At 65.0% G+C, this 43293-nt stretch carries 40 protein-coding genes and 4 pseudogenes; all 44 read left to right on the top strand.

Annotated features, from left to right (window positions below; all coding sequences use genetic code 11):
* The first annotated feature begins 390 nt into the window (after positions 1-390).
* Positions 391-798: a flagellar basal body rod protein FlgB gene (gene flgB / locus V7D81_RS07765; RefSeq protein WP_324315579.1), complete on the top strand. Its 408-nt coding sequence runs from the start codon at positions 391-393 to the stop codon at positions 796-798.
* 14 nt (positions 799-812) lie between these two features.
* Entirely contained in the window at positions 813-1226 is a 414-nt protein-coding gene (flgC, locus tag V7D81_RS07760) for a flagellar basal body rod protein FlgC (RefSeq protein WP_324315578.1), read from the top strand.
* 83 nt (positions 1227-1309) lie between these two features.
* Positions 1310-1987 (top strand): flagellar hook assembly protein FlgD, encoded by a 678-nt coding sequence (locus V7D81_RS07755; protein WP_324315577.1) that lies wholly within the window; start codon positions 1310-1312, stop codon positions 1985-1987.
* Positions 1988-2027: 40 nt separating this feature from the next.
* Entirely contained in the window at positions 2028-3257 is a 1230-nt protein-coding gene (flgE, locus tag V7D81_RS07750) for a flagellar hook protein FlgE (RefSeq protein WP_324315576.1), read from the top strand.
* A 69-nt stretch (positions 3258-3326) separates the two neighbouring features.
* Complete coding sequence (gene flgF / locus V7D81_RS07745; protein WP_324315575.1) at positions 3327-4067, top strand: flagellar basal-body rod protein FlgF; 741 nt, start codon at positions 3327-3329, stop codon at positions 4065-4067.
* Positions 4068-4208: 141 nt separating this feature from the next.
* Positions 4209-4994 (top strand): flagellar basal-body rod protein FlgG, encoded by a 786-nt coding sequence (gene flgG, locus V7D81_RS07740; RefSeq protein WP_324315574.1) that lies wholly within the window; start codon positions 4209-4211, stop codon positions 4992-4994.
* A gap of 22 nt (positions 4995-5016) precedes the next feature.
* Positions 5017-5700, top strand: a complete 684-nt coding sequence (gene flgH, locus V7D81_RS07735) for a flagellar basal body L-ring protein FlgH (RefSeq protein ID WP_324315573.1) — start codon at positions 5017-5019, stop codon at positions 5698-5700.
* A gap of 56 nt (positions 5701-5756) precedes the next feature.
* Positions 5757-6875 (top strand): flagellar basal body P-ring protein FlgI, encoded by a 1119-nt coding sequence (locus V7D81_RS07730; protein WP_442958337.1) that lies wholly within the window; start codon positions 5757-5759, stop codon positions 6873-6875.
* 2 nt (positions 6876-6877) lie between these two features.
* Positions 6878-7750 (top strand): flagellar assembly peptidoglycan hydrolase FlgJ, encoded by an 873-nt coding sequence (gene flgJ, locus V7D81_RS07725; RefSeq protein WP_324315571.1) that lies wholly within the window; start codon positions 6878-6880, stop codon positions 7748-7750.
* On the top strand, positions 7743-9641 hold the full coding sequence (flgK, locus tag V7D81_RS07720) for a flagellar hook-associated protein FlgK (RefSeq protein ID WP_324315570.1): 1899 nt from the start codon (positions 7743-7745) through the stop codon (positions 9639-9641). Before flgJ ends, flgK begins: the two co-directional genes overlap by 8 nt.
* Before the next feature lie 123 nt (positions 9642-9764).
* Positions 9765-10976 carry a flagellar hook-associated protein FlgL gene (gene flgL / locus V7D81_RS07715; protein WP_324315569.1) on the top strand — a complete coding sequence of 404 codons (1212 nt, stop codon included), beginning with the start codon at positions 9765-9767 and terminating at the stop codon, positions 10974-10976.
* 84 nt (positions 10977-11060) lie between these two features.
* Complete coding sequence (locus V7D81_RS07710; protein ID WP_324315568.1) at positions 11061-11948, top strand: Rpn family recombination-promoting nuclease/putative transposase; 888 nt, start codon at positions 11061-11063, stop codon at positions 11946-11948.
* Positions 11949-12402: 454 nt separating this feature from the next.
* Entirely contained in the window at positions 12403-13830 is a 1428-nt protein-coding gene (locus V7D81_RS07705; protein ID WP_324315567.1) for a flagellin N-terminal helical domain-containing protein, read from the top strand.
* Positions 13831-14058: 228 nt separating this feature from the next.
* On the top strand, positions 14059-14331 hold the full coding sequence (locus V7D81_RS07700; protein ID WP_324315566.1) for a flagellar protein FlaG: 273 nt from the start codon (positions 14059-14061) through the stop codon (positions 14329-14331).
* 30 nt (positions 14332-14361) lie between these two features.
* Positions 14362-15744, top strand: a complete 1383-nt coding sequence (fliD, locus tag V7D81_RS07695) for a flagellar filament capping protein FliD (protein ID WP_324315565.1) — start codon at positions 14362-14364, stop codon at positions 15742-15744.
* A gap of 97 nt (positions 15745-15841) precedes the next feature.
* The gene (gene fliS / locus V7D81_RS07690) at positions 15842-16252 is read left to right on the top strand and encodes a flagellar export chaperone FliS (protein ID WP_324315564.1); all 411 of its coding nucleotides are present in this window, start codon (positions 15842-15844) and stop codon (positions 16250-16252) included.
* A complete protein-coding gene (locus tag V7D81_RS07685; protein WP_324315563.1) occupies positions 16249-16560 on the top strand; it encodes a hypothetical protein in 312 nt (103 codons plus the stop codon). Before fliS ends, V7D81_RS07685 begins: the two co-directional genes overlap by 4 nt.
* A 16-nt stretch (positions 16561-16576) precedes the next feature.
* Positions 16577-17143, top strand: a complete 567-nt coding sequence (locus V7D81_RS07680; protein ID WP_324315562.1) for a PilZ domain-containing protein — start codon at positions 16577-16579, stop codon at positions 17141-17143.
* Positions 17144-17623: 480 nt separating this feature from the next.
* On the top strand, positions 17624-19120 hold the full coding sequence (locus V7D81_RS07675; protein ID WP_324315561.1) for a sigma-54 interaction domain-containing protein: 1497 nt from the start codon (positions 17624-17626) through the stop codon (positions 19118-19120).
* Between the two features lie 196 nt (positions 19121-19316).
* Positions 19317-20381: pseudogene (locus V7D81_RS07670) on the top strand (sigma-54 interaction domain-containing protein); the annotation flags it as partial.
* The gene (fliE, locus tag V7D81_RS07665) at positions 20378-20731 is read left to right on the top strand and encodes a flagellar hook-basal body complex protein FliE (RefSeq protein ID WP_324315559.1); all 354 of its coding nucleotides are present in this window, start codon (positions 20378-20380) and stop codon (positions 20729-20731) included. The pseudogene V7D81_RS07670 and the gene fliE, both read left to right, overlap by 4 nt.
* A 172-nt stretch (positions 20732-20903) precedes the next feature.
* Positions 20904-22547: a flagellar basal-body MS-ring/collar protein FliF gene (fliF, locus tag V7D81_RS07660; protein WP_324315558.1), complete on the top strand. Its 1644-nt coding sequence runs from the start codon at positions 20904-20906 to the stop codon at positions 22545-22547.
* Positions 22540-23559: a flagellar motor switch protein FliG gene (fliG, locus tag V7D81_RS07655; protein WP_324315557.1), complete on the top strand. Its 1020-nt coding sequence runs from the start codon at positions 22540-22542 to the stop codon at positions 23557-23559. The genes fliF and fliG overlap by 8 nt, the downstream gene beginning before the upstream one ends.
* On the top strand, positions 23556-24185 hold the full coding sequence (locus tag V7D81_RS07650) for a flagellar assembly protein FliH (protein WP_324315556.1): 630 nt from the start codon (positions 23556-23558) through the stop codon (positions 24183-24185). Before fliG ends, V7D81_RS07650 begins: the two co-directional genes overlap by 4 nt.
* A gap of 107 nt (positions 24186-24292) precedes the next feature.
* Positions 24293-25648: a flagellar protein export ATPase FliI gene (gene fliI / locus V7D81_RS07645; RefSeq protein ID WP_324315555.1), complete on the top strand. Its 1356-nt coding sequence runs from the start codon at positions 24293-24295 to the stop codon at positions 25646-25648.
* 126 nt (positions 25649-25774) lie between these two features.
* Positions 25775-26218 carry a flagellar export protein FliJ gene (fliJ, locus tag V7D81_RS07640; protein WP_324315554.1) on the top strand — a complete coding sequence of 148 codons (444 nt, stop codon included), beginning with the start codon at positions 25775-25777 and terminating at the stop codon, positions 26216-26218.
* A 5-nt stretch (positions 26219-26223) separates the two neighbouring features.
* On the top strand, positions 26224-27126 hold the full coding sequence (locus V7D81_RS07635) for a flagellar hook-length control protein FliK (protein ID WP_324315553.1): 903 nt from the start codon (positions 26224-26226) through the stop codon (positions 27124-27126).
* 252 nt (positions 27127-27378) lie between these two features.
* On the top strand, positions 27379-27873 hold the full coding sequence (locus V7D81_RS07630; RefSeq protein WP_324315552.1) for a flagellar basal body-associated FliL family protein: 495 nt from the start codon (positions 27379-27381) through the stop codon (positions 27871-27873).
* Positions 27874-27989: 116 nt separating this feature from the next.
* Entirely contained in the window at positions 27990-28997 is a 1008-nt protein-coding gene (gene fliM, locus V7D81_RS07625; RefSeq protein ID WP_324315551.1) for a flagellar motor switch protein FliM, read from the top strand.
* Between the two features lie 33 nt (positions 28998-29030).
* Positions 29031-29363 (top strand): annotated as a pseudogene (gene fliN, locus V7D81_RS07620) (flagellar motor switch protein FliN); the annotation flags it as partial.
* A gap of 8 nt (positions 29364-29371) precedes the next feature.
* Positions 29372-29875, top strand: a complete 504-nt coding sequence (fliO, locus tag V7D81_RS07615; RefSeq protein WP_324315549.1) for a flagellar biosynthetic protein FliO — start codon at positions 29372-29374, stop codon at positions 29873-29875.
* On the top strand, positions 29872-30624 hold the full coding sequence (gene fliP, locus V7D81_RS07610; RefSeq protein WP_324315548.1) for a flagellar type III secretion system pore protein FliP: 753 nt from the start codon (positions 29872-29874) through the stop codon (positions 30622-30624). Before fliO ends, fliP begins: the two co-directional genes overlap by 4 nt.
* A 117-nt stretch (positions 30625-30741) precedes the next feature.
* Positions 30742-31011, top strand: a complete 270-nt coding sequence (gene fliQ / locus V7D81_RS07605; RefSeq protein WP_324315547.1) for a flagellar biosynthesis protein FliQ — start codon at positions 30742-30744, stop codon at positions 31009-31011.
* Positions 31012-31126: 115 nt separating this feature from the next.
* On the top strand, positions 31127-31900 hold the full coding sequence (fliR, locus tag V7D81_RS07600; protein ID WP_324315546.1) for a flagellar biosynthetic protein FliR: 774 nt from the start codon (positions 31127-31129) through the stop codon (positions 31898-31900).
* A gap of 116 nt (positions 31901-32016) precedes the next feature.
* The gene (gene flhB / locus V7D81_RS07595; protein ID WP_324315545.1) at positions 32017-33132 is read left to right on the top strand and encodes a flagellar biosynthesis protein FlhB; all 1116 of its coding nucleotides are present in this window, start codon (positions 32017-32019) and stop codon (positions 33130-33132) included.
* 477 nt (positions 33133-33609) lie between these two features.
* Complete coding sequence (gene flhA / locus V7D81_RS07590) at positions 33610-35691, top strand: flagellar biosynthesis protein FlhA (RefSeq protein WP_324315544.1); 2082 nt, start codon at positions 33610-33612, stop codon at positions 35689-35691.
* A gap of 186 nt (positions 35692-35877) precedes the next feature.
* A complete protein-coding gene (flhF, locus tag V7D81_RS07585) occupies positions 35878-37179 on the top strand; it encodes a flagellar biosynthesis protein FlhF (RefSeq protein WP_324315543.1) in 1302 nt (433 codons plus the stop codon).
* Between the two features lie 132 nt (positions 37180-37311).
* Positions 37312-38175 carry a MinD/ParA family protein gene (locus V7D81_RS07580; protein WP_324315542.1) on the top strand — a complete coding sequence of 288 codons (864 nt, stop codon included), beginning with the start codon at positions 37312-37314 and terminating at the stop codon, positions 38173-38175.
* Entirely contained in the window at positions 38172-38909 is a 738-nt protein-coding gene (locus tag V7D81_RS07575) for an RNA polymerase sigma factor FliA (RefSeq protein WP_324315541.1), read from the top strand. The genes V7D81_RS07580 and V7D81_RS07575 overlap by 4 nt, the downstream gene beginning before the upstream one ends.
* 45 nt (positions 38910-38954) lie before the next feature.
* Positions 38955-39330, top strand: a pseudogene (cheY, locus tag V7D81_RS07570) (chemotaxis response regulator CheY).
* A gap of 90 nt (positions 39331-39420) precedes the next feature.
* Positions 39421-40161 carry a protein phosphatase CheZ gene (locus V7D81_RS07565; RefSeq protein WP_324315540.1) on the top strand — a complete coding sequence of 247 codons (741 nt, stop codon included), beginning with the start codon at positions 39421-39423 and terminating at the stop codon, positions 40159-40161.
* A 20-nt stretch (positions 40162-40181) separates the two neighbouring features.
* On the top strand, positions 40182-40922 hold the full coding sequence (locus V7D81_RS07560; RefSeq protein ID WP_324315539.1) for a flagellar motor protein: 741 nt from the start codon (positions 40182-40184) through the stop codon (positions 40920-40922).
* A gap of 93 nt (positions 40923-41015) precedes the next feature.
* The gene (gene motD, locus V7D81_RS07555; RefSeq protein WP_324315538.1) at positions 41016-41957 is read left to right on the top strand and encodes a flagellar motor protein MotD; all 942 of its coding nucleotides are present in this window, start codon (positions 41016-41018) and stop codon (positions 41955-41957) included.
* A 479-nt stretch (positions 41958-42436) separates the two neighbouring features.
* A pseudogene (locus V7D81_RS07550) lies at positions 42437-43293 on the top strand (hypothetical protein); the annotation flags it as partial.

The raw sequence follows: 43293 nt of genomic DNA, 5'->3' as shown, positions 1-43293 counted from the left end.
CCTGACTGTTTTCAGGCCGGCTGAAGCCGGCCCCACAGGAAGAGAGCGATCGGCTCTTTCTGTAGGTCAGGCTTCAGCCTGACTGTTTTCAGGCCGGCTGAAGCCGGCCCCACAGGAAGAGAGCGATCGGCTTCTTTCTGTAGGTCAGGCTTCAGCCTGACTGTTTTCAAGCCGGCTGAAGCCGGCCCCACAGGCAGAGATGAAGAGAACGACAGTGCCGCCGCTTGCCGCGCGGCAATTCCTTGCCGCCGCCGCAGTGACGCAATTCGCGTCCATCTCATGACGCGCCTCTCACTCTGACCAGTTGCCAGTAGGCCAGTGAGCCGGTTGGCGCTCTTGGCATATGACTTGCTAAGTCCTTCGCAAGACAGTTTTCTGGCGGAGACGGCAATGCCGGTCAATCTCGACACATACCTTGGCGTGCACGCGCAGGCACTGAAGTTGCGTTCGCAACGCACCGAAGTGCTGGCGGCGAATCTCGCCAATGCCGATACGCCGAACTACCGCGCCCGCGACATCGACTTCAGGGCGGCGCTGGCCGCGGCGAGCGGCAACATGGGCAGCGGCGTGCACCTCTCGACGACGAGTGCGCGTCACATCGGTGTTGCTGGTGCTAACGGCACGACCGCGCCGGAACTGAAGTACCGCACGCCGCTGGCGCCGGCGCTCGACGGCAACACCGTCGACACGCAGCTCGAACAGGCGGCCTTCGCCGAGAACTCGGTGCGCTACCAGGCGACGCTCACGTTCCTGAACTCGAAGTTCCGCGGCCTCATGACGGCCATTACCGGTCAATAAGAGGAGAGCGCCGAATGTCCTCCTTCAAGATCTTCGAAGTCGCCGGCAGCGGCATGAGCGCACAGTCGGTGCGCCTCAATGCCACCGCCAGCAATCTTGCCAATGCCGACAGCATCAGCAGCGACCCGAACCAGGTCTATCGCGCCAAGCATCCGCTGTTCGAAGCGATCCGCACCGGCCTCGGCTCGAAGGCGGAAACCAGCGGTGTCGCAGTACGCGGCATCGTCGAAGACCAGGCAGCGCCGACGGCGCGCTACGAGCCGGGCAATCCGCTGGCCGACGCCAACGGCTATGTCTATGCACCGAACGTCAACACCGTCGAAGAGATGGTCGACATGATTTCCGCATCGCGTTCCTACCAGAACAACGTCGAAGTCATGAACACGGCCAAGGACATGATGCTGGCGACGCTGCGCATCGGGCAGTAAGCCGTGATGAAAGTGACGAAGGCAAAAATCCATTCCGCTCTGGCCAGTCGCCAGTAGCCGACCGCCAGTAGCCCGGAGACCCCATGTCGACCACCGATCCCATCGCCGCCCTCGCTTCGCAGACGCAGGCCGCGCTCGCGTCCGCGCAGAAGCAGAAGTCCGCCAGCAATCTCGGCATCGATGATTTTCTGACGCTGATGACCACGCAGCTCAAGAACCAGGATCCGATGAAGCCGCTGGAAGGCACCGAGTTCGTCGCGCAGCTCGCGCAGTTCGGCGCGGTGTCGGGCATCCAGAACATGCAGTCGTCGATCGAGAGCCTGTCGAACTCGCTGCGTTCGACGCAGGTGCTCAACGGCACGACGCTGGTCGGACACGACGTGCTCGCCGCGGCCGACAGCTTCACCTACACGCAGGGCGTCGGCGTGAACGGCGAGATCGATGTTCCAAACGGGGCGTCGTCGCTGCAGATCCGCATCACCGATTCGACCGGCGCGCTCGTGCGCGAGATCAATGTCGTGCCGAAGGACGGCGTCAACGCCTTCGCCTGGGACGGCACCTACGCCAACGGTGCGCCGGCGCTGTCCGGCGACTACGACATCGAAGCCATCGCCACGGTCGGCGGCGAACGCGGCTCCCTCGAAGTGCTGATGTCGGGCCGCGTGTCCAGCGTCACGATCGACAGCACCGGCACGGGACTGACGCTCAACACCGGCGCGCTCGGCGCGCTGTCCATGAACAACATCCGCCGCGTGATGTAACGCCGGCGCAAACAGAAAACATTCTTCAGGAGACGGACTCATGTCATTCGGTATCGCGCTCAGCGGTCTCAACGCAGCCCAGACGGATCTGAACGTCACGGCCAACAACATCGCCAACAGCGCCACCAACGGCTTCAAGCAGTCGCGCTCGGAATTCGCGGAACTGTTCGCCGTGTCGCCGCAGGGCGTGGCGCGCAACCAGTTCGGCAACGGCGTGAAGGTCGCGGCGGTCGCGCAGCAGTTCACGCAGGGCAACATCAACACCACGAACAACAGCCTGGATCTCGCGATGAGCGGGCAGGGCTTCTTCGTGCTGAGCGATGGCGGCGCAACTGCGTACACGCGCGCCGGCGCCTTCCAGGTCGACAACGCGGGCTATGTCGTGAACAGCCAGAACCAGCGCCTGCAGGTCTATCCGGCCGGCGCCACGGGCACGTTCAACACCAGCACCACGACGGATCTGCGTCTGGTCACGAGCGAAAGCCCGCCGCAGGCGACGTCGTCGGTCGAGACCGTGTTCAATCTGCCGGCGAATGCGACGGAGCCCACCAGTGCGCCGTTCGATCCGGCCGATCCGAACAGCTACAACGAAGCGCGTTCGGTCACGATCTACGACTCGCTCGGCGCCGCGCACACCGCGAGCCTGTACTGGTCCAAGACGGCGAATGCCAACGAGTGGAACATGAACGTCTACGTCGACGGCAATGCCGTCGGCGGGCCGCAGGTGCTGCAGTACTCGAACACGGGCGTGCTGACGACGCCGGCCAACGGCCAGATCCCGCTGCCGGCCTACGATGCCGCCGCCGGCCTCGCGACCGGTGCCGCCCCGATTCAGCTCAACTTCGACCTGTCGCGCTCGACCCAGTACGGCGACACGTTCGGCATGACTTCGTCGACGCAGAACGGTTTCACCACCGGCCGCCTGATCGGCATCGACATCGACTCGACCGGCGTCGTGCAGGCGCGCTTCACCAACGGCCGCTCGACTTCGCTCGGCCAGGTCGTGATCGCCAACTTCTCGAATCCGCAGGGCCTGCAGCAGCTCGGCAACACCAACTGGTCGGAGACCAATGCCTCGGGCCAGCCGCTGTACGGCCAGGCCGGCGGTTCGGGCTACGGCCTGATCCAGTCGGGCGCGCTCGAAGCCTCGAACGTCGACATCACTGCCCAGCTCGTCAACATGATCACCGCGCAGCGCAACTTCCAGGCGAACGCGCAGATGATCCAGACGGCGGACCAGGTGACGCAGACGATCATCAACATTAGATAAGGAGACGACAGGCTACAGGCTACAGGCGACAGCCAGTAGCCCGTCGCCTGTAGCCTGTAGCCAATTCCCATGGACCGCTTCCTCTATCTCTCGATGTCCGGCGCGAAGGAAACCCTGCGCGCGCAGACCGTCAACAACCACAACCTCGCCAACGCGAGCACGACGGGTTTCCGCGCGAGCCTGGAGGCGTTCCAGACGCGCGCGGTGGCCGGCTCAGGCTACGCGTCGCGTGCGTATGCGACCGACGCGACGACGGGTTGGGATTCGACGCAGGGCGCGTTGCAGAACACGGGTCGCGATCTCGATATCGGTGTGCAGGGCGAGGGATGGATCGCGGTGCAGGGCGCCGACGGTCGCGAGGCCTACACGCGCGCCGGCGATCTGCGCATCGATCCGAGCGGCCTGCTCATGAATGGCGCGGGTCATCCCGTGCTCGGCGATGCCGGTCCGGTGACGATCCCGGCGAATTCGTCCGTGATGATCGGTGCCGACGGCACGGTGTCGATCGTACCGATCGGCTCGGGTCCGGAAACGACGGCGCAGGTCGGTCGCATCAAGCTCGTCAATCCGCCGGCGCAGTCGCTGATGCGCGGCGAAGACGGACTGTTCCGCCAGATCGACGGCGCGGATGCGCCAGCCGATGCGGACGTGCGCGTCGTCTCGGGCGTGATCGAGTCGAGCAACGTCAACGTGGCGAATGCGATGGTCAAGATGATCGAGCTGTCGCGCCAGTTCGATCTGCAGGTGAAGGCGATGCGGACCGCGGAAGAGAACGCGGCGACGAGTGCGCAGCTGTTGCGCTCGACGTAGTCGAGCGGCGACTGGCTGCTGGCAACTGGCTGCTGGCCAGAGGACCGGAATACTGAGTTCGTATTGCAATGACAGGTGAACGCGTCGGGGCTTCTGGCCAGCAGCCAGTCGCCAGTCGCCAGTAGCCAACGGAGTGATCCCATGAACCCCGCCCTCTGGGCCGCAAAAACCGGACTCGATGCGCAGCAGACGCGCATGGCCGTGACATCGAACAACCTCGCCAACGTCGGCACCACCGGCTTCAAGAAAGGCCGCGCCGTGTTCGAGGATCTGCTGTACCAGAACTACAAGCAGGTCGGTGCAGCGACTTCACAGGACACGCAGGCGCCGACGGGACTGTCGCTCGGCACCGGTGTGCGCGTCGTCGCCACCGAAAAGACCTTCACGCAGGGCAACCTGGCGCAGACCGGCAACTCGCTGGACGTCGCCATCAGCGGCCGCGGCTTTTTCCAGGTGCTGCTGCCGGACGGCACGATGGGCTACACGCGCGATGGCAGCTTCAAGGTGAACTCGACCGGCGAGCTCGTCACGTCGAGCGGCTACCGCGTGCAGCCCGGCATCACGCTGCCGGATGGCACGCAGAGCATCTCGATCGGCAAGGACGGCGTCATCACGGCGCAGCTCGCGGGGCAGGCGGACGTCACCGAGATCGGCTCGCTGCAGCTGTTCGATTTCATCAATCCCGCCGGCCTGCAGCCGCGCGGCGAGAACATGTATGTCGAATCGGCCGCCAGCGGCACGGCGCAGTCGGGCACGCCCGGCCTCAACGGCCTCGGCATGACGGAGCAGGGTTCGCTGGAAGCCTCGAACGTCAACGTCGTGGAAGAGCTGGTGACCATGATCGAAACCCAGCGCGCCTACGAAATGAATTCGAAGGCGATTTCGACGACCGACCAGATGCTGGAATACATCACGAATCAGCTGTGATCGCTGATCAGGTAAGCACGCGATGAACGTATCGAACGCAATGAAGCAGCTCGGCCCCGCGATGGCGCTCGGCGCGATCCTGTCGGGCTGTGTCGTGGCACCGCCCGAGCCGGACTACACGGCGACAGCGCCTGCGCCGTTGCCGTCGCCGTCGGCCGGCAACGGTTCGATCTACCAGGCCGGTCACGACATCGCGCTGTTCGAAAATTCGGTGGCGCGTCGCGTCGGCGACACGCTGACGATCAAGCTCAGCGAGCGCACCAATGCCTCGAAGAGTTCGAGCACGTCGACCAAGAAGTCGAGCTCCGCATCGCTGCCGGGTCCGACGGTGGCCGGCCGTCCCGTGACGGTGAACGGCGTCGAAGTGCTGCAGATGGGCATCGACAACGAATCCGAGTTCGACGGGCAGGGCGGCAGCAGCCAGAGCAATCGTCTCGAAGGCGATATCTCCGTGACTGTCGCCGAGCGCCTTCCCAATGGAAACCTGCTGGTGCGCGGCCAGAAGTGGATCGCCATCAACCAGGGCCAGGAATACGTGCGCATCCAGGGCATCGTGCGGCCGATCGACATCGATCCCGACAACTCGATCTCGTCGCTGAAGGTGGCAGACGCACAGATCTCCTACGGCGCGAAGGGCGCGCTGGCCGACGCCAACAAGCCGGGACTGCTGGCGCGCTTCTTCAATGCGCCGTGGATGCCGTTCTGACGCGCGCAGCGCGAGTGACGCAGGTGACGAAAGTGATGAAAGTGACGCAGGTGAAGATGAAGAGGCTGCAGGCGTTCGGTCGCGGCTGTCTCGTCGTGCTGGCGATGGCGCTGGGCAGCGGCGCCGCGCACGCGGAGCGCATCAAGGATCTCGCCTCGGTATCCGGCGTGCGCGGCAACCAGCTCGTCGGTTACGGCCTCGTCGTCGGTCTCGACGGCACGGGCGACCAGACCAGCCAGGCGCCGTTCACGATCCAGAGCATCCGCAACATGCTGGCGAAGTTCGGCGTGACCATTCCGGCGAACGTCAATCCGCAGCTCAAGAACGTCGCGGCCGTGACGGTGTATGCCGATCTGCCGGCGTTCTCGAAGCCCGGCCAGACGATCGACGTGACCGTGAACTCGATCGGCAACGCCACCAGCCTGCGCGGCGGCAGCCTGCTGATGACGCCGCTGCGCGGCATCGACGGCGAGGTCTACGGCATCGCGCAGGGCAGCCTCGTGGTCAGCGGCTTCGGTGCATCGGGCAAGGATGGTTCGCGCATCGCAGTGAACACGCCAAGCTCCGGCCGCGTGCCGAACGGCGCGTCGGTGGAGCGGGCCGTGCCGAGCAACTTCGCGACCGAGCCGTACATCACGCTCAACCTGCACACGCCCGACTTCACGACGGCGACGCGCCTCACCGACAGCATCAACAACCTGTTCGGACCGGATACGGCACGCGCGGTCGATGCGGTGTCGATCCGCGTGCAGGCGCCTGCCGATTCGACGCAGCGCATCTCGTACCTGTCGACGCTTGAAGCGATGGAAGTCGAGCCGGGCGATGCGCCAGCGCGCGTTATCGTCAATTCGCGCACCGGCACGGTGGTGATCGGTTCGGCGGTGCGTGTGAAGCCTGCCGCGGTCGCACATGGTTCGCTGTCTGTGACCATTACCGAACGCCTCGACGTGAGCCAGCCGAATGCGCTCGCGCAGGGCGACACGGTCGTGACGCCGCGTTCCGACATCCAGGTCGATCAGCCGCAGGCACGCATGTTCGTGTTCAACGCCGGCGTGAATCTGGATGAGATCGTGCGTGCGGTGAACCAGGTCGGCGCCGCGCCGGGCGATCTGGTCGCGATCCTCGAAGCACTGAAAGAAGCCGGCGCATTGCGCGCCGAACTCATCGTGATCTGATCATGACGTCCGGTCCCGCCAACGTCTCCTTCTTCGCCGATCCGGCGGCGCTCGCGCCGCTGAAGAGCGAAGCGAAGGCGAACGATCCGGCCGCGCTCAAGCAGGTCGCGAAACAGTTCGAAAGCCTGTTCACGCAGATGCTGCTGAAGAGCATGCGCGAGGCGAACAAGAGCCTGTCGAACGGCGACTCGCTGTTCGGCAGCGATCAGGCGGATTTCTACCAGGACATGTTCGACCAGCAGATGGCCGTGCACCTGTCGCAGGGAAGCGGGCTCGGACTGGCGGATGTGCTGGTGCGGCAGCTGGCGGGTGCGGGTGGCGTCGGCGAGCCGCGAGCCATGAGCCAGACGCAGGCCGCGACCGCTGCCGAGCCGTCGCCCATCGCGTCATCAAAAGCCGATTTCATTCGCCAGATGCTGCCGCACGCACAGGAAGCGGCGAAGGAACTCGGCGTCGATCCGAACGCCTTGCTGGCGCAGGCCGCGCTGGAAACCGGCTGGGGCAAGTCAGTGCCGTGCAACGGCGCCGGCGAATGCAGCTACAACCTGTTCGGCATCAAGGCGGGCAGCAGCTGGGACGGCGCCACCGTGAACGTGCCCACACTCGAATTCGAAGACGGCGTGGCCGTGCGCAAGGTCGATCGCTTCCGTGCGTACGAGTCGCCGGCCGACAGCTTCCGCGACTACGCACGCCTCATCCGCAACAACCCGCGCTACGAGGATGCCCTGAACGCGGGATCCGACGTCGCGGGATTCGCCTCGGCGCTGCAGAGCGGCGGCTATGCGACCGACCCGAACTACGCCCGCAAGATCGTCGCCGTGGCCCATGAGCTGCAGCGCGTGTCGAAACCCACTCTGAGCACCGACCATGGCTGATCTTCTTTCCACCAGCGTTTCCGGCCTGATGGCGTTCCAGCGTGCGCTGGATACCACCAGCCACAACATCACGAACGCCAATACGGTCGGCTACAGCCGGCAGCTGACGGAGTTCATGACCCGCAACCCGCAGGAAGCGGGCAACGGCTGGATGGGCAATGGTGTCGACGTCAGCACCATCAAGCGCGCCTATGACGACTTCCTGGCGAGCCAGAGCCGCAGTGCGTCGAGTTCGTACAACCAGTTCAACACCTATGCGACGCAGGCGAGCCGCGTCAGCAACCTGCTCGGCAACACGAGCACCGGCCTCACGGCGTCGCTGCAGAAATTCATCAACGCCTTCCAGGCGGTGGCCGACACGCCGACGTCGACACCGGCGCGACAGGCGCTGCTGAGCGAGGCGAGCACGCTGATGCAGCGGCTCGAAAGCTACGACGAAAGCCTGCGCAGCTTCGATTCGCAGGTGAATGCGCAGATCAGCTCCGAGGCGGATTCGATTTCGTCGCTGGCGCGCAGCATCGCCAAGCTCAACCAGGAAATCAGCGGCGCCTACGGCCGCACCGGTCAGCCGCCGAACGATCTGCTGGATCAGCGCGACCGTCTCATCGACGAACTCGCAACCCATGTCAGCGTGAACGTGGTCGAACAGAGCGACAACTCGCTCAACGTCTTCATCGGCAACGGCCAGCCGCTGGTCGTTGGACAGACGTACGGCCAGGTCGTCGCCACGGCGGATCCGTTCGATCCCACGCGCAATGTGCTCTCGTTCAAGACGGCGAGTTCGACCATCGACATCACCAAGAGCCTGAACGGCGGCACGCTCGGCGGCATGCTGGAATTCCGCTCGCAGATGCTCGATCCGGCGCGCAATTCGCTCGGACGTCTCGCCGCGGGGCTCGCAGAAGTCGTCAACGAACAGCATGCCGCGGGCATCGACCTGAATGGCCAGTTCGGCAAGGACTTTTTCGCGACCGGCCCGGCGCGCGTGCTTTCGCATTCGGCCAACGGCGGCACGGGCTCGATCACTGCCGAGCGCATCGCAGGCGCCGCCGGCGATCTGGCGGTGTCCGACTACATCATGGTGAACACCAGCAGCGGCTGGTCGCTGCGCCGCGCCGACACCGGTGCGACGGTGCCCATGACCGGTGCCGGAACGGCAACGGATCCGTTCGAGGCGGAAGGCATTTCGATCGTCGTCTCGCCGGGTGCGAACGTCGGCGACCGCTTCATGATCAAGCCCACTGCCGAAGCGGTGGCCGGCATGCAGCTGCTGATCTCGAACCCTTCCGAAGTCGCGGCCGCGGCGCCGATCCGTACGGGCATCCGCACGGGCAACACCGGCACCGGCACGATCTCGGCCGGCGAAGTTCTGACGGCCGGCAACGGCGCGCTGCGCTCGCCGGTGGACATCACGTTCACCAGCGCCACGACCTACACGATCAGCGGCGATCCGACGGTGCACATCTATGCGCCGGGCGGCAACATCGACGTCAACGGCTGGCGCGTGCAGATCGACGGTGTCCCGGCTGCGGGCGACACCTTCGAGATCCGTGACAACGTCGGCGGCACGGGCGACAACCGCAATGCGCTGAAGCTCGCGTCGATCCTCAACGAACCGGTGCTCAACAAGGGCACGGCGTCGCTGAGCGCCGCCGTCGGCGAATTCGTCGGCGACATCGGCGTCAAGACCAACCAGGCCCAGGTGTCGAGTGCGGCGCAGAAAGTGGTGTTCGACGAGAGCGTCGACTCGCTGCAGTCCGTGTCGGGCGTGAACCTGGACGAGGAAGCCGCGAACCTCGTGCGCTACCAGCAGGCCTACATGGCGGCGGCGCAGATGATCAAGGTGGCGGATACGATCTTTCAGTCGGTGCTCGCGGCGGTGAGCAGATGATGGAGAGGCGACAGGCGTCAGGCGACAGGCGTCAGCCAGAGGACTATCACGCCTCACCTCCGGCCTGTAGCCCGTAGCCTGTCGCCTGTAGCCTGTATCCAACAGCTTTCCAGAGTTCCCCCCATGCGCCTTTCCACCCAGTCCTACTACTCCCGATCGATCAGCGCGATGCTGGACCAGCAGGTCGCGCTGTCGAAGATCCAGAACCAGGTCGCCAGCGGCAAGAAGATCAGTTCGCCAGCGGACGATCCGATCGCGGCCGTGCACATCATGGAGCTGGAGCGCAGCAAGCAGGAGTCCGCGCAGTATGAGAAGAACAGTTCAATTGCGCGTAGCCGCCTCAACCTGACAGAACAGTCGCTGACGGATGCCGGAACGATGCTGCAACGTGTGCGCGAACTGATCCTGCAGTCGGCGAATACGGCCACCATGACGGATGCGGACCGGCAGTCCGTCGTCGTCGAACTGGAGGGCCTGCTGTCTCAGGCGCAGGACATCGCGAACAGCAAGGACAGCAATGGCGAGTATCTGTTTGCGGGCTTCTCGACCTTGACGCAACCCTTCAGCGGAGCGGCGAGCGGCAATGTCGTCTATTCCGGCGATCAAGGCTCCCGGTTGCTGCAGGTCGGGCCGACGCAACGCGTCGCCGACAGCAATTCCGGCTTTGAAGTATTCATGAAGATTCCGTCGGGCAACGGCACGTTCGATACGGCTGTGAGCGCCGGTAACACCGGCACAGGCACGATCAGCACTGGCTCCTTGACGAATCCTGCAGCCTGGGTGCGGGATGACTACACGCTGACCTTTACGTCGGCCACGACCTGGGAAGTGACAGACAGCGCAATGCCGACGCCGACCGTCGTTGCGAGCGGCGCATACACATCCGGCACGCCCATCGCGTTCAACGGCGCACAGTTCGTCGTGACCGGTACGCCGGCAGTGGGCGACACGTTCGAGGTGACGCAGAGCCGCAGCGAAGACATCTTCTCCACGCTGAACGATCTGCTGACGACGCTGAGGCAACCCGCCGGCAGTCCGGCTGCGAGCGCGCGACTGTCGAGCGACCTGAACGGCGCACTGGAACAGATCGACCAGGCACAGGATCATTTTCTGGGAATCCGGGCCCAGGTCGGCTCCCGTCTGTCGCAGCTCGATTCGGCCGATGCATCGCTCGAAGACCGCAGCATCGATATCCAAACGTCGCTCTCGGACCTGCAGGACCTCGACTATGCGGAGGCGCTGGCACGCATGAACCAGCAGATGGTGGGTCTGCAGGCGGCGCAGCTGTCGTATTCGCAGATCTCGCAGCTGTCGCTGTTCAATTACTTGAGGTAACGGGCAGATATTCGTGACGCGTCAGTGATCGGCGAAGGGACAATCGCCTGACACCTGCGTTTGCATCGTACATGGACGTACCGCATGCCCGGCCTGCCGCTGCTCGATCCCAAGCTCGACCTGATTTTCAAGCGCCTGTTCGTCGACGCGCCGGACCTGCTGGCGGATCTGATCAACGCGGTGCGCAGCAACGAACCGCCCCTCGTCGAACTGCAGATCCTCAACCCGCAGATCGCCCCGGAAGAACTCACTGGCAAGTTCGTCGTGCTGGACATCCTCGCCCGCGACCTGACCGGGCAGGTGTTCAACATCGAGATGCAGACGTGCAAGCACGCGGGTTGGTCCTCGCGCACGGTCTACTACCTGGCGCGTACCCTCGGCCGGCAATTGCAGGCCGGCGAGAGCTACGCCCAGGTGCAGCCGGTGATCGGCATTCATCTGATGGACTTCGATCTGTTCGAGGAAGCTCAGGCGTGCTGGGTGTTTGAACTGCGCGACGGCCAGCGCCCCGCGGTGCGACTGGACCGCAGCCTGCAACTGCACCTGATCGAACTGCCCAAGGCGGACCGGCTGCGTTCCCAAGCCGGGAGTGCTCTGGCAGACTGGATCGCGTATTTCAGGCACTGGCAGGAGGAGGCCATCATGCGCGGCATCGACCGTCCGGCGATCCAGAAGGCCCGGCAACATCTCGAAGCCCTGTCCGGTGATGAGCTAGTCCGTTACCAGGCGTTCGTGCGTGAGCGGGCGCTGCATGACGAGGTGACGGAGAAGGAGGAGGCTGAGGCCAGAGGAGAGGCCAAGGGCCGCGTGGCTGGCGAGGTCAACATCCTGCGCCGTCTGTTGCGAGCCCGGTTCGGCCCGCTGCCCGCTGCCATCGAACAGCGCCTGCAAACCGCCAATGAGGCGGAGCTGACCCTCTGGGCCGACCGGGTACTGTTCGCCGAGCGGCTGGAGCAGGTGTTCGCGGATTGATTTGTTCATAGAGTCACGCCCTCGGATCCCCTCCTCCGCGTAGCGGGGGAGGGTTAGGGTGGGGGCGAGTGGGAGTTGCGCAGCTTTTTCAAGCAACCCCCATCCTGTCCTTCTCCCCTCGCTGGGGGATCTCCGGCTCGCTTCGCGCGCCTCCTCCCCGCTGCGCGGAGGAAGGGACGCCTGATTCGCTCTCATCTCAAAGCCTGACCTGCAAGCCTGACCCGCAGCAGGCGCCTCTTCCTCCTGCACCCGCACCGCGGACAAACCACCGCGAAGCACAACGTTCCGTGATCCATTCCGCACTTCTCAACGATCGCCATTGCCCCTCTCAAGTTCGCCCGGCGGGCACCGATACAGCCCTTGAAACAGCAATCCGGCGCACATCACGCCGCCAGTGCTGAAATGAGAGCCGCGGACGGGCGTCCCGGCAAAGTAGTTACCAGGAGTTAGTTTCATGGCACTTGTTATCAACACGAACGTGATGTCGCTGAATGCTCAACGCAACCTCACGACATCGGGCAACCAGCTCGCGACGTCCCTGCAGCGTCTGTCTTCCGGTCTGCGCATCAACAGCGCGAAGGACGACGCCGCCGGTCTCGCGATTTCCGAGCGTTTCACCAGCCAGATCCGCGGCCTCACGGTTGCGGCCCGCAACGCCAACGACGGTATCTCGCTCACGCAGACCGCCGAAGGCGCGATGGCTGAAACCAGCAACATTCTGCAGCGTATGCGCGAACTGTCGCTGCAGTCCGCCAACTCGACCAACAGCACCGGCGACCGCCAGGCGCTGCAGGAAGAAGTGGTGCAGCTGCAGGCTGAAATCGACCGTATCGCCCTGAACACCGAGTTCAACGGCCAGCGCATCATCGACGGTTCGTTCAGCAGCGCGTCCTTCCAGGTTGGCGCGAACGCGAACCAGACGATCAACTTCGCCATCGGCAGCGTGAAGGCTTCCAGCATCGGCGGCATCGCGCAGGAAACCGGCACGGAAGTGTCGGGTGCTGCATCGACCGACATCACGATCAGCGTGAACGGCGGCGCGGCCACCACGATCAACACCAGCGCCGGCTTTGCCGGTACGGCGGATGGTCAGGACGGCACCTCGGCTTACGCCAAGGCTCGCGCCATCAACGACGCCGGCATCGCCGGTCTGACGGTCCGCGCCTCGACCACCGGTACCCAGACGGTTGGTGCGATCGGCGGCACGGCTGCCGATACGTACAACCTGTCGATCAACGGCACGGCGGTGTTCACGAACCAGGACGTCGCCACGGCCCTGTCGAACTCGGCTCTGCGCGACGCGATCAACGGCGTGTCGAACCAGACGGGCGTCATCGCCAGCCTGAACGGCGGCGCTCTCACCCTGACGGCGGCTGACGGCCGCAACATCACGGTGACCGAAAGTGGCACGGGTTTCACTGCCGGTACCGACGGTCTCACGGTGACGGGTGGTGACTTCGCCGATGCGCTGCGTGGCACGCTCGCGGTGTCCTCGACGGGCTCGCTGGACATCGGCGGCACTGTCGCCACCCTCGGCCTGAACGCCGCGATTGCCAAGGACGCGCTGGGCGTCGACTCGCTCGACATCTCGACGATCGAAGGCGCACAGAGCGCGATCATGCGCATCGATGCGGCGCTGTCCTCGGTCAGCTCCAACCGCGCCGCGATGGGTGCCTTGCAGAACCGCTTCACGTCGGCCATCACCAGCGTGCAGACGACTGCCGAGAACCTCTCGGCCGCGCGTTCGCGCATCCTGGACACGGACTTCGCGGCTGAAACGGCAGCGCTGACCCGTTCGCAGATCCTGCAGCAGGCAGGTACGGCGATGGTGGCGCAGGCCAACTCGGCTCCGCAGAACGTGCTCAGCCTGCTCCGTGGTTAATCCACGGTGAGGTGAGACGGCCATGACCCAACGCCTTCGGGCGAACCGGTCTGCAGCGGGCGGTGAGGGACGCAAGTCTCTCACTGCCCGCTGCCTTTTCTGTTTTCCCTCTTCGCAGGCGGAGGAGGTGCAGTCATGAAGGCAATGGAAACGGCCACGGCAGTCGTCGCTACGAAAGTCGCAAGCAATTCCAGCCCCCTTGGCGCGAAAGTTGCTACGGATGTTCGGATGGCCGCGACCGTCGAAAAGCCGGCGCAGCAGCCGTCTGCCGAGGAACTGAACGCAGCGGTGCGTGCAGCGGCCCGGCAGATCGATTCGTATTTGAAGAGCGTCGGTCGCGAAGTCGAATTTCGCGTCGACGACGAATCCGGCGTGACAGTGGTGACGGTACGCGAAACCGCGACCGGCACCGTCATCCGGCAGATTCCCAATGAAGAGGTGCTGCAACTCGCGCGGCGCTTCGACGCCAGGTCGATGTCCTTGCTCGACCTGACGGTGTAACGGCAGCGCGACCATGACTGGAGAAGGCTAGTGGCAACATCAACGGCAGTCGGCGGATCGCAGATCGACGTTCGGTCCCTCGCGTCGCAGCTCGTCGCGGCCGACCGAGCCACCGCGGATCAGCAGATCGCCCGCCAGAGCGCGCGCGTCACGACGCAGATCTCCGCGCTTGGCCAGTTGATGGGCTCCATGTCCACGTTCCGCTCGGCGCTGACGTCGCTCAAGACCGTGGATGCCTTCAGCACCCGCTCGGCAGTCAGCGGCAACAAGGAGGTTTTCACCGTCTCGGCAGGGTCCGCTTCCGTGCCGGGCACCTACGAGGTATCGGTCCAGCAGCTCGCCAAAGCCCATCAGATTTCCTCCAATCCGTTCGCCGGCGGCAGCGGCAGCACCGTGGGAACAGGTACCTTGACGCTGTCGCTCGGCAGTTCCAGTTTCTCTGTGGAAATCACCAGCGAGAATTCGACGCTGGCCGGTATCCGCGACGCCATCAACGGCTCGTCGGATAACGTGGGTGTGCGGGCGACGATCGTGCAGGGCACCGATGGCGCGCGCCTCGTGTTGTCTTCGTCCAGGACCGGCGAAGCCAATAACCTCGCCGTCGCGCAGACGGGCGGCGATGGCGGCCTCTCGGCGGTTGCATTCAGCGCTGACGATACGTCGAACTACACGGTGATCGCAGCGGCGCAGGACGCCATCGTGAACATCGCGGGTGCCGAGAGCCGCAGCGGTTCGAACGTCATCGACGGCGTCGTCGACGGGGTGACCCTGACGCTGCTCAAGACGACCGCGGAGGATGAGACCGTTTCGCTGACGATCGGCTATGACTCTGCGGCGGCGACCAAGAAGATCGAAGGATTCGTCAGTGCCTACAATGCGCTGGCAACCCAGATGGCGAAGCTGCGCAGCTACAGCCCCGGAACCAACGTTGCCGGTCCCATGATCGGCGACTCACTGCTCTCGTCCATCGAGAGCGAGCTGCGCCGGGCACTGGCTCAGCCCGTCGATGGCCAGGCAAGCGGGTTCCAGACGCTGGCGGCGATCGGCATCACCACACAGCGCGATGGCACGCTTGCCATCGACAGCACGAAGCTGCAGAAGGCCCTCACCGACAACTTCGATGCGGTCGGCAAGCTGTTTGGTTCGGAATCGGGCATTGCCGCCAACCTGTACAGCAAGGCGGACGCGCGACTGCAGTCGGGTGGTGGTCTGGATACGCGCAGCAAGGCGCTGACGAAACAGCAGGAAAGTATCGTGAAGCGCAAGGACGATCTCGATGCGCGAATGGAAGCAAAGCTGCAGGTCTACATCATGCAGTTCACGCGTCTCGACACGATGCTGTCGCAGATGCAGGTGACGTCGAGCTACATGTCGCAGCAGATCGAGTCGCTGCAGAATCTCAACAAGAAGTAGAGATTTCAGGGGCGCGAAGACGGATCTGGGCGGCGGAGTTGCTCAAGTCTCCCTGCAAGCCGCCGTTATCCTTCGTAGAAGGATTCGGAGCAGTTACATGTCAGGCTATGCGCGTACATCGAACTTGGCTGCATACCAGAGCGCTGCCGCTCATGGTGGCGTCGCTGCGTCCGATCCGCATGGGCTCATCGTGATGCTGATGGACGGAGCGCTCGAACGCATTGCGACCGCCCGCGGCTGCATGCAGCGCGGCGAGACCGCCGAAAAGGCCCGCTTGCTGAACCGCACGATCTCGATCGTCGCCGAATTGCACGGCAGTCTCGACATGACTTCCGGCGGACAGATCGCTGCCAATCTCGGCGACTTGTACGATTACATGAGCCGCCGGCTGCTGACCGCCCTGGCCAACAACCAAGCAGAACTGCTGGATGAAGTCAGCGGTCTGCTGAACGAACTGCGCAGCGCCTGGGTCGCCATTCCTGTCGACGCCCGGCAGGTGACGCGATGACCTCCGCCATCGCCGACAGCGTCATGGCCGTCACGCACAAGCTCGTGCGGCAGGCCATGCACGGTCAGTGGCAGGATGTGCCGAAGACGGTCGAAGAGCGCCGCGTGCTGCTCGATCGTCTCAATGCCAGCGCGTCGCCGTCGGACCAGCAGTGGCTGCTGGCCTTGCGCCAGGCGATGGCCGAATCGGACGCCGCGGTCGCGAAGATCGCCGCCGTGGACTCGCCGGAGGCTGCGCTCGCCGCAGGGCCGGAGCAGGGCGTCCACACGGTCGACGCGACGCTCGAGATGATCCGACACAGTCGTTGAAGGGCAGGGCCTGACGATGTACGAAGGACTCGACACCATCGTTCTTTATGAAGAGCTGGCTTACGAGGATGTCGTGCCGCTCGAATGGCGTCCGTTGCCGGAACCGTTCGATCCCGCCGTCGTCGGCAGCTTCGCGGATCGCAACCTGCGTTCCCTGCAGGCGCTCGCCGCGCTCGAAGAGCACGGCCAGCTCGAAAAGCCGGACGACTCGCAACATGCCGCCGACATTGCGCGCCTCGACCTGAAGGTCAATCTGCTGCTCGACATGGTCGGCAAGCTGCTGGTTTCCAGCCAGCCGCGACCGCGACCGGCATCGATCCGTTTCAATGCACTCGGCGCCGTGTGGCATGCGGGTGCGCCGTATCCCCCGCTCGGCAATCAGGGCGTGCTCGAGATCTATCTGCGCGATTGCATCGCCGAGCCGCTGCGACTGGTGGGCCGGATCGCCTCGATCGCGCCGGATGGCCGAATCAAGGCGCGCTTCATTCCTCCGGGCGAGCACATCGCCGACCTGCTGGAGAAACTCGCGTTCCGGAAGCATCGGCGCCAGGTGGCGGGTGTGAGGCAGCCGAAGAAACCGTAGTCGTCGATCTCTTCTTCTTCACTGTGGGGCCGGCTTCAGCCGGCCTCTTTTCGGAGTCAGGCTAAAGCCTGACCTACAGGAAGAATTTGCGCCTCTTAACTGTGGGGCCGGCTTCAGCCGGCCTCTGAGGAGTCAGGCTGAAGCCTGACCTACAGGAAGAATTTGCGCACGCGCCTTCCTCGCCGAAATTTTTTTCGCAGCAGAACGTGATGCATTGCACGCGATGTCGTCACTAACACGCACTCGCGACTAAGTGCTTCCCCTACACGTGCGCCAAAAAATTGGCAGCAGTTCACGCGAAGCCGTTGTTCAGGGATCCCCTGATATGACATCAGCGACACCACAGCAGAATCGATCGCGAGCCGCATGATGTCGCGCGCATCGCGATGACGATGAGCGCCGTGCGGTTCAGGGAATCACTGAAGATTCTGCGCACCGCTGGGGAAGAAGATGAATTCGATTGAATCGGCAAGAACGCGAATGACAACGCTGCAGCGTGCGGTCGTCTACGACTGCGACGTCGAGCGGGCCGGGCAGGTCGCTGCCGTACTGAAGATTCTGGAACTCGAACCGCTGCTCATCGATCACTCGGCGCTGATGCGCGCGGTGATCCAGTCGCCCACCTCGCCGCCGGCATTGCTGGTGGGCGATGTAGGGGATTCCCTGGACTGGCGCGAACTCGGCGCCGCGCTGCGCGAACAGCTGGGTGACGTCCCGGTCGTCGCTTACGGTTCGGCGGAGGCGGCGGAGCAGCTCGCTGCGGCCGTCGGGCACTCGCGCGTCATCCGCCTGCCGTTTCCGTTCCGGCACCAGGCACTGGCGAAGGCGCTGCACGTGCCCTCGCAGGCCGCGCTCGAAGAAGCCGGCGACGTCGTCATGCCGACCGGCAACTCGCCCGCGATCTGCGACGTCGGTCGCCTGATCCGGCAGGTGGCGGCGCACGATTCCAGCGTCCTGATCCTCGGCGAGTCCGGCACCGGCAAGGAACTGGCGGCGCGCGCCATTCACGATGCCAGCCCGCGGCGCCAGCGCCCGTTCGTCGCCATCAACTGCGGCGCGATTCCGGCGGAGCTGCTGGAGAGCGAACTGTTCGGCCACGAGAAGGGCTCGTTCACCGGCGCCATCGCCGCGCGCAAGGGCCGCTTCGAGATCGCCGAAGGCGGCACGCTGTTCCTGGACGAGATCGGCGACATGAGTCTGCCGATGCAGGTCAAGCTGCTGCGCGTCCTGCAGGAACGCATTTTCGAACGCGTCGGCAATCACGCGCCGATCCGCTGCAACGTCCGCATCATCGCGGCGACGCATCGCAATCTCGAAGATTCCATCGCCCGCGGCAATTTCCGCGAAGACCTGTTCTATCGCCTCAACGTCTTCCCCATCGAAATGCCGGCGCTGCGCGAGCGCATCGAGGATCTGCCGCTCCTGATCCGCGATTTCTCGAACCGCAACGTCACCGAAGGCCGCAGCCGTATCGAACTGACGGGGCGCGCGATGGAAGCGCTGAACCGGCATCCCTGGCCCGGCAACGTCCGCGAACTCGGCAACCTGATCGAGCGCCTGTCGATCCTGTGTCCCAATCGCAAGGTCGACATTGCCGACCTGCCGCCGAAGTACCGGCCGGCCGGCGTGGTCGAGGACCTGCTGAGCCGCGAAGACGAAGAGGCCCTGCAGGTGGCGACGCTGCCCGAAGAAGAGGAGAGCGCGGTGCTCGACGAATTCGCCATCGACGACCGTGCGGCACTCGACATGCTCACCGAAGTGACCAGCCACGAGATGCTGGCCGAACTGCCCGCGGGCGGGCTCGACCTGCGCGATCACCTGTTCGAGATCGAGCGTTCGCTGATCCGCCAGGCGCTGAGCCGTGCCGGCGGCACCGTCGCGCATGCGGCGCGTCTGCTCAAGCTGCGTCGTACCACGCTGGTGGAAAAGCTGCGCAAGTTCGAAATGCTCAACGAGGCCGCGGCGACAGAAGTTTGACGCGGCAGCGGCCAGCGGTTGCCGCAGCGGACACGGATCACACGGCAGGACCCTGCCACCTGTGATGGAGTCCGCAGGATCGAATCGCAAATGAGCCCGGGCGGGGCACTGGAACAGAACTTGCTCCTTCCGTGCCGTGATGAACGCAAACGCATATGTAGATGAGACAGGCCGCGAGCTGCGAGCCGTGAGCCGCGAGCCGGAAGCGCTCGCCGCGAGCGCGGACCCGCTGGCTCATGCCTCGGGCCCCAAGCCTCAAGCCGTCGACTTCGTCGCCGTCGCTCCCGAATCTCTGCGCCTGGCCGCCCTCGCGCGCCGCGTCGCTGCCAGCGACTGCACGGTGCTGATCGCCGGCGAGTCCGGCACCGGCAAGGAAGTGCTGGCGCGATTCATTCACCGCTGTTCGCCGCGCGCGACGCAGCCTTTCGTCGCGGTCAACTGTGCGGCGATTCCCGAGAACATGCTGGAGGCGATGCTGTTCGGTCACGAGCGCGGCGCCTTCACCGGCGCGCATGCCAGTCATGCCGGCAAATTCGAGCAGGCACAGAACGGCACGCTGCTGCTGGATGAAGTGACGGAAATGCCGCTGGGCCTGCAGGCGAAGCTGCTGCGCGTGCTGCAGGAACGCGAAGTGGAACGCATCGGCGGTCGCGCACCGGTCGCGCTCGACGTGCGCGTGCTGGCCACGACCAACCGCAATCTGCGCGCCGAAGTGGCCGCGGGCCGTTTCCGCGAAGACCTGTACTACCGGCTCAATGTATTCCCGCTGTCGACGTCACCGCTGCGCGAGCGTCGCGACGACGTGCTGCCGCTGGCGATGCGCCTGCTGACCTCGCGCTGCCGTCCCGGCGAGCGCATTCCCGCGCTCAGCGCCGACGCGGCGCATCTGCTGCTGACCTATCCGTGGCCGGGCAACGTGCGCGAACTCGACAACGTCATGCAGCGTGCGCTGATTCTCTGCAGCGGGGCGGTGATCGAGGCGGAGCATGTGCAGCTGGAAGCCACTGGCGACTGGCGGCTGGCGACTGGCCAGAAGGTCGAAGCGGCGTCAGTTGAGCCGTTGCGTTCACCCGTTGCGGCGCGCAGCGTGGAGCAGGGCGTGTTGTCGACCTCGCTCGACGCCACCGAACGCGACCTGATCCTCGATGCGCTGCGCGTCGACCACGGCAATCGCCAGGCCGTGGCGAAGCGCCTCGGCATCAGCGCGCGGACGTTGCGTTACAAACTCGCGAAGCTGCGCGATGCGGGAGTCGAAGTATGAGTTCGTTGCAGATCGATGCCGTGCTGTCGCAGATCCGCGCGATGCAGTCGCAGGTGCGCGGTGTCGGCGGTCAGATGCAGGAGGCGCCGCAGGCCGTTGCCGGCGTGCGTCCGGATGCTGCTGCGCCCGGTTCCTTCGCCAACGTGCTGAAGCAGGGCATCGAACAGGTCAACCAGGCGCAGCAGAAGGCCTCGTCGCTTTCGACGCAGTTCGAACGCGGCGTGCCGGGCATCGAACTGCCGCAGGTGATGCTCGAAATGCAGAAGGCCAGCGTGTCGTTCCGCGCGCTCACCGAGGTGCGCAACCGGTTTGTGAGTGCGTATCAGGAAATCATGAACATGCCGATCTGAGCGGGGCGAGTAGCGATGAGCTGCGAGCTGCGAGCCGGAAGGCACTGACGCAATCTATGAATATCGAGAGGAAATACCCTGTGATCGGCGGTAAAGGCGCAAGGTGCGACGTTCTGGCTCACAGCTACTTGCTCATTGCCCGTAGCTGCTTCGCTCCGGCAGGGAGCGAAGCATGAGCGCCGAAGCCCTCGCCTTGCCGCGGCCCACGCTCATTCCGCCGCAGCTCAAGCCGTTGCTGATCCTCATCGGCATCGCGGCCGCGGTCGCGGCCGGCGTCGGCATCGTGCTGTGGTCGAAGGAGCCGACGTACGCGCTGCTCTACGGCAATCTCGGTCAGCAGGATTCGGCGCAGATCGTGCAGGCGCTGCAGACCAGCGGCATTCCCTACAAGCTCGACAACAACGGCGAGATCACGGTGCCCGCGGATCGCGTGCACGACGCACGGCTGAAGCTCGCGGGCCAGGGTCTGCCGGAAGGCGACGGCGGATTCTCGGTGATGTCGAAGGATCCGGGATTCGGCGTCAGCCAGTTCATGGAAGGCGCGCGCTACCAGCACGCGCTCGAAACCGAACTCGCCCGCACGATCTCCAACCTGCAGCCCGTCGCCGCGGCGCGCGTGCATCTGGCGCTGCCGCGTCAGTCGGCGTTCGTGCGCGACCGGCGCCCGTCGTCGGCGTCGGTGATGCTGCAGCTGAAGCCGGGTCGCCGGCTGGAGCAGGAGCAGGTGACGGCGATCGTCAATCTCGTCGCGTCCAGCATTCCGGAGCTGGAATCGAGCCAGGTGACCGTGGTCGATCAGCAGGGCCGGCTGCTGTCCTCGCCGGAGAAGGCCGAGGACGAGTTCGCCGTGCGCAGCAAGCAGCTCGAAATCGCGCGCGACATGGAAGAACGCTACACGCATCGCATCGAAGAACTGCTCGCGCCGCTGGTCGGTGCGGGACGCGTGCGCGCCCAGGTCGTGGCCGACGTCGAGATGAGCACGACGGAAGAAGCGCGCGAACAGTACCGGCCCGAGAGCCAGATCATTCGCAGCGAACAGACCGCCGAAGAAACCAGCCGCAACGGCGCCGGTCCGCAGGGCGTGCCGGGCGCGCTCACGAATCAGCCGCCGACGCCGGGCGTGGCGCTGCCGCCGGGAGCCGCCGCGAACGCAGCGACGCCGAATGCCGCCGCAACGCCGGCTGCGGGGCAGCAGCCGACGGTGGCGCCGCCGGACAACACTTCGAAGCAGGCGACACGCAACTACGAGATCGATCGCACGGTGGCCTACACCAGGCAGCCGGCCGGTCGTCTGAAGCGCATCACCGTGGCGGTGCTCATCGACAACCTGCGCAGCACCGATGCCGAAGGCAAGGTGACGGAGACGGCGCTGCTGCCGGAACAGATCGAGAACATCACGCGCCTGGTGAAGGACGCGGTGGGTTACAGCGAAGCGCGCGGCGACAGCGTCAATGTCGTCAACGCCTCGTTCAAGGGCGAAACCGTCGTCGAGGACATCCAGCCGGAGACGATTCCGCTGTGGGAACGGCCGCTGCTGCGCGACATCGCCAAGCTCGTCGCGGCGCTGATCGTGCTGCTGGCGCTGGTGTTCGTGGTGCTGCGGCCGCTGATCCGCGGCCTGCTGCCTGCGCCGCCGAAGCCTGTCTATGCGCCGCCCGCGCTGCCCGATGGCACGGCGCCGCAGATGGCCGCTGAAACCGGCGCCACGCCGGCGATAGACTACGAAGGCCAGATCGCGCAGGCGCGCGGCATGGTGGCGCAGGATCCGGGCCGGGTCGCGCAGGTCGTCAAGACGTGGGTGAACACCGGTGAGTAACGGCCAGGAAAAAGCAGCGCAGCGCAGCGGCACCGAACGCGCGGCCATTCTTCTGCTGACGCTCGGCGAGCAGGAAGCCGCCGAAGTGATGAAGCACATGGGCGCCAAGGACGTGCAGCGCATCGGCGCCGCCATGACGCAGCTGCAGAACATCTCGCGCAAGGAAGTCAGCAATGTCCTGCAGGAATTCACGACGACGGTCGAAAGCCAGACCTCGCTCGGCGTCGGCGTCGATGAGTACCTGCGCAAGGTGCTGATCGGCGCGCTGGGCGAGGACAAGGCCGCGGGCGTGATCGACCGCATCCTGTTCGGCCGTTCCAGCAAGGGTCTCGAAGCGCTCAAGTGGATGGACGCGCGCGCCGTGTCGGAGCTGATCCGCCAGGAGCATCCGCAGATCATTTCCATCGTGCTGGCGTATCTCGATCCCGACCAGTCCGCCGACGTGCTGGCGCAGTTTCCCGAGTGGCTGCGCGCCGACGTGATCATGCGCATCGCGACGCTCGACGGCATCCAGCCGAGCGCGCTGCACGAACTCGACGACGTCATCGAGAAGCAGTTCGCCGGCAAGACCGGCGCGCTGAAGACTTCCGTCATCGGCGGCGTCAAGACGGCCGCGAACATCATGAACTTCCTCGACAGCAGCCAGGAAGGCGCGATCCTCGATCACATCCGCAAGGTCGACGAGCCGCTGGGCGGCAAGATCCAGGACCTCATGTTCGTGTTCGACGATCTCGAAGAGATCGATGACCGCGGCATGCAGGAAGTGCTGCGCGCCGTGCCGGGCGAGCGCCTGCTGATCGCGCTGAAGGGTGCGGAGGATTCGCTGAAGGACAAGATCTTCAAGAACATGTCGCAGCGCGCCGCCGAGATGCTTAAGGACGATCTCGAATCGCGCGGCCCCGTGCGGTTGTCCGAAGTCGAAGCCGCACAGAAGGAAATCATCGCGCTGGTGCGCAAGATGGCGGAGTCCGGCACCGTGCAGTTCGGCGGCAAGGGAGATGAGTTCGTATGACCGGCCCCGCAGTCGCCCGCTGGGATCTGCCCACCGTGTCCGGCAATGCGATACAAGGGCGCCGCGCCGGGCCGACGGTGGCGGAGCTCGAAGCGATCGAAAAGCGCGCGCACGACGAGGCGTTTGCCGTGGGGCGTGAGGCCGGGCTCAAGGCAGCGAAGGCCGAGATGCAGCCCGTCATCGAACAGCTCCGCGCCAGGGTTGCGAGCCTGTCGGCCGTGTTCGACAAGCTTGCGAAGCCGCTCGACGAACTCGACGCTGAAGTCGCCGATCAGCTCGCGCGCCTGTCCATGTCGATCGCCAAGCAGGTGATCCGGCGCGAACTGCGCACCGATCCGACCCAGATCATCGCCGTGATGCGCGAGACCGTCGCGCTGCTGCCGGCCTCGGTACGCCAGATCCGCATCCACATGCATCCGGAAGATGCCGCCGTCGTGCGCGAACACCTCGCGGCGCCGGGCGGCGATCTCGCGTGGAGCATCGCCGAGGACCCGATGATGAGCCGCGGCGGCTGCATGGTCCTTTCCGAGACGTCGCAGATCGATGCGCGCATCGAATCGCGTATGGCCAGCGTCGCGAGTGCGATGCTCGGCGAGCAGCGTGCGGAATCGAGAACGGAGGAATAGCCGCAAAAAGGCGCAAAAAACGCACAAGGTAATCGGAAGTCGAAGACAGATCCTTCTTCACTTTGTGACCTTTGCGCCTTTTTGCGGCCATTTTCCGTCTCTCAATCATGAACAACCCCACAACCAACCGCGCACCGAACTGGCTGAAGCAACTGGACCAGCTCCAGCGCAAGGTCGAGCGCGTGCCGCCGCCGCCGGTGGAAGGCGTGCTGACGCGCATGATCGGGCTGACGCTCGAAGCGTCGGGTTGTCAGGCGGCCGTCGGCGATCGTTGCGATGTGATGGCGACGGATGGCGCGCGGATCGAGGCGGAGGTCGTCGGCTTCGCGGGCGACCGGTTGTTTCTCATGCCGACCGGCGACATCCACGGACTCAAGCCGAATGCGCGCGTGATCCCGCGGGTCGGTGCGGAGACGGTGGCGGTCGGTCCGGCCTTGCTCGGTCGCATCATCGACGGGGCAGGGCAGCCGCTCGACGGGCTGGGGCCGATCGAATGCGAGGATCGCGTGCGCCTGACCGGCGTGCCGATCAATCCGCTGGCGCGCCAGCCGATCAGTGAACCGCTCGACGTCGGTGTGCGCGCGATCAATTCGGTGCTCACCGTCGGCCGCGGGCAGCGCGTCGGCCTGTTCGCGGGCAGCGGCGTCGGCAAGAGCGTGCTGCTCGGCATGATGGCGCGCTTCACCAGCGCGGACGTGATCGTCGTCGGGCTGATCGGCGAGCGCGGCCGCGAAGTGAAGGAATTCGTCGAGCGCATTCTGGGACGCAAGGATCGCGATCGCGCCGTCGTCGTGGCGACGCCGGCGGACAATCCGCCGCTGATGCGTCTGCACGGCGCGTGGCGCGCGACGGCCATCGCCGAGTACTTCCGCGACCAGGGCAAGAGCGTGCTGCTCATCATGGATTCGCTGACGCGCGTGGCGCAGGCGCAGCGCGAGATCGGTCTGGCGATCGGCGAGGCGCCGGCGACCAAGGGCTATCCGCCGTCGGTGTTCGCGCGCATTCCGCAGATCGTCGAGCGCGCGGGCAACGGGGCCGAAGGCAGCGGCTCGATCACGGCTTTTTATACGGTACTGACCGAAGGCGACGATCAGCAGGATCCGATCGCCGACTCGGCGCGCGCCATTCTCGACGGACACATCGTGCTGTCGCGACGTATCGCGGAGGCGGGGCAGTATCCGGCGATCGATGTGGAAGCGTCGATCAGTCGTGCCATGCACGAGATCGTGCCGGCGGAACACAGTGCGATGGCGCGACGGCTGCGGCAGTCGCTGTCGTCGTATCAGCAGAATCGGGATCTGATTGCGATCGGCGCGTACCAGAAGGGATCGGATCCGCGCATCGATGCGGCGATCGCGCAGTGGCCGGCGATCCAGCAGTTCCTGCAGCAGGACATGCGGGAGAAGGTGGCTTACGAGGAGAGTATCGCGGCGTTGCAGGCGGTGACGAGGGAAGGGAAGTGATCGGCCGGTTGCTGCGGCTTCTCTCGCTGTGGGGCCGGCTTAAGCCGGCCTTCAGAGTCAGGCTGAAGCCTGACCTGCAGAAGAAAGGACAGGACGGTTTTGCGGTCGGGGCTGGGTGAGTCAGTCATGCGCCGCGCCGATCGATTGCAGCCCGTCCAGAACCTCGCCGACGACGCCGAGCGTCGCGCGGCGCAGCGTGTAGCTGCCGCGGAGCGCAGCCAGCGCGAGGCCGAGGCGAAGCTGTCGGATCTGGAGAGCTACGCCGCCGACTATCAGCGTCAGTACACCGGGCGAGTTGCGTCGGGTATCGGCGTGACGGAACTGCGGGATTACCAGGCATTCCTGGCACGACTGAACGATGCCATCCGCCAGCAGCGGGCCATCGTGAGTCGCACGCGTCACGACAGTGATGCCGAGCGCCTGCGCTGGCAGGAAGCGGCGAAGCGCAGCAAGGCGCTCGACCATGTCGCCGACAAGTGGCGCGACGAAGAGCGCCGGGCGGCGGACAAACGCGAACAGAACGAGATCGATGAGAGGGCGCTGCTGAAGGCAGCGCGGACGGAGCGATGATCGCAATGAGCACACCCACGATTCCCGCGGCTCCGGCCGCTGCGGCGCCGGCTTCGGCGGGCGCGCAGGCGACCGAAGTCGCTGCCGGCGACTTTCTGCTCATGCTCGGGCAACTGCTCGGTGCGCCGGTGGCGCAGACGGGCGGCAAATCCGCGGCGCCGGCGGCGGCCACGGAGACCGACGTCGATACTGAAACGGCGGCGCAGGATGCCGCCGCGATCACGGGCGTCCCGGTGCCGGTGGTCACATTGCCAGTGACGCAGCCGCCGCAGGGGCAGGGGGCCGACGCCGGGATCGCGGCCGTTGCGACGTCGACGCCGAAAGCCTCGTCCGCTGCCGCGGATGCGACGCTCGCGAAGACCCTGCTCGACGCCGCGAATGGCGTCGATACCCAGCAGACGGACGCAGCGACGACGGGATCGCAGCAGCCGCACCTGTCGAGCGATGTATCGCAGCAGTTGCGGATCACTGCTGCTCCCGATCCCGGTCCGACGCGCACCCTGCACAGCACCGTCGGCAGCTCGCAGTGGGCCGATGAACTGAGCACCCGCATGATGCTGATGAGCGAGCGCGGCCAGCATTCGGCCTCGTTGCGCCTGAATCCCGAACACCTGGGGCCGCTCGAAGTGCGCATTGCCGTGCGCGACGATCAGGCGTCGGTGTGGTTCGGATCGGCTCACGCCGATACGCGTGCAGCGATCGAACAGGCGTTGCCGCGTCTGCGCGAACTGTTTGCCTCGCAGGGGCTGTCGCTGGCGGATGCCGGCGTGCATCACGATGCGCCGCGCGAGCAGTCGCGGCAGTCGTCCACCGGCGCGATGAACGACCCGCTGGGCGGCGGGAGTGAGACGGAAGTCACGTCGGTTCAGATCGCCTCGCGCCTTGGGTTGGTCGACGAGTACGTCTGACCACTCCTCCTCTTCCTGTGGGGCCGGCTTTAGCCGGCCTGAAGATGTCAGGCTGAAGCCTGACCCACAGAGGAGGGAAGAGAACAGTGTGCTGATCGTCACACTCGCTGCGCCAACTTTCCGGCGCACGTGCACAGTTCACACTCGACGGAAGCGCTGAAACCCTTGTTTTAAAGGCATTTGGCGCACTCTCGCGATCCGTGGCACGCGCCTTGCTAATCAAGGGGCAGTCATTCGTCGAGGATCCTGTCGATGTCCGAAGCCGTCGCCGCTCCCGCCCCGCGTTCAGGGTCGAAAATGTTCATGGTGATCCTGGTGGCCGTGCTGGCGGCCGGCGCCGCAGGCACGGGCGTCTACTTCATGACCGGCAAGAAGGGTGATGAAGCAACGGCGGATGCCGAACACAAGCAGGCGAAGGCCAAGCTGCCGCCGACCTACGTCAAGCTCGATCCGCCCTTCGTCTCGAACTTCGAGTCGCGCGGTGCGATGCGCTTCCTGCAGGTCTCGGTGGAAGTCATGACGCGCGATGTCGTGGTGGCCGATCTGGTCAAGCAGCACGATCCGATGGTCCGCAACGACCTGCTGATGCTGTTCGGCACGCAGACGTACGACACGATCAGCACGGCCGAAGGCAAGGAGCAGCTGCGCACCAAGGCGCTCGAGGCGGTCCGCAATGTCATCACCACGCAGGGCGGCGACGGCGCGAAGGTCGAACAGCTCTACTTCACGAGTTTCGTGATGCAGTGAAGGAAGAGAAGTGACGAGGGTGACGTCAGTCACGCAAGTCACGAAGGCAAGACAGTCCGGATCCTCACCCTCGTCACATACGTAACTTTCGTCACCCTCGTCACTCACTACTTTTTATGTCCGGCCAAGACGTACTCAGCCAAGACGAAATCGATGCGCTATTGCATGGCGTAGACAGCGGCGCGGTCAAGACCGAAGACAACGCAACGCCCGGCGAGGCGCGCAACTACGATTTCACCAACCAGGTGCGGATCGTGCGCGGCCGCATGCCGACGCTCGAGATGATCAACGAGCGCTTCGCACGCCTGTTCCGCACCAGCCTGTTCAACATGCTGCGCCGCGCGCCGGAAGTGGCGGTGGCGCCGATCAAGATGCAGAAGTTCAGCGAGTACGTGCACTCGCTGCACGTTCCCACCAGCTTGAACCTGGTGCGGGTGCTGCCGCTGCGCGGCACCGGGCTGATCGTGCTGGATCCGAAGTTCGTCTTCACCGTCGTCGACAACTTCTTCGGCGGCAATGGCCGCTTCGCCAAGATCGAAGGCCGCGAGTTCACCGCCACCGAGAACCGCATCATCCACATGCTGCTGAAGCATGTCTTCGCCGGCGTGAAGGAAGCCTGGTCGCACGTGGCCAAGCTCGACATCGAATACCTGAATTCCGAGATCAATCCGCACTTCGCCAACATCGTGAGCCCGACGGAAATCGTCGTGGTGACGAGCTTCCACATCGAACTGGACGGTGGTGGCGGCGAGATCCACATCACCATGCCTTACGCGATGATCGAACCGCTGCGCGAACTGCTCGATGCCGGTGTGGCGAGCGATCGCGTCGAGCACGACGAACGCTGGGCGATCGCGCTCCGGGAAGAAATCGAAGATGCCGAAGTCGAGCTCTCGACCCTGCTGGGTCGCGGCAAGCTGACCATGCAGCAGCTGATGGATCTGCAGCCCGGCGACATCATTCCCTGCGATTTCGCGGGGCGCGCGACCGTCCTGGCCGAGGACGTGCCGATCTTCCGCGGTACCTTCGGCCTCTCGCATGGCCAGCAGGCCGTGCAGATCGAAGAACGCGTCAGCCGCTTCAAGCCGAAGATTCTGGAAACGCTGCTCGTCAACAAGATCTGATCACCTTCTTTCACGGAAACACTCATGAACGCCAAGTCATCCGATGCTGCAGCACGCGCCGAATTCGGCGACCTGCAGGACAAGGGCACCGGCGATGCATCGCGTGACGTCAACCTGGAAGTCATCCTCGACGTTCCGGTGACGCTGTCGATGGAAGTCGGCCGCACCCGCATTCCCATCCGCAACCTGCTGCAGCTCAACCAGGGCTCGGGGGTCGAACTGGACCGCGCCGCGGGCGAGCCGCTCGACGTGTTCGTCAACGGCACGCTGGTCGCGCACGGCGAAGTCGTCGTCGTGAACGAGAAGTTCGGCATCCGGCTGACGGACGTGATTTCGCCGGCCGAGCGGATCAAGAAGCTGAAGTGATGAAAGTCATGAAGGCGACGAGGGTCGAAAGAACGGGCGGTGCGCTGACGCAGCGCGCTCTTGCCCTCGTGACTTCCGTGACCTTCGTCGCTCTCTCCGCTTCCGCAGCCGAAAAACCCTTCGCCGCGCCGCAGGCCACCGAACACGTCTCTCCGACGAGTGCAGGCTCGCTGTTGCAGGTCACGTTCTCGCTGGCGCTGGTGCTGGCGCTGGTGTTCGTCGCCGCGTGGCTGGTGCGCAAGTTCAAGGGCTTCGGTCGGTTCGGCGGCAGTGCGATCCGGATCGTTGCTGATACGGCGCTCGGGCCGAAGGAGCGTGCGGTGGTGATTCAGGTGGGTGAGCAGCAGTTGCTGCTGGGAGTGACGCAGCAGCAGGTGAATCTGCTGCATGTGTTGCCTGCGCCGGTTGGCCCCCTCCCTAACCCTCCCCCGGTCGCCGGGGGAGGGCAGGGTGGGGGCCATCCGGGCGTCGACTTCGCCGCCATCCTGCGCCGCAGTCTCGGACTCAAATGACTTCTTCCCTCTTCAAACGCTGCCTGCCGTTGCTGCTGGCGCTGCTGCCGTGCCTGGCCTCCGCCGCCGCGCCCGGCCTCGACGCCGTCACGGTCACCACGAATCCGAACGGCGGCCAGACCTATTCGCTGACGCTGCAGATCCTCATCCTGATGACGGCAGTGACGATGCTGCCGGCCATCGTGCTGATGATGACTTCATTCACGCGCATCGTGATCGTGCTCGGCCTGCTGCGTCAGGCGCTCGGCGCCGGCCAGTCGCCGCCCAACCAGGTGATCATGGGCCTGTCGCTGTTCCTGTCGCTGTTCATCATGGGTCCGGTGATCGATCGCATCCACACCGAGGCCGTGCAGCCCTACATGGCGGGCACCATTGATGCGAATGTTGCGATTGAGCGTGCAAGCGTGCCGCTCAAGCGCTTCATGCTCGACCAGACCCGCGAAAGCGACATCGCCACCTTCGTGCGCATCTCCGGCGGCCAGGGCTTCGAGAAGCCCGAAGACGTGCCGATGCGCATCCTGATCCCGGCGTTCGCCACCAGCGAACTGAAGACCGCGTTCCAGATCGGCTTCCTGATTTTCATCCCCTTCGTGATCATCGATCTCGTGGTCGCCAGCGTCCTGATGTCGATGGGCATGATGATGCTGTCGCCCGTGCTCATCTCCCTGCCGTTCAAGCTGATGCTGTTCGTGCTGGTGGATGGCTGGTCGCTGGTGATGGGGACGTTGGCGGCGAGTTTTTATGTGTAGGGGCATGGGCTACTGGCGACAGGCTACAGGCGACAGGCTGCAGCCAGAGGAGCGCCGAGGTTCTGCCTGTCGCCTGTCGCCTGTCGCCTGTCGCCGCTGCCTGTCCGTTTCTCGACCATGACTCCCGAAACCGTAATGACCGTCGCCCAGCGCGCGCTGGAAATCACCATCCTGCTCGCTGCGCCGATGCTGCTGGCCGCGCTGCTCATCGGTCTGCTGGTGGGTGTGTTCCAGGCGGCGACGCAGATCAACGAAATGACGCTGTCGTTCATCCCGAAGCTGCTCGGCATGGCCGCAACGCTGGTCATCGCGGGACCGTGGATGCTCAAGGTGATGGTGAGCTATACGCGGGAGTTGTTCGAGTCGATACCGGGGTTGATCGGATGAAGAAGGCTACAGGCTACAGGCTACAGGCTACAGGCTACAGGCTACAGCCAGAACCTCGACGCTTCTCTGGCTGTCGCCTGTAGCCTGTCGCCTGTCGCCTGTCCCCTCTCTCCCCATGCTCTCCCTCACCTCCGGCCAACTCGAAGCCTGGTTCGTCCAGTACTTCTTTCCGTTCATCCGGATCGGTGCGTGTTTTCTCGCAGCGCCGGTGTTTGCCGCGAACTTCGTGCCGGCGCGCGTGCGGCTGCTGCTGGCGGGAGCGGTCGCCATCATCATCGGTCCGCTGATTCCCGTGCCTGCGATCACGCCGTTTTCCATCGAAGGCGTCATCGCCACGGTCCAGCAGATCATCATCGGCGTCGCCGTCGCGTTCGTGCTGCAGCTCATCTTCGATGCGCTGGCGATGGGCGGGCAGCTGCTGTCGAACACGATGGGCCTGGGATTTGCCTACAACGTCGACCCGCTGCGCGGCGTGGGCACGCCGGTGCTCGGTCAGCTCTACATGATTCTCGTCACGCTCACGTTCCTCGCGCTCAACGGCCATCTGCGCCTGATCGAGCTGCTGGCGCAGAGTTTCACCACGCTGCCGAGCGGCGCGCAGGGACTCGGCTCCGAACAGCTCTGGAATGTCGTGGCGTGGGGATCGCAACTGTTCAGCGGCGCCGTGATGGTGGCGCTGCCCGGCATGACGGCGCTGCTGGTCGTGAACCTGGCCTTCGGCGTCATGAGCCGCGCCGCGCCGTCGCTGAACCTGTTCGCGGTCGGCTTCCCCATCTCGCTGATCTTCGGCCTGATCATCATCTATATCGGCCTGCCGGCGGTGCAGGCGACGTTTGTCGGCGCGCTGGGCGAGGCGTTTGGGTTGATACAGGGACTGTTGGGGCAATGAAGAACAGGCTACAGGCTACAGGCTGCAGGCTACAGGCTACAGTCAGAGGAGCAGTCGCGTTCTGGCTGTCGCCTGTCGCCTGTCGCCTGTCGTCTGTCCCCTCGCGGTAGCTCCCCATGGCCGAAAACGAAGACGGTCAGGAAAAAACCGAAAGCGCGACTCCCAAGCGCCTGGAGGAGGCGCGCCGCAAAGGGCAAATTCCTCGTTCTCGCGATCTGAGTGCGGCGGCCGTGTTGATGACGGGCGGCATCGCGTTGTCCTCGATGGGCGGCCAGCTCGGCGGCGACATCCATTCGCTCATGCGGCGCGGGCTGACGCTGACGCGCGAACAGTCGATGGATGCGACGCAGATCGTGCCGTCGCTGACCAACGCTGCTCTCGATGGACTCATCGCGTGCCTGCCGATCTTCGGGTTGCTGGCGCTGGTGGCCGTGCTCGCGCCGCTGGCGCTGGGCGGCTGGAGTTTCAGCACCGAATCGCTGATGCCGCAGTTCAACCGGCTCAACCCGCTGTCGGGCATCAAGCGCATGTTCGCGATGCGCAGCGTCGTGGAACTGATGAAGGCACTGGCGAAGTTCGGCGTCGTGGCCGTGATCGCAACCCTGGTGCTGTGGCGCGATACCGCCGAACTGCTGGGCCTGGGTCGCGAGCCCACGGCGCAGGCAATCATGCATGCCTTCACCCTGAGCGGCAGCGCGCTGATCCTGATTTCCTGCGGCATGCTGCTGATCGCCGGCGTCGACGTGCCGTACCAGCTCTGGCAATACGCCAAGCAGCTCAAGATGACCAAGGAAGAAGTGCGGCGCGAGATGAAGGAAAGCGAGGGCTCGCCGGAAGTGAAGGGCCGCATCCGCCAGCTGCAGCAGCAGATGGCGCGCCAGCGCATGATGCAGGACGTGCCGAAGGCGGATGTGATCGTCACCAACCCGACGCACTTCGCCGTCGCGCTGAAGTACGACGAGAAACGCATGCGCGCGCCGATCGTCGTTGCGAAGGGTGTCGACCTGGTCGCGGCGCGGATCCGTGAAATCGGTACCGAACATGCGGTGCCGATCTTCGAGGCGCCGCCGTTGGCGCGGGTGCTTTACAAGAATGTGGATATCGGCGGCGAAGTGCCGGCGTCGGTGTATGTTGCGGTGGCGCAGGTGCTTACCTATATCTTCCAGCTGAAAGCAGCGCGGCGTGCTGGAGCCCGGCCGCCGCAAGCGCCCGTCATCGATGTGACCGAGTGAACGGCGCCTTCTGCCTGTGGGGCCGGCTTCAGCCGGCCTTCTGAGGAGTCAGGCTGAAGCCTGACCCACAGGAAGAGCCCATTCCTTCTTCTTCTTGCCGTTGGACGTTGCCACCGCCGCAGTGAGTGTCGGGGCCGAAAGGCTTTGCTGGACCGTCGCGCGCATGGATGCGCGCGCCGGAGCCCCCATGGATGGGTTCACGGCGTTCCAGCAAAGCCTTTCGGCCCCGGCGCTCACGGTGTCGTGCGCACCCTCTTAAGACCCCCACCCTGACCCTCTCCCCTCTCCGGGGGATTCCGTCGCGCTTACGCGCTCCTCCTCCCCGCTTCGCGGAGGAGGGGACAGAAAGGGAATCCCCGCCGCCTTCCCAAACTGTGAAGAAAGCCCGCTTCGCCAAAACCCGCGTGGCTTGCCGTTTGCAGATATCCCCCTGAGCGTCAGATCAATGACGCGACGGAAATTCGACGCACTTCACACATGGCCGCCAACGCTCCAGCCCTCAACTTCGGCGCTCTGATCCGCTCCGGCATCGGTGTGCCGGTCGGCGTGCTCGCCGTGCTGGCGATGGTGGTGCTGCCGTTGCCGCCGCTGGCGCTGGACGTGCTGTTCACGTTCAACATCGCGCTGTCGCTGGTGATCGTGATGGCCGTCTTCTACGTGGCGCGGCCGCTCGAGTTCGGCGTCTTCCCGACCGTGCTGCTGCTCGCGACGCTGCTGCGCCTCGCACTGAACGTCGCCTCGACCCGCGTCGTGCTGCTGCACGGCCACACTGGTTCGCATGCCGCCGGCAAGGTCATCGAATCCTTCGGTGAGTTCGTGATCGGCGGCAACTATGCCGTCGGCGTGATCGTGTTCGCCATCCTCACCATCATCAACTTCGTCGTCGTCACCAAGGGCGCGGGCCGCATCTCCGAAGTCAGCGCGCGCTTCACCCTCGATGCCATGCCCGGCAAGCAGATGGCGATCGACGCCGATCTCAACGCCGGCCTCATCAATCAGGAAGAGGCGCGCGTGCGTCGCGCCGAAGTGCGCCAGGAAGCGGACTTCTACGGCTCGATGGACGGCGCCAGCAAATTCGTCCGCGGCGATGCGACCGCCGGCATCCTGGTGCTGGTCATCAACATCCTCGGCGGCGTCGCCATCGGCATGATGGCGCACGACATGAGCTTCAAGGATGCGGCGCGCGTCTACACGCTGCTGACGATCGGCGACGGTCTCGTCGCACAGATTCCTGCGCTGCTGCTCTCGACCGCGGTCGCGATCATCGTCACGCGCATGTCCGGCGCGCAGGACATGGGCGGCGAAGTGGCGAAACAGCTCTTCGGCCATCCGCGCGCGCTGGCAGTCGCTGCCGGACTGCTCGGCGTCATGGGCCTGATTCCCGGCATGCCGAACGTGCCGTTCCTCATGATGGCGGCTGCGTGCGGCGGTGCCGCGTGGTTCCTGCACAAGCGTTCGCTGCAGGCGCCGGCGCCGGTAGTCGAAGCGCCGCCTGCGCCCGTGCCGTCGCTGGAAAATCGCGAACTCACCTGGGACGACGTGCAGCCCGTCGACATCATCGGTCTCGAAGTCGGCTATCGACTGGTGCCGCTGGTCGACAAGTCGCAGGGCGGCGATCTGCTGGCGCGCATCAAGGGCGTGCGCCGCAAGCTCACGCAGGATCTCGGCTTCCTGGTGCAGGCCGTGCACATCCGCGACAACCTCGATCTGTCGCCGAATGCCTATCGCATCAATCTCGCCGGCGTGCCGGTGGGCGAGGGCGTCATCTATCCGGAACGCGAACTCGCGATCAATCCGGGCAAGGTGTTCGGTGCGCTGTCCGGCATCGAAACGCGCGATCCCGCCTTCGGCATGGATGCGGTGTGGATCGAACCCGGCATGCGCGATCACGCCCAGACGCTGGGCTACACGGTGGTCGATGCCAGCACCGTGATCGCCACGCATCTCAGCCACGTCATCCAGACGCACGCGCACGAACTGCTCGGCCACGAGGAAGTGCAGCAGCTCCTCAACACGCTGGCCAAGAGCGCGCCGAAGCTGGTCGAAGATCTCACGCCGCGCCTGCTGCCGCTCGGCACCGTCGTGCGCGTGCTGCAGGGCCTGCTCGGCGAACGCGTACCGATCCGCAACATGCGCACGATCGTGGAAACCCTCGCCGAACACGCGGGCCGCACGCAGGACCCGCTGCAGCTGCAGTCGCTGGTGCGCGTCGCGCTCGGCCGCCAGATCGTGCAGGACATCGCCGGCATGTCGACCGAGCTGCCGGTCATCACGCTCGAACCCGATCTCGAACAGCTGCTGAGCAATTCGCTCGGCGGCGCCAACGCCGCGACGCCTGGCCTCGAACCCGGCCTCGCCGAACGCATGCAGCGCCGTCTCGCCGAAGCCGCGCAGCGCCAGGAAATGACCGGCGAACCCGCCGTGCTGCTGGTGCCGCCGCAACTGCGCCAGACGCTGGCGCGCTTCATCCGTTCGGTCGTGCCGAGCATGCACGTGCTGGCGTGGAACGAGATTCCGGACAACCGGAAGGTGAGGCTGGTGACGGCGGTGGGTCGGTGATGATTCGCGCAGCGAATCATTGGGCGACAGGCGACAGGCGACAGGCCACAGCCGGAAGAATCTTGAGGCTGTACAGGTATTACGCGTGACGAAACACATTGAACCTTTCGGCTCCGAGAGCACGTCCTTGCTCCGGCCTGTCGCCTGTCGCCTGTGGCCTGTGGCCTGTCGCCTGGGGTTCCCGCGATGAAAATGAAATCCTACCGCGCCCCCGACATGCGCCAGGCGCTCGCGCTGATCCGCGATGCGCAGGGACCGGATGCGGTCATCCTGTCGAGCAAGCGCATTGCCGGCGGCGTCGAGGTCGTGGCGGCGGTCGACTATGACCCGGATGTGTCGGTGAGCGAAGTATCGCAGGCGCCGGCCGCGGCGATGACTGACTACGACATCGGCCGCGAGAGCTATCACTCGCGCGCCGCGCAGATCGCGGCGGCGATGTCGGTGCGTGCGCAGGGCGAGCGCCCTGTGGCGCAGCCGCGCAAGCCGGCGGCTGAGTCGTTCGCGCCGCGCCAGAAACGCGACGAGATGCGCAGCGAACTCGATGAACTCGTCGCGGGGCAGCCCGCCGCCGTCGGCGAAGAACTGCGCACGCTGCGACAGATGCTGGAAACGCAGTTCGCGACGCTGGCGTGGAACGACCTGTCGCGCCGCGCGCCGGTGCAGATCGCGCTGCTCAAGCAGCTCACCGAACTCGGACTCGCCAGCGATCTCGCCAGCGAACTGGTCGCGCAGATGCCGGGGCGGCTGGAAACCGACGAGGCGCAGCGGCTCGCCATCGCGCAGCTGTCGCGCCGCATCGCCACGATGGAAGAACGCTGGCTGGATCATGGCGGCATCGTCGCCATGGTCGGACCGACCGGCGTCGGCAAGACGACACTCATTGCAAAGCTCGCAGCTCGCTGGGTGATGCGGCATGGCGCGCGGTCACTCGCGCTGATCTCGGCGGACTCGGTGCGCATCGGCGCGCAGGAACAGATTCACACGCTCGGCCGCCTGCTGGGCGTGCCGGCCTACGGCATCGAGAGCGTGCGCGAACTGCCGCAACTGCTGGATCACCTGACCGACAAGCGGCTGGTGCTGATCGACACCGCCGGTCTCAGTCAGCGCGACGAACGTCTGCGCGGCGAACTGATGGCGCTGGCTTCGGCGCATCCGCGGCTCGAAAGCACGCTGGTGCTGTCGGGTGCGGCGCAGGCGGGCGCGATCGAGGAAGCGGTCGAACGATTCTCCGCGGCAGCACCGCAAAGCTGCGTGCTCACCAAGCTCGACGAGGCGACGAGTCTCGGCGGCGCGATCTCGACGCTGATCCGCGCGCAGCTGCCGCTGGCCTATCTCAGCGACGGCCAGCGCGTGCCCGAGGATCTCTCGGCCGCACGCGCTCACCAACTCGTGGCGCGTGCGGTGCAACTGTCGCGCAAGGCGGGTGCAACGGCGGATGAGGATCTGCTGCAGCGAAGGTTCGGCGCCGTGGCGCATGTGATGGCGTGATGAAAGGCAAGGTCAAGAAGGTCACGAAAGTGACGAGAGTGACGAAGGCGGATCGCTTCCGTCTTCATCTTCGTCACTTCCGTGACTTCCGTGACCTTCGTCACTCATAGGATCTCCAAATCAATGGAATCAATGCAAACAGCCGGTCTGCGCAGATCGGTACATCCCGGCCCGGTGCAGGTCATCGCGGTGACCGGCGGCAAGGGCGGGGTCGGCAAGACCAGCGTCGCGGTCAATCTCGCGACGGCACTGGCGACGACCGGACGCCGGGTCATGCTGCTCGACGGCGACCTCGGGCTGGCGAACGTCGACGTGTTTCTCGGCATGTCGCCGCGACACACGATGGCGCACGTGCTGTCGGGCGAGCGCTCGCTCGAAGAAATCATTCTCGAATCGCCGCATGGCGTGCAGGTGGTGCCCGGCGCCTCCGGCGTGGCCGACATGGCGAACCTGTCCGAAGCGGGCCACCTGAGTCTCATCCAGGCATTCAGTGCGCTGAACTCGCGCGTCGACACGCTGATCGTCGATACGTCGGCCGGCATCTCCCACAGCGTGGTGCAGTTCTCGCAGGCGGCGCAGCACGTGCTGCTCGTCGTATGCGACGAACCGGCCTCGATGACCGACGCCTACGCGCTCGTGAAAGTCCTGAGCCGCAATCACGGTGTGAACCGGTTCCGGGTCGTCGCCAACATGGCGCGCGCGCCTGGCGAGGGCGATCACCTGTTCGAAAAACTGCAGCGGGTCACCAGCAAATTCCTGGATGTCACCCTCGAGTACGTTGGGGAAATCCCCGAGGACCCGTACCTGCGTCGCTCAATCCGTGAACAGCGTCCCGTGATTGGCGCATTTCCCGCCAGTCCCTCGACCCGGGCATTCAAGAAACTGGCACTGAAGGCCGATAAGTGGCCTGTACCGGACGGCCCGCGGGGCAATCTCGAATTCTTCGTGGAACGACTGGTACGCCGGCCGCAGGCCCGGCTGGAGGTGGTCCGATGAGCGGCGTCGCGGCATACAAGGCTGGGAAGCCGAATCGCGAGACCGATGCGATGGTGATGCGTCACGCCGAACTGGTGAAGCGCATCGCCTATCACCTGGCGGGGCGCCTGCCCGCGTCGGTGGAAGTTTCGGATCTGATCCAGGCCGGGATGCTCGGCCTGCTGGAAGCGGCGGCCAACTACACGGCCGACCGCGGGGCGAGTTTCGAAACGTATGCGGGCATCCGCATCCGTGGCGCGATGCTCGATGCGCTGCGCAAGCTCGACTGGGCGCCGCGCTCGGTGCATCGCAAGGCGCGCGCCGCCGCGGCGGCGATGCGCGAGATCGAGGCGGAGTTCGGCCGCGAGGCGCGCGACACCGAAGTCGCGGACAAGATGGGTGTGTCGCTCAACGAGTACCACCGCATCGCGCAGGACGCGGCCAGTTGCCGGGTGGCGAGCCTGGATGAATCGAGCGGCGAAGAGGATTCGCTGATCGGCCGGATCGAGGACGAGGGCGCGGATCCTTTCCTCGATGCGACGGAAGAAGGCTTCCGCGCGGCGCTGATCGGTGCGATCCAGGAACTGCCGGAGCGCGAGCGGCTGGTGATGTCGTTGTACTACGACGACGAACTGAACCTGAAGGAAATCGGCGCGGTGCTGAAGGTAACGGAATCGCGCGTGTGCCAGCTGCACGGTCAGGCGCTGGTGCGGTTGAAGGCACGGCTCGCGCACTGGCGCGATCGTGCAAGTTGAACAGAGACATAACGGGTATCTGGAGATCGGGACGTGAGCAAAGACATGAAGTTTCTGGTGGTCGATGACTTCTCGACCATGCGCCGCATCATCAAGAACCTTCTGATCGATCTCGGCTACCAGAACGTGACGGAAGCCGATGACGGCCAGACCGCGCTGCCCATGCTGCAGGCGGGCAGCTTCGACTTCCTCATCACCGACTGGAACATGCCGGGCATGCCGGGCCTCGACCTGCTCAAGGCCGTTCGCGCCGACGCGAAGCTCGCCAAGATGCCGGTGCTGATGCTCACCGCGGAAGCCAAGCGCGAACAGATCATCGAAGCCGCGCAGGCCGGCGTGAACGGGCTACGTCATCAAGCCTTTCACTGCGGTCACGCTGAAGGAAAAGATCGACAAGATCCTGGAAGCGAGGGCGGCGTAAGGAGGCGCGCCGGCTGCTGGCGACTGGCTTCCGGCCAGAAGTCTCCGGCCAGCAGCCAGTCGCCAGTCGCCCGCAGCCCAAGGTTTTCCAATGACTTCCCCCAAGCTCCAAGAAGAATTCGGCCCCATCATCGCCGCGCTGGCCGGCGCGCTCGCGGCCGGCGATGAAAAGACGTTCTATGCCGAACTCGACTCGCTGGTCGAACAGCGCGAACGCAGCCTGTTCGGCGAACTGCGCAAGCTGACCGCGGATCTGCAGTCGGCACTGGTGCGCTTCAGCGTCGATTCGCGCCTGGTCGATCTGGCCGAGAAGGAAGTGCCGGACGCCAAGCTGCGGCTCGACCATGTATTGAAGATGACCGACGAGGCTGCGCATCGCACGATGGATCTGGTCGAGCAATGCGCGCCGCTGGCCGATCGCACCGCGAAGGAAGCTGCGGAGATCGTGGAAATGTGGCGTCGCTTCCGCGCGCGCAGCATCGCGGTCAAGGATTTCGGCCAGATGGTGCAGCGCATGGACGTGTTCCTGGAATCCGCGAGCGCGGACATGGGCAAGGTGCGCGGCAATCTTTCGGAAGTGCTGCTGACGCAGGGTTATCAGGATCTGTCGGGACAGATCATTCGCGGCGTGATGAAACTCGTCGGCGAACTCGAAACGGCGCTGGTCGAACTGGTGCGCCTGTCCAAGGGCGGTCCGAGAGCGAGCGAGGCGGGCGCGGATGCGCCGGCGGCGTCGCGCGGTTTCGGCCCCGTGGTTCCGGGCGTCGATCACGGTCCGGCGGTCGGCGATCAGGACGACGTCGACGCGCTGCTGTCCGGCCTGGGCATGTGAGGGATCGAGCTTACTAAGCGATGGACGTTCTCAGTGTCATCGGTCTGATCCTCGCGGCCTGTGCGCTGCTGATCGGCGCCATCCTGAAGGGCGCCGGACTGGCGTCGCTGGTGTCGTCGGCTGCGTTCATGATCGTGATCGTCGGCACGATCGCCGCGATCTGCATCCAGACGCCGCTCGCCGTCATGAAGGATGCGGGCCGCATTCTGCCGTGGATCTTTCGTCCGCCCGCCAACCGGCGCGCCGAACTCATCCGCAAGATGGTCGAGTGGAGCAACACGGCGCGCAAACAGGGCCTGCTCGGCCTCGAGCCCATCATCGAACGCGAAAGCGACCAGTTCGTGCGCAAGGGCCTGCAGCTCGTCGTCGACGGCAGCGAACCCGACGTCATCCGCAGCATTCTCGAAGTCGACATGCACGTGCGCGAACAGACCGATCTGCGCGGCGCCAAGGTGTTCGAAGGCATGGGCATCTATGCGCCGACGCTCGGCATCATCGGCGCCGTGCTGGGTCTCATGGCCGTCCTCCAGAACCTCGCCGATCCGAGCAAGCTCGGTCACGGCATCGCTGCGGCGTTCACCGCAACCATCTACGGCATCGGCCTCGCCAACCTGTTCTTCCTGCCCGTCGCCAGCAAACTCAAGGTCGCCATCGCCCGCCAGACCGAAGCCCGCGAGATGGTGATCGAGGGAATGATCTCGATCGCGCAGGGGGAGAATCCGCGGTCGATTGAGTCGAAGTTGCAGGGGTATCTGCATTGAGCGGGCTACAGGCGACGGGCTACAGGCTACAGCCAGAAGGCGACAGTCTGCGCCAGCCTGTCGCCTGTCGCCTGTAGCCTGTCGCCTGTCCCCATGTCCCGCCGCCACAAACACGAAGAGCACACCAACCACGAAGCGTGGGCGATCCCCTATGCGGATCTGCTGACGCTGCTGCTGGCGTTCTTCGTGGTGATGTACGCGATCTCTTCGGTGAACGAGGGCAAGTATCGCGTGCTGTCGGATTCGCTGTTCGCGGCGTTCCGCGGTTCGCCGCGCACGTTGCAGCCGGTGCAGGTGGGCGAGAAGGCCGTCGGCTCGGGTGCCGACATCCAGATGACGATCGTGCAGCAGGCGATGCTGGAAGGTCAGCCGCGTTCGATGCTCGAACCGAGCCCGATCAACATGGGCGATCCGAGCAAGAACGCCCGCCACGCCAGCAACACCACCTACGATTCCGAAACGACACAGAGCGCGGAGGCGGTGGCGCAGCTCGAAACCGTCGCGCGCGAAGTCGAACAGGCGATGGCGACGCTGGTCGACCAGAACCTGATCGCGGTGCGTCGGCATGGTCACTGGGTCGAGGTGGAGATCCGCACCGACATCCTGTTCCCCAGCGGCGTCGCGACGCTCGAGCCTGCCGCCGTGAACGTCATGAAGCAGCTCGCCGAAACCCTGAAGCCGTTTCCCAACCCGATCCGCGTCGAAGGCCACACGGACAACCGCCCGATCAGCACGCGCGCCTTCCCGTCGAACTGGGAACTCTCGTCAGCGCGCGCAGCGAGCGTGGTGCATCTCTTCACGGAAACCGGACTGGAGCCCGCACGCCTCGCCGTCATCGGTCTCGGCGAATACCGGCCGGCGCAGGACAACGCGACAGCGGAAGGTCGCAACGCCAATCGCCGTGTCGTGCTGGTGATCCTCAGCGGCGACACGCCCCCGGAAGGCAACTATGCGGAGGATCGCGGCAAGCAGGACGAGCCGGCCATCGAAGCCCGCGATGGCGTGGTCGATATCCGCGCGTCCGCGACACCGTAGTCTGCTTCTTCCTGTAGGTCAGGCTTCAGCCTGACTGTTTTCAGGCCGGCTGTGACCGAAGGGAATCCCATGGGAAAGCCGGCCCCACAGCAGAGTGATCTGCTTCTTCCTGTAGGTCAGGCTTCAGCCTGACTGTTTTCAGGCCGGCTGTGACCGAAGGGAATCCCATGGGAAAGCCGGCCCCACAGCAGAGCTTCCCACCTCTACGGGTGGTTCCGCAAAGCCTCCTCACCGCTGCGCGGGGGAAGGAACACATTGTTCGACTTCATCTCGATCGTTTGGCGAAGACGAATCGATGCGACGCCCGACGCACTATTGCCAGGTCAACGGATGGCGAAATCGACTAAGGCGTCCCCTGAAACGCGCCGCTGTCGACGACAGCCGTGACCTGCGTCACCCCGGCGCAATGGGCGCAGAGACACAGTGGTTGCACGGCCGTCGCAATGCGCGTTCTGCCCAACGACAACAAGAGCTGCTGAATGAATCACGACGGAAAGAAATCGCGACGCGGATCGAGCTGCGTCGCCAGTCCCCTGCGGCGAATCGATCGCCTCGTACGCCGTTGCACACTCGCTGCCTTCGCAGCATTCGCCATCGCCGGGCAGATCGGCATTCCTGCGCACGCAGAAGGCAGTCGCACGCTGTTCCCGCTGGGTTATCTCAATGGCGAAGCGGGCAACGTCAATCCCAGCGCCGTGCGCTCCACGCTGTACAACGATTCCAGCGCGCGCTTCATGGGCATGATCCGCCAGCAGACGTTTTTCTACGTGTACGCGCAGAGCGGCGAATACATCCTGCTGGGCACCAGCGGCAATCGCAACGCGCTGCGGCTGTTTGCTCCGCCGTCGGGAGGTCAGACGCTGGAAGCGCGGTTCGGCGTGCCCGGCCTCGAAGATCCATCCTCGCTCGGCAGCGGCCTGACGCTCTCCGGCACCGGCTGCGGCAACACCGGCGGAAACATTGCCAGCCGCAACGCCGAACTGGCAGGGCCGAACAGTGCAGATGGCTCGGCCACGGTCACCAACGGCTATATACCCTGCCACTACCAGGCGCCGACCACCGGCATCTATGGCGTGTACTTCGGCACCACCAGCGATACGACCATGTGGGACGTCGCGGTGCGTTCGAGCGTCACCAGCCTGACCGACATCAACGGCCGCCTGTTCAGCTACTCGTTCTCGGGTAATACCAACAACGCGACCAACCGCATCTACACCACGCACTACTACATCACCGATGACGGTTACCGCTATTCGCAGGCCTTTCGCGGGCTGGCGCCGTACCGGTACATGCTGTACTCGAATCCGAAAGGCTTTCTCGACGTCAACGGCGATCC

The sequence above is a fragment of the Povalibacter sp. genome (genome assembly GCF_036735925.1).
In the GTDB taxonomy this organism is placed as follows: Bacteria; Pseudomonadota; Gammaproteobacteria; order Steroidobacterales; family Steroidobacteraceae; genus Steroidobacter.
Note: the sequence above shows the minus strand (reverse complement) of the source record. Positions and strands in the feature narration are given on the sequence as shown.

Coding starts and splice junctions, on each gene's coding strand:
- flgE (WP_324315576.1), top strand. CDS start 2,028: ATGTCATTCGGTATCGCGCTCAGCGGTCTCAACGCAGCCCAGACGGAT.
- flgF (WP_324315575.1), top strand. CDS start 3,327: ATGGACCGCTTCCTCTATCTCTCGATGTCCGGCGCGAAGGAAACCCTG.
- V7D81_RS07560 (WP_324315539.1), top strand. CDS start 40,182: ATGGACGTTCTCAGTGTCATCGGTCTGATCCTCGCGGCCTGTGCGCTG.
- flgH (WP_324315573.1), top strand. CDS start 5,017: ATGAACGTATCGAACGCAATGAAGCAGCTCGGCCCCGCGATGGCGCTC.
- V7D81_RS07685 (WP_324315563.1), top strand. CDS start 16,249: ATGACCTCCGCCATCGCCGACAGCGTCATGGCCGTCACGCACAAGCTC.
- V7D81_RS07755 (WP_324315577.1), top strand. CDS start 1,310: ATGTCGACCACCGATCCCATCGCCGCCCTCGCTTCGCAGACGCAGGCC.
- flgL (WP_324315569.1), top strand. CDS start 9,765: ATGCGCCTTTCCACCCAGTCCTACTACTCCCGATCGATCAGCGCGATG.
- fliF (WP_324315558.1), top strand. CDS start 20,904: ATGAGCGCCGAAGCCCTCGCCTTGCCGCGGCCCACGCTCATTCCGCCG.
- V7D81_RS07675 (WP_324315561.1), top strand. CDS start 17,624: ATGACAACGCTGCAGCGTGCGGTCGTCTACGACTGCGACGTCGAGCGG.
- V7D81_RS07705 (WP_324315567.1), top strand. CDS start 12,403: ATGGCACTTGTTATCAACACGAACGTGATGTCGCTGAATGCTCAACGC.
- flgK (WP_324315570.1), top strand. CDS start 7,743: ATGGCTGATCTTCTTTCCACCAGCGTTTCCGGCCTGATGGCGTTCCAG.
- flhF (WP_324315543.1), top strand. CDS start 35,878: ATGAAAATGAAATCCTACCGCGCCCCCGACATGCGCCAGGCGCTCGCG.
- V7D81_RS07575 (WP_324315541.1), top strand. CDS start 38,172: ATGAGCGGCGTCGCGGCATACAAGGCTGGGAAGCCGAATCGCGAGACC.
- flgJ (WP_324315571.1), top strand. CDS start 6,878: ATGACGTCCGGTCCCGCCAACGTCTCCTTCTTCGCCGATCCGGCGGCG.
- fliM (WP_324315551.1), top strand. CDS start 27,990: ATGTCCGGCCAAGACGTACTCAGCCAAGACGAAATCGATGCGCTATTG.
- fliI (WP_324315555.1), top strand. CDS start 24,293: ATGAACAACCCCACAACCAACCGCGCACCGAACTGGCTGAAGCAACTG.
- V7D81_RS07630 (WP_324315552.1), top strand. CDS start 27,379: ATGTCCGAAGCCGTCGCCGCTCCCGCCCCGCGTTCAGGGTCGAAAATG.
- V7D81_RS07635 (WP_324315553.1), top strand. CDS start 26,224: ATGAGCACACCCACGATTCCCGCGGCTCCGGCCGCTGCGGCGCCGGCT.
- flhA (WP_324315544.1), top strand. CDS start 33,610: ATGGCCGCCAACGCTCCAGCCCTCAACTTCGGCGCTCTGATCCGCTCC.
- fliR (WP_324315546.1), top strand. CDS start 31,127: ATGCTCTCCCTCACCTCCGGCCAACTCGAAGCCTGGTTCGTCCAGTAC.
- V7D81_RS07700 (WP_324315566.1), top strand. CDS start 14,059: ATGGCCGCGACCGTCGAAAAGCCGGCGCAGCAGCCGTCTGCCGAGGAA.
- V7D81_RS07730 (WP_442958337.1), top strand. CDS start 5,757: ATGAAGAGGCTGCAGGCGTTCGGTCGCGGCTGTCTCGTCGTGCTGGCG.
- fliE (WP_324315559.1), top strand. CDS start 20,378: ATGAGTTCGTTGCAGATCGATGCCGTGCTGTCGCAGATCCGCGCGATG.
- V7D81_RS07710 (WP_324315568.1), top strand. CDS start 11,061: ATGCCCGGCCTGCCGCTGCTCGATCCCAAGCTCGACCTGATTTTCAAG.
- V7D81_RS07680 (WP_324315562.1), top strand. CDS start 16,577: ATGTACGAAGGACTCGACACCATCGTTCTTTATGAAGAGCTGGCTTAC.
- fliQ (WP_324315547.1), top strand. CDS start 30,742: ATGACTCCCGAAACCGTAATGACCGTCGCCCAGCGCGCGCTGGAAATC.
- fliJ (WP_324315554.1), top strand. CDS start 25,775: ATGCGCCGCGCCGATCGATTGCAGCCCGTCCAGAACCTCGCCGACGAC.
- flgG (WP_324315574.1), top strand. CDS start 4,209: ATGAACCCCGCCCTCTGGGCCGCAAAAACCGGACTCGATGCGCAGCAG.
- flhB (WP_324315545.1), top strand. CDS start 32,017: ATGGCCGAAAACGAAGACGGTCAGGAAAAAACCGAAAGCGCGACTCCC.
- flgC (WP_324315578.1), top strand. CDS start 813: ATGTCCTCCTTCAAGATCTTCGAAGTCGCCGGCAGCGGCATGAGCGCA.
- V7D81_RS07580 (WP_324315542.1), top strand. CDS start 37,312: ATGCAAACAGCCGGTCTGCGCAGATCGGTACATCCCGGCCCGGTGCAG.
- V7D81_RS07565 (WP_324315540.1), top strand. CDS start 39,421: ATGACTTCCCCCAAGCTCCAAGAAGAATTCGGCCCCATCATCGCCGCG.
- V7D81_RS07650 (WP_324315556.1), top strand. CDS start 23,556: ATGACCGGCCCCGCAGTCGCCCGCTGGGATCTGCCCACCGTGTCCGGC.
- motD (WP_324315538.1), top strand. CDS start 41,016: ATGTCCCGCCGCCACAAACACGAAGAGCACACCAACCACGAAGCGTGG.
- fliP (WP_324315548.1), top strand. CDS start 29,872: ATGACTTCTTCCCTCTTCAAACGCTGCCTGCCGTTGCTGCTGGCGCTG.
- fliO (WP_324315549.1), top strand. CDS start 29,372: ATGAAGGCGACGAGGGTCGAAAGAACGGGCGGTGCGCTGACGCAGCGC.
- flgB (WP_324315579.1), top strand. CDS start 391: ATGCCGGTCAATCTCGACACATACCTTGGCGTGCACGCGCAGGCACTG.
- fliS (WP_324315564.1), top strand. CDS start 15,842: ATGTCAGGCTATGCGCGTACATCGAACTTGGCTGCATACCAGAGCGCT.